This is a genomic window from Aphanothece stagnina RSMan2012, assembly GCF_046764815.1.
Classification (GTDB): domain Bacteria; phylum Cyanobacteriota; class Cyanobacteriia; order PCC-6307; family Cyanobiaceae; genus NIES-981.
Map to the genome: position 1 here is coordinate 113632 of NZ_JBKOUC010000003.1, position 57300 is coordinate 170931.

General features: G+C 68.1%; 48 protein-coding genes (2 of these 48 cut by a window edge). 33 read left to right on the forward strand and 15 right to left on the reverse strand.

Going from position 1 to position 57300, the window contains the following annotated elements:
* Nucleotides 1-1154 carry the 5' portion of a CHAT domain-containing protein gene (locus ACLNEE_RS03340; protein WP_411424110.1) on the reverse strand. It extends 85 nt beyond the left edge of the window, so only the first 1154 of its 1239 coding nucleotides appear in the window; the start codon lies at nt 1152-1154; its stop codon lies beyond the left edge, outside the window.
* 86 nt (nt 1155-1240) lie between these two features.
* Nucleotides 1241-4339: a hypothetical protein gene (locus tag ACLNEE_RS03345; RefSeq protein ID WP_411424111.1), complete on the reverse strand. Its 3099-nt coding sequence runs from the start codon at nt 4337-4339 to the stop codon at nt 1241-1243.
* A gap of 244 nt (nt 4340-4583) precedes the next feature.
* Between ACLNEE_RS03345 and ACLNEE_RS03350 the strand changes: the two genes are divergently transcribed.
* Nucleotides 4584-6272 (forward strand): ShlB/FhaC/HecB family hemolysin secretion/activation protein, encoded by a 1689-nt coding sequence (locus ACLNEE_RS03350; RefSeq protein WP_412006763.1) that lies wholly within the window; start codon nt 4584-4586, stop codon nt 6270-6272.
* Between the two features lie 61 nt (nt 6273-6333).
* Complete coding sequence (locus tag ACLNEE_RS03355) at nt 6334-8049, forward strand: FAD-dependent oxidoreductase (RefSeq protein ID WP_411421858.1); 1716 nt, start codon at nt 6334-6336, stop codon at nt 8047-8049.
* Here the strand turns inward: ACLNEE_RS03355 and ACLNEE_RS03360 are convergent.
* Genes ACLNEE_RS03360 through ACLNEE_RS03370 form a run of 3 tightly spaced genes read right to left on the reverse strand, consistent with a single transcriptional unit; the run spans nt 8003 to nt 12295 of the window.
* A complete protein-coding gene (locus ACLNEE_RS03360) occupies nt 8003-8653 on the reverse strand; it encodes a ceramidase domain-containing protein (RefSeq protein ID WP_411421859.1) in 651 nt (216 codons plus the stop codon). The genes ACLNEE_RS03355 and ACLNEE_RS03360 overlap by 47 nt on opposite strands.
* A 44-nt stretch (nt 8654-8697) precedes the next feature.
* Entirely contained in the window at nt 8698-11811 is a 3114-nt protein-coding gene (locus ACLNEE_RS03365) for a DEAD/DEAH box helicase (protein WP_411421860.1), read from the reverse strand.
* A gap of 40 nt (nt 11812-11851) precedes the next feature.
* Complete coding sequence (locus ACLNEE_RS03370) at nt 11852-12295, reverse strand: hypothetical protein (RefSeq protein WP_411421861.1); 444 nt, start codon at nt 12293-12295, stop codon at nt 11852-11854.
* A gap of 111 nt (nt 12296-12406) precedes the next feature.
* Here ACLNEE_RS03370 and alaS point away from each other — a divergent pair, with 111 nt between their 5' ends.
* The 4 genes from alaS (at nt 12407) to ACLNEE_RS03390 (ending at nt 17693) form a co-directional block, all read left to right on the forward strand.
* Nucleotides 12407-15118, forward strand: a complete 2712-nt coding sequence (gene alaS, locus ACLNEE_RS03375) for an alanine--tRNA ligase (protein WP_411421862.1) — start codon at nt 12407-12409, stop codon at nt 15116-15118.
* A gap of 47 nt (nt 15119-15165) precedes the next feature.
* On the forward strand, nt 15166-16356 hold the full coding sequence (locus ACLNEE_RS03380; RefSeq protein ID WP_411421863.1) for a hypothetical protein: 1191 nt from the start codon (nt 15166-15168) through the stop codon (nt 16354-16356).
* Between the two features lie 67 nt (nt 16357-16423).
* Nucleotides 16424-17113, forward strand: a complete 690-nt coding sequence (locus ACLNEE_RS03385) for an SIMPL domain-containing protein (protein ID WP_411421864.1) — start codon at nt 16424-16426, stop codon at nt 17111-17113.
* A gap of 217 nt (nt 17114-17330) precedes the next feature.
* Nucleotides 17331-17693, forward strand: coding sequence for a DUF3307 domain-containing protein (locus ACLNEE_RS03390; RefSeq protein WP_412006764.1), 363 nt, complete (start codon nt 17331-17333; stop codon nt 17691-17693).
* Between the two features lie 210 nt (nt 17694-17903).
* Here the strand turns inward: ACLNEE_RS03390 and ACLNEE_RS03395 are convergent, their stop codons facing one another.
* On the reverse strand, nt 17904-19277 hold the full coding sequence (locus ACLNEE_RS03395; protein WP_412006765.1) for a cyclic nucleotide-binding domain-containing protein: 1374 nt from the start codon (nt 19275-19277) through the stop codon (nt 17904-17906).
* A 281-nt stretch (nt 19278-19558) separates the two neighbouring features.
* Complete coding sequence (gene speA, locus ACLNEE_RS03400) at nt 19559-21508, reverse strand: biosynthetic arginine decarboxylase (protein WP_411421866.1); 1950 nt, start codon at nt 21506-21508, stop codon at nt 19559-19561.
* A 144-nt stretch (nt 21509-21652) separates the two neighbouring features.
* On the opposite strand from speA, the gene ndk reads away from it, so the two are divergent.
* The 6 genes from ndk (at nt 21653) to ACLNEE_RS03430 (ending at nt 28437) form a co-directional block, all read left to right on the forward strand.
* Nucleotides 21653-22111, forward strand: coding sequence for a nucleoside-diphosphate kinase (gene ndk, locus ACLNEE_RS03405; RefSeq protein WP_412006766.1), 459 nt, complete (start codon nt 21653-21655; stop codon nt 22109-22111).
* 123 nt (nt 22112-22234) lie between these two features.
* Entirely contained in the window at nt 22235-22876 is a 642-nt protein-coding gene (locus tag ACLNEE_RS03410; protein WP_412006767.1) for a FecR domain-containing protein, read from the forward strand.
* The gene (locus ACLNEE_RS03415; protein WP_411421869.1) at nt 22873-24738 is read left to right on the forward strand and encodes a CHASE2 domain-containing protein; all 1866 of its coding nucleotides are present in this window, start codon (nt 22873-22875) and stop codon (nt 24736-24738) included. The genes ACLNEE_RS03410 and ACLNEE_RS03415 overlap by 4 nt, the downstream gene beginning before the upstream one ends.
* Before the next feature lie 31 nt (nt 24739-24769).
* The gene (locus tag ACLNEE_RS03420) at nt 24770-25543 is read left to right on the forward strand and encodes a FecR domain-containing protein (protein ID WP_411421870.1); all 774 of its coding nucleotides are present in this window, start codon (nt 24770-24772) and stop codon (nt 25541-25543) included.
* Nucleotides 25544-25630: 87 nt separating this feature from the next.
* The gene (locus tag ACLNEE_RS03425) at nt 25631-26497 is read left to right on the forward strand and encodes a FecR domain-containing protein (RefSeq protein WP_411421871.1); all 867 of its coding nucleotides are present in this window, start codon (nt 25631-25633) and stop codon (nt 26495-26497) included.
* 32 nt (nt 26498-26529) lie between these two features.
* Nucleotides 26530-28437, forward strand: coding sequence for a CHASE2 domain-containing protein (locus ACLNEE_RS03430; RefSeq protein ID WP_412006768.1), 1908 nt, complete (start codon nt 26530-26532; stop codon nt 28435-28437).
* On the opposite strand, the gene ACLNEE_RS03435 is transcribed toward ACLNEE_RS03430, so the two are convergent.
* The gene (locus tag ACLNEE_RS03435) at nt 28397-29533 is read right to left on the reverse strand and encodes an FAD-dependent oxidoreductase (protein ID WP_412006769.1); all 1137 of its coding nucleotides are present in this window, start codon (nt 29531-29533) and stop codon (nt 28397-28399) included. The two genes, ACLNEE_RS03430 and ACLNEE_RS03435, sit on opposite strands and share 41 nt — an antisense overlap.
* A gap of 106 nt (nt 29534-29639) precedes the next feature.
* Between ACLNEE_RS03435 and ACLNEE_RS03440 the strand changes: the two genes are divergently transcribed.
* Both ACLNEE_RS03440 and gatB read left to right on the forward strand, forming a co-directional pair.
* The gene (locus tag ACLNEE_RS03440; protein ID WP_411421874.1) at nt 29640-30446 is read left to right on the forward strand and encodes a hypothetical protein; all 807 of its coding nucleotides are present in this window, start codon (nt 29640-29642) and stop codon (nt 30444-30446) included.
* Nucleotides 30447-30505: 59 nt separating this feature from the next.
* Nucleotides 30506-32032: an Asp-tRNA(Asn)/Glu-tRNA(Gln) amidotransferase subunit GatB gene (gene gatB / locus ACLNEE_RS03445; RefSeq protein ID WP_411421875.1), complete on the forward strand. Its 1527-nt coding sequence runs from the start codon at nt 30506-30508 to the stop codon at nt 32030-32032.
* A 74-nt stretch (nt 32033-32106) separates the two neighbouring features.
* Here the strand turns inward: gatB and ACLNEE_RS03450 are convergent, their stop codons facing one another.
* Nucleotides 32107-33957 carry an alpha-amylase family glycosyl hydrolase gene (locus tag ACLNEE_RS03450; protein WP_412006770.1) on the reverse strand — a complete coding sequence of 617 codons (1851 nt, stop codon included), beginning with the start codon at nt 33955-33957 and terminating at the stop codon, nt 32107-32109.
* A 73-nt stretch (nt 33958-34030) separates the two neighbouring features.
* Nucleotides 34031-34927: an MBL fold metallo-hydrolase gene (locus tag ACLNEE_RS03455; protein WP_412006771.1), complete on the reverse strand. Its 897-nt coding sequence runs from the start codon at nt 34925-34927 to the stop codon at nt 34031-34033.
* Nucleotides 34928-35022: 95 nt separating this feature from the next.
* Between ACLNEE_RS03455 and ACLNEE_RS03460 the strand changes: the two genes are divergently transcribed.
* Nucleotides 35023-35688 carry an SDR family oxidoreductase gene (locus ACLNEE_RS03460; protein WP_411421877.1) on the forward strand — a complete coding sequence of 222 codons (666 nt, stop codon included), beginning with the start codon at nt 35023-35025 and terminating at the stop codon, nt 35686-35688.
* Between the two features lie 34 nt (nt 35689-35722).
* Here the strand turns inward: ACLNEE_RS03460 and coaE are convergent, their stop codons facing one another.
* From coaE to ACLNEE_RS03475, 3 genes are read right to left on the reverse strand one after another with little or no spacing between them, the layout of a single operon-like run.
* Complete coding sequence (gene coaE, locus ACLNEE_RS03465; RefSeq protein ID WP_411421878.1) at nt 35723-37252, reverse strand: dephospho-CoA kinase; 1530 nt, start codon at nt 37250-37252, stop codon at nt 35723-35725.
* Between the two features lie 8 nt (nt 37253-37260).
* Nucleotides 37261-37902: a TFIIB-type zinc ribbon-containing protein gene (locus ACLNEE_RS03470; RefSeq protein WP_411421879.1), complete on the reverse strand. Its 642-nt coding sequence runs from the start codon at nt 37900-37902 to the stop codon at nt 37261-37263.
* Entirely contained in the window at nt 37899-38804 is a 906-nt protein-coding gene (locus tag ACLNEE_RS03475) for an SPFH domain-containing protein (RefSeq protein ID WP_412006772.1), read from the reverse strand. Before ACLNEE_RS03475 ends, ACLNEE_RS03470 begins: the two co-directional genes overlap by 4 nt.
* 72 nt (nt 38805-38876) lie before the next feature.
* Here ACLNEE_RS03475 and argJ point away from each other — a divergent pair, with 72 nt between their 5' ends.
* Genes argJ through ACLNEE_RS03495 form a run of 4 tightly spaced genes read left to right on the forward strand, consistent with a single transcriptional unit; the run spans nt 38877 to nt 42642 of the window.
* A complete protein-coding gene (gene argJ / locus ACLNEE_RS03480; protein WP_411421881.1) occupies nt 38877-40121 on the forward strand; it encodes a bifunctional glutamate N-acetyltransferase/amino-acid acetyltransferase ArgJ in 1245 nt (414 codons plus the stop codon).
* Between the two features lie 10 nt (nt 40122-40131).
* Nucleotides 40132-40614, forward strand: a complete 483-nt coding sequence (locus ACLNEE_RS03485) for a hypothetical protein (protein WP_411421882.1) — start codon at nt 40132-40134, stop codon at nt 40612-40614.
* Between the two features lie 52 nt (nt 40615-40666).
* Nucleotides 40667-40975, forward strand: a complete 309-nt coding sequence (locus tag ACLNEE_RS03490) for a hypothetical protein (RefSeq protein ID WP_411421883.1) — start codon at nt 40667-40669, stop codon at nt 40973-40975.
* The gene (locus ACLNEE_RS03495) at nt 40972-42642 is read left to right on the forward strand and encodes an ABC1 kinase family protein (RefSeq protein WP_411421884.1); all 1671 of its coding nucleotides are present in this window, start codon (nt 40972-40974) and stop codon (nt 42640-42642) included. Before ACLNEE_RS03490 ends, ACLNEE_RS03495 begins: the two co-directional genes overlap by 4 nt.
* A gap of 21 nt (nt 42643-42663) precedes the next feature.
* On the opposite strand, the gene eno is transcribed toward ACLNEE_RS03495, so the two are convergent.
* Nucleotides 42664-43953, reverse strand: a complete 1290-nt coding sequence (gene eno, locus ACLNEE_RS03500) for a phosphopyruvate hydratase (RefSeq protein ID WP_411421885.1) — start codon at nt 43951-43953, stop codon at nt 42664-42666.
* A 131-nt stretch (nt 43954-44084) separates the two neighbouring features.
* Here eno and gloA point away from each other — a divergent pair, with 131 nt between their 5' ends.
* From gloA to rplL, 8 genes are all read left to right on the forward strand, one after another.
* Nucleotides 44085-44486: a lactoylglutathione lyase gene (gene gloA / locus ACLNEE_RS03505; protein WP_411421923.1), complete on the forward strand. Its 402-nt coding sequence runs from the start codon at nt 44085-44087 to the stop codon at nt 44484-44486.
* 13 nt (nt 44487-44499) lie between these two features.
* Entirely contained in the window at nt 44500-47343 is a 2844-nt protein-coding gene (locus tag ACLNEE_RS03510) for an ATP-dependent Clp protease ATP-binding subunit (protein WP_412006773.1), read from the forward strand.
* Nucleotides 47344-47405: 62 nt separating this feature from the next.
* Nucleotides 47406-47690: a preprotein translocase subunit SecE gene (gene secE, locus ACLNEE_RS03515; protein WP_411421887.1), complete on the forward strand. Its 285-nt coding sequence runs from the start codon at nt 47406-47408 to the stop codon at nt 47688-47690.
* Nucleotides 47691-47817: 127 nt separating this feature from the next.
* On the forward strand, nt 47818-48438 hold the full coding sequence (nusG, locus tag ACLNEE_RS03520) for a transcription termination/antitermination protein NusG (RefSeq protein ID WP_411421924.1): 621 nt from the start codon (nt 47818-47820) through the stop codon (nt 48436-48438).
* A 105-nt stretch (nt 48439-48543) separates the two neighbouring features.
* Nucleotides 48544-48969 (forward strand): 50S ribosomal protein L11, encoded by a 426-nt coding sequence (gene rplK, locus ACLNEE_RS03525; protein WP_087068222.1) that lies wholly within the window; start codon nt 48544-48546, stop codon nt 48967-48969.
* Between the two features lie 95 nt (nt 48970-49064).
* Entirely contained in the window at nt 49065-49772 is a 708-nt protein-coding gene (gene rplA / locus ACLNEE_RS03530; protein WP_411421888.1) for a 50S ribosomal protein L1, read from the forward strand.
* A 402-nt stretch (nt 49773-50174) separates the two neighbouring features.
* On the forward strand, nt 50175-50708 hold the full coding sequence (gene rplJ, locus ACLNEE_RS03535; RefSeq protein ID WP_411421889.1) for a 50S ribosomal protein L10: 534 nt from the start codon (nt 50175-50177) through the stop codon (nt 50706-50708).
* 82 nt (nt 50709-50790) lie between these two features.
* Entirely contained in the window at nt 50791-51177 is a 387-nt protein-coding gene (gene rplL, locus ACLNEE_RS03540; protein ID WP_411421890.1) for a 50S ribosomal protein L7/L12, read from the forward strand.
* A 340-nt stretch (nt 51178-51517) separates the two neighbouring features.
* On the opposite strand, the gene ACLNEE_RS03545 is transcribed toward rplL, so the two are convergent.
* Nucleotides 51518-52351 (reverse strand): DUF3747 domain-containing protein, encoded by an 834-nt coding sequence (locus tag ACLNEE_RS03545; RefSeq protein ID WP_411421891.1) that lies wholly within the window; start codon nt 52349-52351, stop codon nt 51518-51520.
* Nucleotides 52352-52424: 73 nt separating this feature from the next.
* Between ACLNEE_RS03545 and ACLNEE_RS03550 the strand changes: the two genes are divergently transcribed.
* From ACLNEE_RS03550 to ACLNEE_RS03575, 6 genes are all read left to right on the forward strand, one after another.
* A complete protein-coding gene (locus ACLNEE_RS03550) occupies nt 52425-53249 on the forward strand; it encodes a ribonuclease H family protein (protein WP_411421892.1) in 825 nt (274 codons plus the stop codon).
* 9 nt (nt 53250-53258) lie between these two features.
* A complete protein-coding gene (locus ACLNEE_RS03555; RefSeq protein WP_411421893.1) occupies nt 53259-54449 on the forward strand; it encodes a quinone-dependent dihydroorotate dehydrogenase in 1191 nt (396 codons plus the stop codon).
* Between the two features lie 42 nt (nt 54450-54491).
* Nucleotides 54492-55370, forward strand: a complete 879-nt coding sequence (locus ACLNEE_RS03560; protein WP_411421894.1) for a type IV pilus biogenesis protein PilM — start codon at nt 54492-54494, stop codon at nt 55368-55370.
* On the forward strand, nt 55367-56074 hold the full coding sequence (locus tag ACLNEE_RS03565) for a PilN domain-containing protein (protein WP_411421895.1): 708 nt from the start codon (nt 55367-55369) through the stop codon (nt 56072-56074). Before ACLNEE_RS03560 ends, ACLNEE_RS03565 begins: the two co-directional genes overlap by 4 nt.
* On the forward strand, nt 56071-56808 hold the full coding sequence (locus ACLNEE_RS03570; protein ID WP_411421896.1) for a hypothetical protein: 738 nt from the start codon (nt 56071-56073) through the stop codon (nt 56806-56808). Before ACLNEE_RS03565 ends, ACLNEE_RS03570 begins: the two co-directional genes overlap by 4 nt.
* Before the next feature lie 100 nt (nt 56809-56908).
* Nucleotides 56909-57300, forward strand: the 5' portion of a protein-coding gene (locus ACLNEE_RS03575; protein WP_411421897.1) for a type II secretion system protein GspD. 2035 nt of this gene lie beyond the right edge of the window; 392 of the gene's 2427 nt are visible here — the first part of the coding sequence; the start codon lies at nt 56909-56911; its stop codon lies beyond the right edge, outside the window.

The window sequence follows — 57300 nt, forward strand, 5'->3', positions numbered from 1 at the left end:
GTTAAATCCGTCAGTAGCACGCTACCATCTGCGGCAAAAATCTTGTCGGCATCCCTGTGTAGTGTGCCCTCAATAAGTGCCTTTCTCGTGGCTTGCATCGCTTCTGCTTTCGGTAATCCAGCGTTCAGATAGCGATAAAACTGAAGGAAGAAGGCTGACGTTGCAACATCATCGACGTACCACAGGGATCCAATGGCACTGCGTGCACCAGCTTGAAGGGCCAGCCCGGCAAAGCCAAGTTCACTGTCCTGGTCACCCAGGGCTGTTCTGCAGGCACTCAGTGCGAAAAGTTCAATGGGATCGTCTTTTCGGCGTTGCCGTAAATCGGCGAAGCTGTTGAGAGAGATGCTCCCTGTACCAGCGTAAATCCTGGCTTTGTCTGGTCCACCTGGCAGGAACTCGGCATGGGTGGCTACATGCACATATTGGTACTTGTCTTGAACAGCTTGATCTAAGAGCAGTTTGGGCGTGAACTCCTGGTTGAGGAAGCGTTCAACGCCTCCTCGATTTTCAAGACCATTCAGCTCCTGCGTGACCAAGGGAAGAGGCGCCAGATCCGTGAACTTGGACGCCCCGGCTGCCATCATCCTTCCCCTCTTCTGACTTGGTGGCGCCAGAGATGTAAGCTGCAGTGATGGTGTGATGGAGAAAGCAAATCTTTCCCCCATATATTGTTTGCCATCGTGAAGCGCGGCGAAAGGAACGGCCTGTAGGCCCCTTTCCGCCGCGATCACCAGTGTCGTTATCTTTTGACGCTCTAATTCTTCGGCCAGAGGCCCCAGCATCACGCTAAAGAGACGCCTTGTCGGTGAGGCGGGATCCTCTGCGTTCAGGTCTTCCTGACGTGCTAACTGACGGTAGAATAGTTTAAGATCTTCTTGTAGTTCACCCTTCCGAACGGCCACTCTCCTGCCGAAGGGCTCTCCTGTCTGTGTGACCAGAACGAGATCAAGAAATGCATCCTGACTCTTCTCCTCGGATGTTGGCTCGCCACCTTGCTGTTGACCTCCAGGCTCGTTGGCTGGGGCACTGAAGCTGAGCGACAGGATGGCTGGGTTGTAGTCGGATGCCCTGAAGCCTGTCTCCGCTCCTTCGGAAGGCTGAAGCTCCCTGGCGCCGGCAGGCCATGGCTGCACGAGTGCAATGAGGGCCAAGCTGGAGACCACCACAGATCTTCGGTGACTTCTATCCCGCCGCCTGGCTTCGTGGCCCTTGTTCTTGTCCTGACGTCTCAACCAGCTCACGGTTGCTGCCCCCCACGAATCGCCCGTGTCGCCTGGCGCAGAGCTTCCTGCAAGGTCTTGGTATCAATGGCATCCGGTGCCCCGGGGGGAGGTTCCACCTCATTCACGGTGTTCTGGGTGTCCTGGGTCCTTGTGTTGTCGCCGATCTGGATGGCCTTCAGGGCCTGCTCGGGAGTCATGGTTTCGATCAGCAATTCCGCGGGAAGCCCTTCACCGGTTTCGCCGTTGTCGGCCTCCTGGAAGAGGGTAAAGATGGGATTGGTGATGTTGTCCAACACCGCCGGTGTTCCGTTGCCATTCTGTGTATCTTGTTGCTGGTTCGTTGTGATGGCAGTGGACGGAAAGAATATCTTTTGAAATAGAACGGAATCCTCGGCCTTTGGTGTCGGCGTTGGGGTTGGCGTTGGGGTTGGCGTGGGGGTTGGCGTTGGAGTGGGAGTGGGGGTTGGCGTTGGAGTGGGAGTGGGGGTTGGAGTTGGAGTGGGAGTGGGGGTTGGAGTTGGCGTGGGAGTGGGGGTTGGAGTTGGCGTGGGAGTGGGGGTTGGAGTTGGCGTGGGAGTGGGGGTTGGAGTTGGCGTGGGAGTGGGGGTTGGCGTGGGGGTTGGCGTTGGAGTGGGAGTGGGAGTGGGGGTTGGAGTGGGTGGAGTAATGATGGTTGGAGCCTCGACGGTGTACGCCACCGAGTTGAAGGGCTGCTCTCCTAAATCGATGAAGCCCGCGGGCAGGGTGGTGTTGAGGAAACTGGAGAACTGCGGATCAAAGGCCTGCGCTACGAGGATCTGGAAGCGCTCGCTTGCGCCATAGGCAACGCTGGAGGTCACCGTCAGACTTCCGCCCAACTCAGCGATTCCATTGGGGACGACGAGGCGACTTGACGGCACACCCACGTCAACAATGAGGTTGCTCGTGTCGGCGAGGGTCAACCTATCGGTTGCAATGGACAGTTCGCCGATGGGCTCGATGCGTCCTGCATTGTTGAAGACAGTCTGGGGCGCATTTCCGTTGGAAAGCAATGAAACGAGACCACTGCCTCTTATGGTGCCGGTCGTTGTATTGGCCGCGCTCAGGTCGTTTCGTGACGAAATGATGGTGAGGGCATTTCCAATTCCGGGAAGATCGATCGTGCCTGTATTGGTGAACAGATCGGCATTGATGTCAATCTGTCCTAATGGCTCGATCAGACCTGAATTCAAAAAACTTGTCTGACCGGGATTCTGCGACCCAAGCAACGTGATTGACCCTTCCCCCCTCAGGATTCCCTGGTTCTCGACAAAGCCAAGTCCATCGGGAGGATTCAGCGTGAGGCCGGCATCCTGACCACCCAGGCTGAGGGTGCCACTGCTGATGAATTCTCCTGCCGTGACCTGGGCACCATTGCCGATGGCCAGCGTTGCTCCGGGGCTGATCTGCAATGGCAGTGCCAGACCATCGGTGGCAACCAACAAGCTGCCTGATCTCAGCTGTTTGGCCGCGGGGCCTCGGATGTTCAAGACGCCCTCGATGTTCCAATTGCCACCAGCTCCCAGTTCGACATCACCGGAGATCCAATTGACACTTGCAGGAGGCTGCGAAGAGCCCTGAGGTCTCATTTGGACAACCAACTGCCCTCCTGAACTATTTCTAATTGCTGTGCCTGGTACGTCGATATTGATGTTGTTCGTTGCCCTGAGGTCCAGGAGTGTCCCAGTGCTGTCTATCTCAGGGCTGCTTCCTGGGGATCGCACAATCGGAGCGGCAATCGTAATGTCTCCCAGATCGCCTGGAATATCTACAAAGGTCTCAATGTTGTTAATAAATACATGGATTCCATTTGTGAGGGCCGTGTTGATGAGGCTGACGTCGATGAATGAGGATGTATCGCCGTCGTCAGGGGAATAGACGACTCCGATCTCGCTGGGGCTTTCAATTGCATTGATCAATCCACCATCTGCGGGCACGTCCTGTGCAATGGTGATGTCCACGGGATCGATCAGCCAGCTGCCCGGCTGACCCGCAGGCGCTGATGCATCCGGCGTCTGCGTGACCTGCAGTCTTCCCCCGGACGTTTCGATGAACCCCCCATCGCCTCCAGCCGGGCCTCCGCGTGCCGAGAGATGGCCCTCCACGAGTGTCACGTCGTTGGAGAAGGTGATCACCTTGCCGCCGTCGCCTTGACGCAGCGCGTCGGCGCGAAGCTGGCTGGCACCATCCAGCCACAGCGTGCGGGCATTGGGCACTGCCGGGTTGGCACCTTGCTGATCGCCGCCCACCAGGATCTCCCCGCCCCCGGTGGCGCCACTGGCCTCGACCTGGCTGGATCTCAAGGCCACATCCCCCCCGGTGATTCTGGCCTGGCCGCCACGCCCACGGTCCGTGGAGACATCGATCAGGGCGTCGTTCAGGATCACCCTCTCCCCGCGAATCCCGGCCTTCCCGCCGGGGACAGCCAGGCTGGCCTGCTCAACCAGGAGATGGCCCCCCTGGGCGTCCAGCAGCAGCTCCTCTTTGATCGTGAGCAGGCCCCCCGAGAGCGTGAGGTCCCCGTTGCGCTCCAGGCCCAGTCGGGCCAGTTCCATGGCATCGCTCCGCAGGGATCCCCAGGACGCCTGAATCGATCCGTTGAGCCTGGAGGCCTCTGCCGCGGTAGTGGAGAGGGCCTCGAAGTAGTTCTGCCCCACCTTGATCCCTGTGGCGGTGCCAAGGGTGAGCCGCTCCACATTGCGGAATCCCCCCTTGGCACCCACCTGAATGCCACCAGGCGAGAGGATGTAGAGCCCTGCGGGCTTGTCGAGGATCACCGGCACGTCGATGAAACTGCCGCGTCCACTGATCACTCCCATCAGAACATTCTGATGATTGGAGGTGTCGATCGACACGCCCTTGATCTTGCCCCTGGCATCAAAACTCGAGAACCGGTGAAACAGGTTTCGGCCTGATGATGTTCCTCCGCTGACGGCACACAGACCCGAGCTGCAACTGCCACCGCGGACACCATTCACCGCGCTACCCAGGCTTCGGGAGCCGGTTGTGGCTCGAATCTCTCCGGCCTGGCCTCCCGGGGCGTTGAGAAGCAGGGCGATCGCTCCGGCGCTGCCCAAGCCCAGGACGGTGCGCATCCCCCACAGGACCCTGTCGGGTCCGGCCGATCTGTGGTCCGAAGGGTAAGGATCGGCCAGAACTGGCACGGGACGATGCTCCTTCGTGATCCAGGAAGGATAGGCCGCACCTTGAAGCCTGCAGCTGTTGGTGAGGCATGTGATGTGGCACAGGCCTTCCGTTCAGAAATCAGCACCCCACTAGTGTTCACAGCTGCATCCCCCATGCTTCTGCCGGGTGGTCCCCGGGGCGGATGACCACTGCATGCTGAACCTGCTGCTCGCCCAACTGGTTGCCCCGCCTCTGCAGCAGGGACCTGTCCGCCTCCCCGCCCAGGAACGACAGCCGCTGCCCAGGGAGGTTTCGCCCGCCGTGCCGATCGAGCTTCCGGCCGCCGCCCCGACGGAGGCTCCGCCGGCCGAGACCCCCGGCTCAGCTGAGCCCGGTGCTCCGCCGTTGTTCCCAGCCCCTCGTCTGGAGGGCACGAGCCCTTACCCATCAAGCGCGATCGAGGCCATCCTTAAGCCTTGTCGCCAGGTCGCCGATCCAGGCGAGCGCGTCCAGGCCTGTGCCGCAGCCCTCACGGCTCGTTTGGTGCTGGACGGCTACATCAACACCCGGGTCTATGTGCGTTCGACCGCCGATGGCGGCGAACTCGAGATCGTCGAAGGCCGTCTGGTGGAGGTACGCGTCGTGTCGGAGGACCCCTGGCTGCAGCGCCGTGTCCAACGTCTGCTGGCGCCCCTGCGGGGCGAGGTGCTCCGGGTTCCCAGGATCGAGCGTGAACTGCAGCTGCTGCAGCAGCTGCCCGTTGTCGGGGGCGTGCGCGCCAGTCTCTCCAGGCTCGGGTCCGATCCTTCCCAGGGCACTCTGGCCGTCACGGTCGAGCGGGCCCGGCAGCCTCTTCAGGGCGAGTTCAGCCTGCGCAACGACGGTTCGAACGGGTCAGGGGAGGCCCGTCTCCTGGGCACCCTGTTGAAACCTTCGCTGTTCAAGGATGGCGACATCCTCCTCCTGAATGGTGAGGTCAACACCACTGACGAGCCTGAATTCGGCTCGGCCATTGGCTCCCTCAGCTACACCCTGCCTCTGGGAGAGCAGTTCAACGTCACCGGGGCCTTTGGATACAGCCGCAGAAATCTGGTCGAGCTGGAGGATCCCCTCGATGAGTTCTCCACGGATCAGTACCAGGGGCTGGGCCAACTGGAATGGGTCTTCCATGAATCCCTCAGCCAGCGGTGGAGCTTCACCCTGGGCTACACCGCCTCACGGGGGGAGAGTCTTCTCGATGGTGACCCCTTGCCCCAGGAGGTCCCCGAGACCCTGAGGGAGCCCAGGAACGGCTATCTCCGGCTTGGCCTCAACGGCAGCGGCTTCGGCCGTCGCTTCGGCTGGAGTGGCACCACCTACCTGCTCCAGGGGATCAGTCCCGCGACCCCGGCCGATCAGCGGCGCGAGCTGGCCGAGATCGACATCCGCCCCGGACAGGCCACGGCCTGGGGAGCCCTGGTGGCAGCCAGCTGGGCCCTGGCCCCGGGGTGGCAGCTGAGTGCCAGTGCCGGTGGCCAGGTGGCCTTTCAACCGCTCACCGATCCGATGCGCTTCACGCTGGGCTCCGATGTGGGACTGCGGGGCCTGCCGGCCCAGTTCGTCAGCGGCGACAGCGGCTGGCTGGGAACCCTCGAGCTTGGCTGGACCTTCTGGCAGAACCCGCACCATGCCCTGCAGCTGGTGCCGTTCATCGGCGCCGGGGGGGTCTACACCACGCTGCCCGCCGACACGATCAGCGACACGGTCGGATCCGGTGGACTGCTGGTGCGCTGGCAGGCTGCCAGCGCCTGGCTGGTCGAAGTGGGCTGGGTTGACCAGTTCGCCACCCAGGACAACCGTGGCCCCTGGTCGGACTGGGCTCTTGGCCAGGGTTTCTACGGGCGCGTGCAGTATCGCTTCTGAGTCACCGCAGCTAGGTTGCCTGGGTCGTGGCGAACCGCCACCGTCCTGATCCCGACACCCAATGCAGGCCAACCCTTCTGAGCTCGCCAATCCGCTTGATCCGACCGATCCGTACGCCCGCGAGCATCAGATCTTCCCCTGCCTGAGTGATGAGCAGATCGCGCGATGCAGGCGCTTCGGCACTCAGGAGAGCCTGCCTCCGGGCACCGTTCTGTTTGAACGGGGACAGCACAGTGTGGACTTCTTCATTGTGCTCAAGGGCTGCATTGAGATCTACGAGCATCGGCACACGGGGCCCAATGTGATCACCGTTCACAGGGAGCGGAACTTCACAGGTGAGCTGGACCTCTTCAACCATCGCAAGATCCTGGTCTCCGGCCGCATGGGTGAGGAGCCTGGCGAGGTGATCCGCGTTCATCCCCAGGATTTCCGGCGCATGATCACGGCGGAGCCGGATGTGGGGGAGATCATCACGCGAGCCTTCATTCTCCGCCGCACGGCCTTCATCTCCCATGAACAGGGGGGCGTCACCCTGGTGGATCGGGAGAAAAGTGGTGACGGTGTACGGATCGAGCGCTTCCTGCGCCGCAATGGCTACCCCATCAGTCTGATGGATCCTTCCTGTTCAGACTATGCCTCGGTCGTGGATCGCTATGGCCTGCAGGAAGCCCAGATGCCTGCGGTGGTCATCCACCTCAATGAGGAGATCCTCTACAGACCCTCCAACCATGAGCTGGCCCTGGCGCTTGGCCTGGTGGAGGATTTCGATTGTGGTCATGTCTATGAAGTGGCCATCGTTGGAGGTGGTCCTGCCGGTCTCTCCGCTGCGGTCTACGCGGCCTCTGAAGGCTTGCGCACCATTCTTCTCGAGGGGGAAGCTCCGGGCGGGCAGGCCAGCACCAGCTCAAAGATCGAAAACTATCTCGGCTTCCCCACGGGGATCTCAGGCCAGGCCCTGGCTGGCCGAGCCCAGGTCCAGGCGATGAAGTTCGGTGCGACCATCGCCCTGCCGATCGAGGTCACAGGCCTGGACTGCAGCCGCAGTCCGTTCGCGCTGACCTTGCGTCGCGGTGAGGCCCGGCAGCAGACCTTGCGCGCCAAGACCGTGGTGATTGCCACCGGGGCCACTTACCGCACCCTGGATGTTCCCAATGGACGTGATTATGACAACCGTGGTATCTACTACGCGGCAACGGCGATGGAAGGGGAGCTGTGCCGCCATCAGGACGCCATTGTTGTGGGTGGAGGTAATTCGGCGGGGCAGGCGACCGTTTTCCTCTCCTCCCATGCCCGGCATGTTCACCTGTTGATTCGGCGTGAGAGCCTGGTTGACACCATGTCGAATTATCTGATCGAGCGCATTCTTTCCTCCGATCGCATCACCCTCCATCCCTTCACGGAAATCGTTGGCCTGGATGGCGATGGCCACCTGGAGGAGGTGACCTGGCAGAACCTGCAGACCGCAGAACGGGAAACCCTGCCGATTCGTCACGTCTTTCTGATGATCGGTGCCAAGCCCAACACCGCATGGCTGGACCACGGGCTGTCCATGGACGACAAGGGCTTCATCCGCACGGGTCTGGATGTGGTCCGGGATGGCTCCTGGACCGACTCCCACCGCCAGCCGATGATGCTCGAGACGAGCCAGCCCGGCATCTTCGCCGTGGGTGACGTGCAATCCGGTTCCACCAAACGGGTGGCCTCGGCGGTCGGTCAGGGGGCGATGTCGGTCAGCCATGTCCATGCCGTGCTCGCGGAGCTGGCCGCCCGGGCATGAGACTTCTGGCGGCCAGCGCCAGCACCACCGCATTGAGCAGGTGCCAGAACAGGTGGGTGCCGACCGGTTGCCAGGGACACACCCACTGATCGATGGTGCGCAGCACCAGGGACAGGCCGAAGGTGCCCGCCGCCATCAGCAGCCAGGGGCTGCCCCGTCGCCGTCGGTCGTGCCAGCCGATCGCCAGCAGCACCAGCAGCGTGGGCCCGTAGGCCAGCGAGCCGTTGAGCACCTCGCCGGCGCCGCGGCTGGCGAGGGTGGCGATCAGGAACCCGGCGGTCAGCCCCAGGGCCGGGCCGGGCGGGAGTTTCGCGCGCTGCCGCAGGTAGATCCAGAGAAAGGTGAGCTGGAACAGGAGAATCGGGATGACGTCCGCCAGCAGGGCCCAGGGCGTGGCCAGGGTGTGGAACAGCGTGCTGCCCACCCCGATCGCCACCACGAGCACCACCAGGGTGCCGAGTTGCCGGCCCATGCCCCCCATCAGCCGCCGGGCCGAGGCCCGGATCCAGCAGGCCGCCAGCAGGAACGCGCCGTTGCTGAGGGCATTCATCGGCTCGGCCAGCAGCCCGGGCCCCAGCCGCTCGCAGTAGAGATCAAGGGTCACGTCGGCCCGGCGGGGTCCGGTCGCCGGTCACTCAGTGCCATGGGTCAGTCCTCGAGGCTGACGAGGTCCTTGAGCTGGCCCACGTCCAGACCCCCGAGCCAGTCTTCGCCGGAGCCCACGATCTCCTCGGCCAGCCGGGACTTCTCCCGGATCATCCGGTCGATCTTCTCCTCCACCGAGCCGCTGGTGATGAACTTGTGCACCAGCACCCGGTTCTGCTGTCCGATCCGGTAGGCCCGGTCGGTCGCCTGGTTCTCCACCGCAGGGTTCCACCAGCGGTCGATGTGGAACACATGGCTGGCCCGGGTGAGGTTGAGGCCCACACCGCCGGCCTTGAGCGACAGCAGAAACAGCTGGGGGCCCCGGGGGTCCTCCTGAAACCGGTCGACCATCGCCTGGCGCTCGGTCTTGCTCGTGCTGCCGTACAGGAACGGGACTTCCTGGCGCCACTTGCGCGCCAGGTGGGCCTGGAGCAGCAGACCCCATTCGGCGAACTGGGTGAACAGCAGGGCCCTGTCGCCCGCCTCGATCACCTCTTCGAGGATCTCCTCGAGCCGCTGCACCTTCGCGCTGCGGGCGGTGAAGCCACTGGCGGCAGCGTCGCTGAGGGCCACGTCGGCACTTTCCCGGAGTGCCAGAGCCGGATGGTTGCAGATCTGCTTGAGCTTGGTGAGCAGCGCCAGCACCTGGCCGTGCTTCTGGCCCAGCGGGGCCCGGGCGATGGCCTCGAGGCTCTCGTCCACCGTGCGGGTGTAGAGCTTCCTCTGTTCAGGGGCCAGACCCACCCATTCACTCAGCTCCACCTTCTCGGGCAGGTCGGAGATGATCGACCGGTCGGTCTTCAGACGGCGCAGCAGGAAGGGGCCCACCCGGGCCTTCAGGTCGCGCAGGGACGCCATGTCCCCATAGCGCTCGATCGGCAGCCGGTAGCGCTGGTGGAAGAAGGTTTCATCACCCAGCACCTTGGGATTGAGGAAGTCCATCAGGGCCCACAGTTCGCTGACCCGGTTCTCCACCGGCGTGCCGGTGAGCGCGATCCGGAACCGGCTGTCGCGGCCGACCTGCGCTGGCCTGGCCAGGTCGCGTGCGGCCATGGACTGTTTGGCGTTGGGGTTCTTGATCGCCTGGGCCTCGTCGATCACCACCCCCTGCCAGTCGATGCTCTCGAGCAGTTCGCTGTCGCGCTGCAGCAGTCCGTAGCTGGTGAGCACCAGATCGACGCCCTTGAGGGCCTTGGTCAGGGCGGCTTCGGTGGTGGGTCGGCGGGGGCCGTAGTGCTCCCTCACCGTCAGCTCCGGCGTGAAGGCCGCCGCCTCCCGTTTCCAGTTGGTGAGCACCGAGGTGGGGGCCACCAGCAACACCGGTCGCTTGAGTTCCTCTTCGGCCTTGAGATGCTGGAGGAAGGCCAGCAACTGGATCGTCTTGCCCAGGCCCATGTCGTCGGCCAGGCAGGCACCCTGGTCGAAGCGGTGCAGGAAGGCCAGCCAGCCCAGGCCCCGTTCCTGGTAGGGCCTGAGCTGGCCCGCGAAGCCCGGCGGGGCCGGCAGGGGATCCGGGGCCTTCTGCTGGTGGTACTGCTCCAGCACGGCCTGCAGCCGCGGACCGCCCGTGAAGGCATGGACCGGAAGGCGGTGGAACGTGTCCCCGGCGGTGGCCGTGAGCCGCAGGGCGTCATCGAGACTCAGGCCGAGCTTGGCGGCGCAGAAGCGTTCGGCGTTGCGCAGATCGTTGGGCCGGAGCTCGATCCATGCCCCCTTGTGCTGGACCAGGGGGCTGCGCTTGGCCTCGAGCCGCTCCAGGTCGCGCAGGCTCAGGGTGACCCCGCCGATCATGAATTCCCAGGTCCACTCGAGGCTCTCGCCGAGGGTGAATCCCCGCGAACGGGCCGGCAGTTCCGCCGTGATGGCCAGGCCGAGGCGGCTGGCCAGTCCGCCGGAGAGGCTGGCGGGCAGGATCACGCCCACGCCCACGTCCCGCAGCTGGCTGGCCGCCGTGCGCACGAGCACAAAGGCTTCGGCGGGGGTGAGTTGCATCCCCTCCGGCGTGGCGGAATCGAGCCCCCGGGCGATCGGTTCGAACACGGTGATGGCCCGGCCCAGGCCCTCGAGCAGCAGTTCGCTGGGCTGGGCGACGGCCACCTCTCCGAGCTGGAGCCCCCGATCGCCGCTGGCCCAGGCGACCGCGGCCGGGACCTTCAGGCTGGGATCGGCCTCGGCCTGCAGGCTGAGCTTCATCTCCCACAGATCTTCGCCCTCCGCTGGCGTGAACAGCTCCAGGCAGGCCCGCGCCGGAGCGACCTTCCCGGCCACCCCTTCCCGCCAGTGGTGGGTGGCGATGGTGAGGCGTTCCAGCTCCTCCTCATCGAGGTTCAGGGTCCCATCGCCCTTGCCCAGCGCCTTCTGCCAGGCGGTGAGCAGCGGGTCGAGGGCGTCGTTGTCCGGTTTGAAGTCGACCCGCAGCTGCCCGTCGAGCAGGGCTTCCAGCAGGCTGGCCACCCGCAGGCGGCCACTGCCGGGACGGCGGCAGGCCAGGGCCGGATCGCCCATGGGCCCGGCGGCCAGGGCACAGGTGGCCACCTGGGGGAGGCCGATGGCGAGCTCTTCCAGCCGGCGGCGGTCGTCCTCACGGTTGAGCAGGGGGAGCCAGCGGGCCTTGCCGTCCTCGATCTGCGGGAGCCAGCGTCCCCGTGCGATCAGGCTGAGGGCCCAGCGCTGCAGGTGGGTCCACCAGCGCAGCTCATCGGCCATTTCGGGATGGTCGCCCGCCAGGGGGAGGAGGCTGAGCCATTCGGCGGCTCCGGCGGGATCGAGGGCCCAGCCCGAGACCTGCCAGGGCCACCACTCCAGCTGCTTGGGAATCGGTTCACCGGCCTGCAGGGGCAGGCCGCTCCAGGGGGCAGGCCCGGACTTGCGCCCCCGCGCGGCCTGGCGACGGCTCGGCAGGGTGAGGGTGGCCCGCGCCGGTCGCAGTGCCTCGGACCAGAGGTCGTTGTCGTCGAGCCACTGGGCCAGGGTGTCCTCGTCCAGGGCCAGGGGATGCTCCGGAGCCTCGTGGCCGGGCACGGTCGGCGTGGCCACGCGCCAGGTGTCCGCCCAGAGAAACAGCCGCCCACCGGCACCCTCCGGGGGAAACAGCCAGGTGGCGTGCAGCAGGCTCATGGGGCGGACAGGACCGCGACGGGGGATGGAGCGGTGGCCTCTAGGACCGGTTCAGCGGCGGAAAACGCCTTGCCAGGTGCTGCCCTCCGTGCAGCAGCACGGCTGCGCCGATCAGCGGCAGCCAGGCCCGCCCGAGCCCCATCATCACAGCCGGCGCAACCGCCAGCAGGCCCGACGCCAGGGGCTGATCCCCGGGCCAGGGGGCCAGGGGCGGAAGCCCCAGGCTGTGGATCCCGCACACGGCTCCCACCAGTCCGGCCTGCAGGTGGTTGTCGTCAGGATCGACCCGCTGGAGGTGGAAGGCCAGCAGTCCGTACAGCACCCCACAGCCTCCGGCCCGCAGGGCCGGCTCCAGCCCCAGGGGAAGGCCCAGCAGCAGCGCGGCGACCCCGGCCCCGAGGGCCCAGGCGATCGACCGCAAGCGCAGCTGGGCCCGGTAGCCGGGAGCCGGCACGGTGGGCTTCGGGGCAGACGGCGCGCTCAAGGAGGGGCGACGGGGAGAGGGCGGCAGGTGCGGGGAGCGGGGGGAGGTCCGGAGCCTGCACCGACCCGGTGCTGGGCGATCATGCCCTGCTGAGGGCTGAACTGGTTGACCATGGCCGCCACGACCGCGCGCACGTCCCATCGCGAGCGCTCCCATCCGCGTTCCGGTGCCGACATCCGGGCGGCGTTCCTCGACTTCTATCAACAGCGGGGTCACCGGCCCATGCCGAGCGCCTCGCTGGTGCCCGACGACCCCACGGTGCTGCTCACCATCGCCGGCATGCTGCCCTTCAAGCCGGTGTTCCTCGGCCAGGCGGAGCGGCCGGCGCCGCGGGCCACCAGCAGCCAGAAGTGCATCCGCACCAACGACATCGAGAACGTGGGACGCACGGCGCGTCACCACACCTTCTTCGAGATGCTGGGGAACTTCTCCTTCGGCGACTACTTCAAGGAGCAGGCGATCCAGTGGGCCTGGGAGCTGAGCACCGAGGTGTACGGCCTCTCGCCACAGAACCTGGTGGTGAGCGTCTTCCGGGAGGACGACGAAGCCGAGGCGATTTGGCGGGATCGGGTGGGGGTGAACCCGAAGCGGATCATCCGCATGGACGAGGCCGACAACTTCTGGGCCTCCGGCCCCACCGGCCCCTGCGGCCCCTGCTCGGAGATCTACTACGACTTCAAGCCCGAACTGGGGGATGACGGCATCGATCTGGAGGACGACAGCCGGTTCATCGAGTTCTACAACCTGGTGTTCATGCAGTACAACCGCGACGCGGAGGGCACCCTCACGCCGCTGGCGAACCGCAACATCGACACGGGCATGGGCCTCGAGCGCATGGCCCAGATCCTGCAGGGCGTGGCCAACAACTACGAAACCGATCTGATCTATCCCTTGATCGAAACGGCGGCCGCTCTGGCGGGGGTGGACTATCGCCTGCTGGACGAGAAGGGGCAAACGTCGCTCAAGGTGATCGGTGACCACAGCCGCGCCATCACCCAGCTGATCGGCGACGGCGTGACGGCCAGCAACCTCGGCCGCGGCTACATCCTGCGGCGGCTGCTGCGCCGTGTGGTGCGCCACGGCCGGCTGCTGGGCATCGACAGGCCCTTCCTGAAGGCGATGGGGGAGGCCTCGATCGCCCTGATGCGCCAGGCCTATCCCCAGCTCGACGAGCGCCGCGCCGTGATCCTGGCCGAGCTGGAGCGGGAGGAGGGCCGCTTCCTCGAAACCCTGGAGCGGGGCGAGAAGCTGCTGGCCGAGGTGCTGGCCACCAGCCCGAAGCAGATCAGTGGCGCCCAGGCCTTCGAGCTCTACGACACCTACGGTTTCCCCCTCGAACTCACCCAGGAGATCGCCGAGGAACACGGCCTCACGGTGGATCTGGAGGGCTTTGAGGCCGCCATGGAGGCCCAGCGCCAGCGGGCCAAGGCCGCGGCCGTGAGCATCGACCTCACCGTGCAGGGTGCCATCGATCAGGTGGCCGGGTCCCTGGAGGCCACCACTTTCCGGGGCTATGAGGCCCTGGAGCACCCCAGCTGCGTGCTGGCCCTGGTGGTGAACGGTGAGCCGGCGGAGCGCGCCGGGGCCGGCGATGCGGTGCAGGTGGTGCTGGACAGCACGCCCTTCTACGGCGAAGGCGGTGGCCAGGTGGGCGACCGGGGCGTGCTGCTCGGCGGCGGCGACCAGACGGCGGTGGATGCCGGGGTGATCGTGAGCATCGAGGCGGTGAGCCGCAACCGCAGCGTGTTCGTGCACAGCGGTCGGGTCGAGCGGGGCATGCTGGCCGTGGGGGATCTGGTGACGGCCCGGGTGGATGCCGCCTGCCGCCGCCGCGCCCAGGCGAACCACACCGCCACCCACCTGCTGCAGGCGGCCCTCAAGCAGGTGGTGGACCCGGGCATCGGCCAGGCCGGCTCGCTGGTGGATTTCGATCGCCTCCGCTTCGACTTCCACTGCCCCCGCGCGGTGACGCCGGAGGAGCTCCAGCGGATCGAGGCCCTGATCAATGGCTGGATCAGCGAGGCCCACCCTCTGGTGGTGGAGGAGATGGCGATCGAGCAGGCCAGGGCCGCCGGTGCCGTGGCGATGTTCGGCGAGAAGTACGCCGATGTGGTGCGGGTGGTGGATGTGCCGGGCGTGTCGATGGAGCTCTGCGGCGGCACCCATGTGACCAACACCGCCGAGATCGGGGTGTTCAAGATCGTGGCCGAGAGCGGCGTGGCCGCCGGCATCCGTCGCATCGAGGCGGTGGCCGGTCCCGCGGTGCTCGGCTACCTCAACGAGCGCGATGCGGTGGTGAAGCAGCTCGGCGAGCGCTTCAAGGCCCAGCCCGCCGAGATCGTCGAGCGGGTGGTGGGGTTGCAGGAGGAGCTCAAGGCCAGCCAGAAGGCCCTGGCGGCGGTCCGCCAGGAGCTGGCCCTGGCCCGCTCCGCAGCCCTGGTCGGTGGGGCGGAGGCCCTCGGCGCGGCCCCCGGCGGTCAGCCGTTCCAGCTGCTGGTGGCCCGTCTCGACGGGGTGGAGGGCGCCGGTCTGCAGACGGCAGCCCAGGGGCTGGCGGACCAGCTCGGCGATGGCGCCGCCGTGGTGCTGGGCGGCCTGCCGGACCCGGCCGATCGGGGCAAGGTGATCCTGGTGGCGGCCTTCGGCCAGGCGGTGATCGCCGCCGGCCTGAAGGCGGGCCCGTTCATCGGGGGAGTGGCCAAGGCCTGCGGCGGCGGCGGCGGCGGCCGGCCCAACCTCGCCCAGGCCGGAGGCCGCGACGGGGGAGCCCTCGAGACTGCGCTGGCCGAGGCCCGCCAGACATTGCGCGCGGCCCTGGCCTGATCCTCGCCCTTGCGGACCTAGCCTCGGTGCCCTGTCGGCGGCTCGTGATGGTTCGTCTGCTTCGTGGCTCCTGCGCTTCCCTGGCGGCCGGGGTCCTCGTTGGCACCATCGGGGCCTCCGCGGCGGGGGCCGCTCCCGCCCGCTATGAGATCCAGGCCTGGACCCTCTCGGGCCTGGGCGCAGCGGCCGCGGGGGGCGGGCTCTCGGGGGCCGCGATGATGCGCCTGCTGATGGGCGGTGAACCCTCGGCGGCCCGCAGCCTGCAGCTCACCCTGCGGGCCGACGGCTCTCCACCGGCCAATCCCCAGGCTGATCACAGCATCCCGGCCGGCCTCGGCCTGGGTGCGTCGCTGTCCCTGCTCACCCCCACCGCGTCGACCGGGCCATCGCCTGGAGCCCCCGGGTCGAAGGACGCGACGCTGCCCCAGGGCCGCCTGCTGGTGTTCCGGGGCTGCGCCGAGGGGAAGCCCAGCCTGGAGCCGGAGGTGCTCGACTTCGCCAGGCTGGTGCCCGACCAGCAGGCCATCGCCCGGGCTCTGGCCCGCAGCGGCAGTCTGCCGACGAACGCCGAGTCCGGACGATCCCGTACCGGCGTGGTGGGCCACTGGCCCCATGGCGCTTCCTCCCCGGCGATCCCCACGCAGGGTTCGCTGGTCGGTTCCCACCGGGTGACCAGCAACTACGCCCCTGAGATCGCCTTCGCGGTGGACCGGAACCATGACTTTCTGCCGGCCGTCCAGCTGCGGACCAGCCCAGCCGGAGAAGCCTGGCGCCTGAGCTGGCAGCCGATCCCCACCGTCCTCGGGTACCAGGCCCTGGTGACGGGGCCTGGCCGTCAGGAGGGGGATGTGGTGATCTGGACGTCCAGTGAGCGCTCCTGGAGCGAGAGCCCGATGCTCGGTGCCTTCAGCCTGGCGAGCGAGGATGGGGCCTCCCTGGTGCGCCAGGGTGTGCTGATGGCTCCGGATCGCACCAGCTGCACCGTCTCCGCGGCCGTCATGCAGCAGATGCAGGCCGGTGTCCTGCACTTCAGTGCCTTCGGCGCCCCCCTGCTTCTGGACGCGCCCGGGGTGAATCCCGCCTGGCAGGTGCATCTCGACCGTCAGGCGATGGTCATCCAGCCGCTGGTGGAGGGGCTGCCGTCATCCCCAGGGGAGGGAGGGGCCGACTCCGGGGAGTCCGACCCTCCCGGGGGTGGGGGCGGCAGCCCCTTCAACCTGTTCCGCGGATTCTTCTGATCCGGGCGCGGGCTGGCTGATCGCGCCCGGCTCGCCCAGGCTGGGGGGATTCACCCCTCCCGCTCCCATGCGCCGTTGTCTCCCCCTGCTGCTTCCATCGCTCATCCTCTGGCTGCCCATGGCCGCCGGCGCCCAGGTCCAGCTCCAGTGCAGCGGCACCGTGGTGGATGCCCGGGGGAACGCGGAGGTCAGGCGCACGGCCAGCCGCTTCCGCTTCTCCCTGGGCCTGGAGGCGGAGGGTGCCGCGGCCGATCCAGCTCTGGAGGAGCTGCAGCGGCGCCTGGCCGCGGTGCGTACCCGCCTCAAAGCCCTCGATGTTCAGAAGCTGGAGGTGGGCTCACCCAGCACATGGCAACGGGGGCGGCGGGGCCGCCAGCCCGAGGTCACGGTGGCGAGCCTTCAGGTGAGCGGCATGCTGGCCATGCCGCAGCTGCAGGCCCTGGTGCGGCAGGTGGGTGGCTTGCCGGGGGTGCGGCTCTCGCCGGTCCAGCCTGAGGCTGAGAGCTCCGGGGATGAGGCCATTCGCCGGAGATTGCTCAGGGAGGCCTACAAGGATGCGCTGGACCAGGGCCGCGAACTGGCTGCCGTGCTTGGACGGGACAGGGTCGTCCCGCTGCAGGTTCAGGTGGAGGGTGGCATGCGACCAACCCCCCTGCGGGCCATGGCCGCTGACGAGCAGGTTCCACCCTTTGACCCGCGGGAACTGCCCCAGCCCGTTGAGCGCCTCAGCCTGCAGGTCTGGTTCTGCGCCCAGTGACACTGACCCAGCCGCCCGCCGCGCTGGCATGGCTGCGCAGTTTTCACTTGGCACGTACCATGCCATCACAAGAGCCCTAGACCCTGGCATGGCGTATGTCCGGTGTGAGAGACCTCCGGCGGGGCTCCCTGGGAGTCCTTCTGGCAGCTTCTCGTCGCAAGACCTGAGCCCGAGTGTTCTGAAGGGTGGCTGAGGTGGCAGCGCCACCATCGATCTGATGCCCGACTTTCAGAATGGTCTGAATTTATTCCTGATGCTTTGCATGGGTCACTTCGTGGCCGATTTCGGGCTTCAGAGTGATCGGATGGCCACCGAGAAATGCCCTGGCCGGGATGTGGTTCTCGGTTGGCCATGGTGGCTTGTGTCCCATGCGGCCATTCATGGTTTCTTTGTGGCCTGGATCACCGGGATCCCGCTTGTGGGAGTCGCCGAGTGGCTTGTCCACATCCTGATTGACTACGCCAAGTGTCGGCACCTGTTCAGGATCTCGGTGGATCAGGCCTTGCACATTCTCTTCAAATTGATCTGGACTCTCGTCATCCTCAGTCTTGGTCTTGGCAACCGTGGTCTCGCTGGCTGAGAGCCGCGTCCCTGAGGCTCGTGCCTGAGCTGCGACCACCGGCCGTCTGGGCCCTTCTGCGGGCGTTCGTGCAGCCGGATTTCTGGGTCGTGGAGTCGCCACGACGGGATGAAGCTGTTCACGGCGTGTCTGATTTTTCGCTCAGTCGCCTGACCCAGGGTCCGCTCGCCAACCGCCTGGCGCGTGCCCGCGGGGTCGGCAACCGTTCGGTCACGACCCCAGAACCGAGGAGAAGAGTTGCTGCATCCGTGACAGGAGTTGGTTCTGTTGGACCTTCACCATCTCCTGCTCCAGACCCTTCAACTGGCCCTGACGGTTGGTCACCAAGCGGGCCAGCTCATCCATGAGCTGCGGATTCTCCTGGAGGATGGGGCGCAGGTGCCGTTGCTGCACCTCCAGCAGCAGGCATTCATCAATGGCGCGCACCGTCGCGCTTCTGGCGCTGTCTGTGAGCAGGGACATCTCACCGAAGATGTCACCGGGATCGAGCTGAGCCACCCGCACGGCAGGGGGTGAGCCGGTTTCCTTGAGGACTTCCACGCTGCCCTGCACAACCTGATACAGCGATTCCCCCGGATCACCCTCCCGCACGATGGTTTCGTGGCTGGCAAAGCGAAGGCAATGGGCTTCGGCAGCCAGGGTGCTCTGCTCGTCCTCGTTCAGCCCACCGAAGAGAGGATTTCGGCTCAGCAGCTTCCGACGTTCCTCCCAGCTCAGCCGGGTGGGGTGCCGCTGATCCAGGGACGCCCGTTTGGGTCGCAGCTCGCGCACCGGATAGGGGACGCTGGAGCCGTTGCGTTCCAGGGCGTACCAGATCTGTTCGAGCAGGTCACTGCGGAGGTCGAGCAGGGCTGCGAGGTTGCCCGGCGGCTGGAAGGCCAGCAGCTCATAGCTGATCGCACTGTCATCAAAGGATTTGACCCGCACACTTGGGGGCGGGTCGGCCAGCACCGAGGGATGCTGGTTCAGCACCCCGAGCAACAGGGCATGGGCCTGGGATGGCGGCAGGGCGTAGTCGAGGCCGACACTGAACCGGTTGCCCATGCAGCCGAAGGTGCCGTAATTCCTCAGCACCACCTCGGTGACCTTGGCATTGGGAATGACCACCAGTGCCCCTGAGATGTCCCTCAGACAGGTGTCCCGCCAGTTCATCGAAATGACAATTCCATTGGTCTCATCGCCGAGGTCAATGAAGTCGCCGACCTTGAAGATTTCGTTGAACTGAAGCTCCAGCCCCGCAAACAGATCCTTCAGAGGCTCCTGGGCCGCCAGGCCCAGCACAGCGGTCAGCACCGCCGAGGTGGTGACGAGACCGACGAGGTCAAATTGCGCCTCTTCCTTCAGCACCACAATGGTGACCAGCATCCCCCCAGCCAGCATCAGCAGCTGGATGACCAGATCGGGGGGCTGCTTTCTCCAGCCAAAAGCTGCGGGGAGCTGCAGCAAGGTCCATAGCGACAGCCGGATGCAGACAAAACTGATCAGCAGCTCGTCGATGGCATTCAGCGGCCTCAGCTGACTGCTCGCCAGCAGCTCCCGCGGCAGAATGGCCAGGAGCAGCCAGGTCAGGATGGTTGCCCCCATCAACTGGATGGGGAGTTTGGGCAACCTCAGCTGTCTGGTGATCCTCCGAAGCAGGGGCAGCAGCGCGAGCAGCCCCAGTGCCGTCAACCAGATCTGCAGTTGCGGCATCCTGCGATGGAAGGCGCTGGGTCGGGGGTGAAACGGACCATGGGGATCCTTGGCAGGCTGCGCTTTCCGGGCACCTCGCCAATGCTCCCAACATAGATCGCGCGGCGTGCCTGGGGCGCTCGGCGCGGCCGGCCCGTCGCCAGCGGGCCCGAGCGGTCAGCTGGCCAGATTGGTCAGCTGGCCAGATAGGTCGTCTGATCCAGGCTTGCCCTCAGGTGGGCCATCAGCCGCCGGGCGTCACTGATGGCGAGGTGACCCCGACCGATGGCCTCCTCGCTGGCCAGCCGCAGGCGCTCCAACAGCTGCTTGGGGTCGTGCTCCATCACCTCGAGCACCTCGGCGTTGGTGTCACCGCGGACAACGTGATCCACCACGTAGTTGCCGCCGGTGCCCAGACGGATGTGCACAGCGTTGGTGCTGCCGAAGAGGTTGTGCAGGTTGCCCATCACTTCCTGGTAGGCACCGGCCAGGAAGAGGCCGATCCAATAGGGCTCACCACTGCGGGGGGCATGCAGTTCCAGCAGGGATTTCTCCTGGCCCGTGCCGATGAAGCGCGCGATTTTGCCATCGGAATCGCAGGTGAGGTCGGCAAAGCTGCCCAGGCCCATGGGCCGTTCATCCAGGCGCTGGATCGGCAGCACGGGGAAGAGTTGATCGATCGCCCAGGTGTCCGGGGCTGAGCGGAAGACCGAGAGGTTGGCGTAGTAGGTGCTCGCCAGGGCAGCCTGCAGGGCCAGCAGGTCTTCCGGAATCGACGTGCCCTCGGGCAGTCCGGCGAGCCGGGCGGCGATCGCCTCGGCGCAGGCCCAGGTGAGTTGTTCGGCCTGGGCGCGCTCCGGCAGGCTCAGGTAGCCGAGCCGGAAGGCGGCGAGGGCGTCGTCCTTGAACTTGAGCGCATCGTTCCAGGCCTCCTGCAGGGTGTCGCAGCTGGCATGGCCGCCCGCCGCCGGGGCGGCGTTGATCGTGGCCAGGGTCTCCCGCAGGTTGCGGACCATCAGGGGTTCCTGGGGCTGTTCGGCCGGCACGGCACCAGGAGGCCGCGCCGTGCCCAGCACGTCGAACACCAGCACGGAGAAATGGCTGGCGATCGCCCGCCCGCTCTCGCTCACCAGGGTCGGCACGGCGATCCCATGGGCGGCACAGCACTCCCGCACCGTGGCGACCACATCGTTGGCGTAGTTCTGAAGGGAATAGTTCTTGGAGGCGGCGGTGGCGGTGCGGCTGCCGTCGTAGTCGACGCCCAGGCCGCCGCCCACATCCAGCAGGCCCATGGGAGCGCCGAGCTTGGTGAGCTCCACGTAGATCTGCCCGGCTTCCTGGAGGGCGTCCTTGAGGACGGCGATGTCGTTGATCTGGCTGCCGATGTGGAAGTGGAGCAGCCGCAGTTCGCCCAGCAGGCCGGCCTGCTCCAGGGCCTGCACCGTGGCCAGCAGGTCCGGCACCGCCAGGCCGAACTTGGCCCGCTCGCCCACCGAACTGCCCCAGCGCCCCGTGCTGCGGGTGGAGAGCTTGGCCCGTACACCGATCAGGGGAGCGCCGCCCAGCTCCTGGCTGGCGGCGATGATCCGCGCCACCTCGTCGGCCTGCTCGATCACCACCACCGGCTGGCGGCCGAGTCGGCGGGCCAGGATCGCCGTCTCGATGTAGCGGCGGTCCTTGTAGCCGTTGCAGATCAGCAGGGCCTCGGGGTCATCGACCAGGGAGAGGGCGATCAGCAGTTCGGCCTTGCTGCCGGCCTCCAGGCCGAAATGCCAGCGACGGCCGCTCTCCACCAGCTGTTCCACCACGTGGCGCTGCTGGTTGCACTTCACCGGGAACACCCCCTGGTACCGCCCGGCATAGCCGTACTGGGCGATGGCCCGCTCGAAGGCGGCATGCAGGCGTTCCAGACGGTCTTCGAGGATGTCGTCGAAGCGGATCAGCAGAGGCAGGGAGAGATCCCGGCCCTGGAGTTCCTGCACCAGGTCCACCAGGTCGAGGGAGCCGCCCCGGTCGCCCCGGGGCTGCACCATCACATGGCCGCGCCCGTTGACCGAGAAATAGGGATCGCCCCAGCGGTCAAGGCCGTAGAGGCTGGCGCCGTCTTCGGCGGTCCAGGTGCTGGGGGTGGTGGTGAGCACCATGGCCCTGCACCGTGCTTGCAATGGGGAGGAATGTAGGCAGCCCGCCCGTCGGTCGCTGTCTCACCCCGGGAATGGAGCGGGCCAGCAGCTTGCCAAGCGGCAGGCCGGCCGCACACGATGGCCCGGATCCGCCGTATCGAGTTCATGGCCGCCGAACGCACCTTCATCGCCATCAAGCCGGATGGGGTTCAGCGCGGTCTGGTGGGGGAGATCCTGGGGCGCTTCGAGCGCAAGGGCTTCAAGCTGGTGGGTCTCAAGCAGCTCACCCCCAGCCGCGAGCTGGCTGAGAACCACTACGGCGTGCACCGCGAGCGTCCCTTCTTCGCCGGGCTGGTCGACTTCATCACCTCGGGTCCCGTGGTGGCGATGGTGTGGGAGGGCGACGGCGTCATCGCCAGCGCCCGCAAACTGATCGGTGCGACCAAGCCCCTCGAGGCCGAGCCCGGCACGATCCGTGGGGATCTCGCCATCAACATCGGTCGCAATGTGATTCACGGCTCCGATGCCCCGGAAACGGCGGCCTTCGAGATCGGTCTGTGGTTCCAGCCTTCCGAGCTCAGCGACTGGACTCCCTCCGACCAGGCCTGGCGCACCGAGGCCTGAGTCGCCAGGCTGGAGCGGTCAGTCACCGGGCCGATGCCGTTGTCAGGAAAAACCGTCACCGAGCCCCTGGCCAGGCTGTCTGGCCCTCGATCGCACCTGTCAAACGGACTGCTGATCCTTGGCTTGCTTGGCCTGGTTCTGGTGCCGGGGGTCCAGGCGGCCCGACCCCTGCCCCGGGTGGTTGAGGTGCCCTCCCGGCCGGCCTTCGTGCGCCCGCCCGGCCGCAGCGAACAGACCGCGGCGGTTGGCCAGCTCCTCCCCGGCAGCTCCCTGCTGCGCACCCAGCGACCGGGACGCCTCCAGGTTCTCCTGGCCCAGGGCCGCAGCTTTCGCCTCGGGGGTGACGCCGTGATGCGTCTGACGCCTTCGGGGCTGGATCTCGAACGCGGTCAGCTGATTGCCTGGGTGGAGCCCGGAGCCCAGGGCCGGGAGCCGTTGCGGGTGAGGACCCGCGTCGGCACCGCCTCGATCGAGGGCACCACCGTTTTCCTGGAGGTCGATGACACCGCTGTGACGGTGTTCAGCTGGGAGGGTCAGGTGCGGTTCAGCCCGAACCCTGCCGGCGGCGAGGGGCTGCCCGCGGTGGTGCTGCGCAGCGGTGAGCAGGTCGCCTACCGCGAGGGAGCCTGGTTGCCGCCCCGGCGCCTGGGTCGGGAGGAGGTGATGCAGCGCCGTCGCCGCAGCCTCCTGCTGAACGGCTTCTCCGCACCGATGGCCACCCTGCCTGTGATCGAGCGGGAGCTTGGCTTGCTGAATCCCCCGTGAGGCCCCTGTGGCTGCTGGGGGTGCTCCTGCCGCTGGTGGCCACCCTTCCGCCGCTGCAGCCCACACCGTTGGGTCAGGGACTGGAGGCTTCGGATGCCCAGCTGCGGGTCATCGGCTGGCGGCTGGCGGCCGCCTGGGGCCCAGGTCGCGGGGGGCCGCCGGAGCCGGTGGTGCTGGCCATCGATGCCGATTCCCTCGATCTCGCTCAGTTGCTCTCGCCGGAGGAGCGTCGCGCTTCGCCCTTGTGGCGGCAGATGGGCGCCTGGCCCTGGCCGCGGGCCCTGCAGGCCGACCTCGCGGCCTGGGTGCTGGAGCGGGGTGCCTCCCGGGTGCTGTTCAACGTCGTGTTCAGCCAGCCCAGCCGCCTCGGTCCCCAGGATGACCAGGCCTTCGTCGAACGGCTGAGCCCCTGGAAGGAGCGGGTCGTCCTGGCCGCCGCCTTCGGGGCACGGCAGTCGGAGGGCGTCGAACTCGCCCAGCTGCGCGCTCCCCTCCCGTTGCTGAATCGGGCGGCGGCGCCGCCTGCCGGCCTCACGGCACTGCTGCAGAGCCCCCAGGGCTACACCGAGGCCATCCCAGGCCGGCGCTGGCTCGCGGCGCGCTTGGCCGACTTTCTCCCGCCCTGGCCCGAACCGCTGCCCTACCGGGGCCGCGCCGGCTCCGGGCCTGTCCCCTGGTTGCCCCGCTACATCGCCTTCGCACCGCCCGCCGCCCGTCCTCCCCTGGTGCCGGCCTGGCAGTTGCCGGAGGTTCCGGACGGCTTCTGGCGGGGCCGCACCGTGCTGATCGGGGCCACGGCACCGGCCCTGGGCGACCAGATGGAAACCCCCTTCGGCGCGATGAGTGGCACCGAGGTGCAGGCGGCTGCCCTCGCCAGTGTTCTGGAAGGGACAGCCCTGGCGCCCATGGCCAGCTCCCATGGCGTGCTGCTGCTGCTGGCCTGGGCCGCCGCCGTGCTGCTGCTGCTCCGTCAGGCCTCGCAGGCCCAGGGCACCCTCCTGCGCACCCTGGGGCTGATGCTGGGGGCGTTGCTGCTCACGGCCCTGGGCTGGACGGTGCTGCAGCTCTGGCTGCCGCTCACGGGCCTGATCCTGTTGCCCCTGGGCGGGGGCAGCCTGCGGGGGATCGGCCAGTGGCGGCGCGAAAGCCGCGAGCGCGCCTACCTCCACCAGGTGCTTGCCCGGCGGGTTTCCCCCACCCTCCTGCGGGACATCCTGCGCGAGCCCGGACCGCTGGGCACCCAGGTGGGCGGGAGTCGCTGCACCTGCGTGGTGCTGTTCACCGATCTGGTGGGTTTCACGCCCCTCAGTGCCCAGCTGGACCCCCCGGCCCTGTTCGCGCTGCTGAACCGCTACTTCGAGGCGATCGCCGTGGCCGTGATCGAGGAACAGGGGCTGCTCGACAAGTTCATCGGGGATGCGCTGATGGCCGAATTCGGGGTGCCGCGCAGCCGCGGCGATCGGGCCGAAGCCCTGGCCGCCGTGCGGGCGGCTCTGGCGATGCAGGAGCGCCTGGAGGCCCTGAACCGGGAACTGGAGGCCCAGGGGCATCCGTGCCTGCGCCACGGCATCGGTCTCCATGTGGGGGAGGTGATCGCCGGCAATCTGGGGTCCTCCCAGCGCCTGGAGTTCACCGTGGTGGGCGCCGCGGTGAATGTCGCCAGCCGGCTGGAGGGGCTCACCCGCCAGTACCCGGACCATCCGATCCTGCTCAGTGGGGCCGTGCTCGAGCTGCTGCCCGCCTCGGTGCGGGCCGTCCATCTGGGCGCCCACCAGCTGAAGGGGTGGCCTGTTCCCCTGGAGGTCTACGGCCTCGAGGGGCTGGACGGGGACGGGGAAACGGCACCCTCAGCAACCGGGTGAGAATGGGCTGAGTGCCTGCCCCGGAGCTGCGATGGCGTCGTGCCTCACCTCCACCCCGCCGAAGCGGTTCGCACCGCTGCTGGCCGCCACGCTCACGGGTCCGGCTGCTGTCACCGTCATGGCGGTGGCGGCGCTGTTCGCCACGGCACCGGCCGCATGGGCCACGGAGGCCGCCACGGTGCAGGAGATCCTGGATGGCCGGGAGTTCTACATCGACGACAGGGAGGCCAGGGTCAAGCAACGGGCCACGGCGCCCGATGAGATCCGCACCCGCCGCAGCCGCGGCCAGATCCGCTTTGACAGCGGTGCGGCGGGTCGGGTAAACAGCAATTCCCAGCTCCGGCTGGGCAGCGGCTGTTTCCTGCTGAGCAAGGGGCAGATTCTGGTGTCCGGGCCCCAGAGCGGCTGCACCCGGTCGGCCCGGATGAGCGTGCGGGGGACCAATTACCTGCTCGAGGTGAAGGAGGACGACAGCACCGAGCTCTCCGTGCTCGAGGGCTCCGTCGAGGTGGAGCCCCTTCGCGATGGGGAGCCGGTGCCCGATGGGCAGGCGCCCCCCACCCGGGTCGAGGCGGGGCAACGGGTGCGGCTGTCACCGGCTGGGGTGGTGCTGACGCTGCTGAAGCTGTCGTCCGGGGATTACTCGGGCATCCTGGGGGGCCCATTGTTCGAGGGCTTCCGGGAGCCGCTGCCCGGCATGGGTTCCCTGGAGAGTTACATCCGCCGCTACGTGCCCGGCGTGGGTCTCCCGGGTCTGCCCGTCACCCCCTCGATTCCGGGATTCAGCCTGCCGCGGTTCTTCTAGGTTGCGCAGGTCGGCTCGCAGCGCTGAGGTTGCCGCCCTCGTGCGATGCGGTTTCCGCTGCGTTTGATGGCAGGTGATGACCAAAGGATGCGAACCGCTCTTCAGGTCGGCATCGTGAGGGAGACTTCGATCGGGTTGCTTCCCATGGGTCTGGCCATGCCTGGGATCCGCAAGCGCTTCGCGAAGGCAGGACACGGTGCTCCGCCGGCACCTGCCACCACGGCGCAGAACCACCGTTCGCCCTCGGCGTCCCGCCGCCTCGGGGGGGCAGGAGACCCCGGGGGAATCGCGGCGGCCCTGGGCGCCACCCTGCTGCTCACCACCACCTTCATCGCCCCGGTGCAGGCCGCCAAGCAGGAGGCCACCGTGCGGGAGATCCTCGATGGCAAGGAGTTCTTCATCGATGCCAAGCAGGCCAAGGTGAACCAGAAGGCCCGCACGCCCGATGTGATCAGCACCAAGGCCAGTCGCGGCACGGTGGCTTTTCAGAATGGTTCCACGGCACGGGTCAACCGCAACTCCCAGTTCAAGCTCCAGTCCGACTGCTTCCTGCTGACATCGGGTCAGGTGCTGATCTCCGGGCGCCAGAACACCTGCCTCAAGAGCATGAAGCTCAGCGCCCGCGGCACCAACTACATCGTTTCGGTGCTCGAGGACGGCTCCACCGAGGTGGCGGTGCTGGAGGGCCAGGTGGTGGTGGAGCCCAAGGACCCCCGCGCCCGGGAGGCCTGGAGCGATCCGCTCCGTCGCGAAGCGCTGCGGATCACCCCGGAAGGGGAGGTGGTCGACCGGCGTTGCCTGGTCTCCTCGGATTACGAGCGCATTCTCGGGGGAGACCTGTTCGAGGGATTCCAGCAGCCCCTGGCCGCCTTCGGTCAGCTGGGCAGCTTCCTGGCCGACAACGTGCCTGTGGCGGGTTCGCTGCTGAGGGTGCTCGGTCTGGGTCTGTTCTGATCCGCCAGTTTCCCCAACGCATGCTTCAACGCATGCCCCAGCGCCTGCCCCAGCGCCGCTCCGTCGTCCTGGCCGTGGTGTCCGGCCTGGTGGTGGGCGTGGTGGCCTGGATCGGGGCCGCCTCCCCGAGGGGCGTGCGCGTGCTCGAGCGCGGCCTCGAGGGCCAGATGGTCAGGCTGCGGGGGCCCAGGCCGGTTCCCCAGGCGGTGGTGCTGGTGGCCATCGATGACTCCACCCTGCAGCAGGGCGCCTGGTTTGCCGACCAGACCGACGGTCCCCATGCGATCCCCTCCTGGGCGGAGGGCATCAACACCCTCCCCTGGCCCCGGGCCCGCTATGGCGATCTGCTCGACCGCCTGGCGGAAGCCAGCCCCGCGGTGGTGGCCTTCAATCTGGTCTTCGAGGGGCCCAGCGGCCGGGGCGAAGCGGACGATGCGGCCCTGGCCGGTGCCATCGCGCGGATGCCGGGGAAGGTGGCCCTGGCCGCCGAGATGATGGAGATCCGCGACACCGGCTTCAGCGGGCTGAGCCTGGCCCCGCCGGCCGTACCCCTGCTCAGCGCCGCCGGCATGGAGGCCGTCGGCATCTCCAACACGCTGCCCGCCGGCCAGGGCGAGCCCTTCACCCATCCGGAGACCTACGGCCAGCGGGTGCTGCCGATGAGCGGCGCCTCCGCACGGGCCTCGCTGCCTCGGGTGATCCTGGAGCGTTCGGGTCGCAGCAGTCGCCAGCCCGATGCCGACCGCCAGCTGAACTTCTACGGCCCCGAAGGACGGTTCGAGCGACTGTCGGCCTGGGAGGTGCTCGATCCCGCCCGATGGCAGAACCACCCCAAGCGCAGCCTGCTGCGCGATGCCCTCGTGCTGGTCGGTCCGGTGGTGGCCCAGGGCGGGGTCGGCACCGTGACCCCCTTCGGCAGCCTCTCGGGCCTTGAGCTCCTGGCCACGGCCACGGCCAACTCCCTGCTCGGGGACGGTCTGCACAGCTGGCCGGTTTCTCCCCTGAACCGCGGCCTGGTGGCGGTGGTGCCGGTGCTGCTGGTGGCCTGTCTCGCCCTGCTGCGGGGAGCGTTGGCATGGCGTCTGTGGCTGATGGGTGGTGTGCTCGCCCTTCAGCTGGCCGTGGCCTGGGTGGCCTTCGCGCAGCGCAACACCTGGGTGCCGTTGCTGGCCCCCTCCGCTGGCCTGGTGCTGCTGGGGCTGCTCTACGGCGGTGATGCCTACATCGCCGAAGAGGGTGAGCGGCGTCGGCTCCGCCGCACCTTCGAGCGCTACGTCGCGCCGAGCGTGGTGGCGGAGATCCTCTCCGATCCGGCAGCCGCCGAGGGGATCCTGCGGGGCCGCCTCCTGCCGGTGACCGTGCTGTTCACCGATCTGAAGGGTTTCACCCAGCTCACCAACCAGCGCAGCGGCACCGGTGAGATCGAGATGCACGTGCGCCAGCTGAACCGCTACCTCGGCGAGATGGTGGACGTGATCACGGCCCATGGCGGCACCGTCGACAAGTTCATCGGGGATGCCGTGATGGCGGTGTTCGGCTCGCCGATCGGCCGCGGCACCCAGCCGGAGGCCCTGGCGGCGGTGCGCTGCGCCCTCGAGATGCGACGGGCCCTCAACAGGCTCAACCACGAGTGGACGGCGGAAGGGCTCACCCCCCTGGACAACGGCATCGGTCTGGCCTCCGGGGAGGTGATCGTGGGGCAGATCGGCAGCCCCCGACGGATGGAGTTCACGGTCATCGGCGACAAGGTCAACCTGGCCAGCCGCATGGAGGGGCTCACCCGCACGGCCGGCGCGCCGATCCTGTTCGACGAGTCCACGGCGGGGCTGGTGGGCGAGGTGGTGCCGGTGCGCGGCCTCGGCGAGCAGAACGTCAAGGGGATGGGCACCCTGCCGGTGTTCAGCCTGGAGGAGGATCTGATGCAGCTGCCCGCGGCCTGAAACGGTCCCAGCGGAAGGCCCGCAGCAGCCGGGCGGGGGTCGCGAGCGGGGCCGGGCCCTGCATCAGGCCTGCCACGAGCTCCGCGGTGATCGCGGCCAGCAGCACCCCGTTGCGGTGGTGGCCTGTGGCCAGCCAGAGGCCGGGGATCGGGCCGGCGCCGAGCAGCGGACCCTGGTCTGGGGTGCAGGGACGGAAGCCCCACCACCGCTCCATCGGCGGCCAGTCGGCCGCCGCCGGCAGGAGCTCCGCAAGGCCGGCCTCCAGCTGACGCTGCCCGGCCGGGGTCAGGCCTGCCGCGAAGCCGGCCTCGGGTTCCACCGTGGCTCCCACCACCAGCAGCCCGTCCTCCCGGGGCACGAGGTAGGTGCCCGGGCCGAACACCACCCGCTCCAGGGCCTGGCGGGGCCCCTGCAGGGAGAGCATCTGCCCCTTCACGGGCACGATCGGCAGCTGGGGCAGCAGCTGGGCGCTCCAGGCGCCCCCCGTCAGCACCGCCTGCTCGCAGCTCCGGCAGGTTTGCTCACCGTCGGCCCGGCGCAGCTGAATCCCCACCAGGGAGCCGCCGGCATCGGTCTGCAGGGCGAGCACCTCCGAGCCCTCCTCGAAACGAACCCCCCGCTCCACGCAGGCCCGCTCCAGGGCCCGCATCAGCCGTCGCCGGTTGTCGATCTGACCGTCCTGTTCAAACAGCAGAGCGGCCTGCCATCGCGGACCGATGCCTGGCACCTGGGCCTCCAGCCCGCGGCGGTCCAGGCTGGTGCCGAAGCAGGCCGTGGGGTAGGCATCCCGTTCGGCGGCCGTGGTGAACGGCACCACGATCCCGCAGTTCCGTAGACCACAGTCGAGTCCTCCGTCCGCCTCGATCCGTGCGACCCAGTCCGGGGTCCGCGCCAGGGAGAGCTGGCCCAGCTCCAGCAGCGGGCCGCTGAGGCCCTCGGCATGGGGGGCGAGCATGCCCGCCGCCACAAAGCCGGCCGCCTCCTGCCGCTGACGGCTGATCACCGCCACCTCGCGGCCCTGGCGGGCCAGGGTGTGGGCCAGGGCGAGGCCCATCAGCCCACCGCCCAGGATCAGGGTCTGCGCGTCCGTGCTCACGCTGGCTGCTCCGGGTGCTTGGGGGCCTGCCAGGCCCGGACCGGATGCATCCTGCCAATTCCGCAGCCGCGCTTCAGAGTGGAGGCGCAGTGCCGATGTCCCGGGCATGGCCCAGACCCTTTGCCCCGCCGCTGCCGCCCTCGTCCTGCTTCTGCCCCTGGCGATGGCACCGGGCGCCGGTGCCCAGGACCTGCCGGAGCGGGGGCTGGTGCGGGCGACCGTGCAGCAGATCCTCGACCGACCTGAGCTCTACATCGATGCGCGCCTGGCGAGGGTGAAGGATGTGGCCAGCGCGCCGGAGCAGTTCACCACCCGCAACACCCGGGCCCAGCTCCGGTTCAGCTCCGGGGCCGCCGGCCGTGTCAACCGCTTTTCCCTGCTGCGCCTCGACAACCGCTGCATCCTGCTGGAGCAAGGACAGCTGCTGGTGTCGGGGCGCCAGGGGAGCTGCACCGCCTCGGTCCGCGTCAGCGTGCGGGGAACCAACTACATCCTGGAGGCCTTCGAGAACGGCGATGCCGCCGTCACATCCCTGGAGGGGCGCCTGGAAGTCGTTCTCCGCCGGGACGGAGCGTCGGGGGAACAGGCTCCGATCCAGGTGGAGAGCGGTCAGCGCCTGCGGTTGCTCCTCGGTGCGGACCTCACCACGGTGATCGCCCTGACGCCGGCGGACTATCGGGCCATCCTGGAGGGTCCGCTGTTCCGAGGCTTCGATCAGCCGCTGCCCGCCCAGGGAGCCCTGGAGGACCATCTCAGGGCCAACGTGCCCGGGGTGAGCCTGCCGCGGCCCGAACCGAGGGCTGAACGCCGCCGAGCTCCCTTCTCCTTCGGGTTCGGGTTCGGCTTCGGTGGGGGCGGTCCCGAGCCTGGGGACAGCCGACCGAGCTACCCGCGTGGCGAGTCCGGACAATGAACCAGCCCCCCCGGCGCGTTCCATAGGATCGATCCACGCACAGGTGCAGGAGAGTCCAGATGGCAGGCGCGGCCCAGGCAGCAGCCGTGGAGCAACAGGGGCAGGCCGGGGGCGGAACCCCTCCCGCCGCCTGGGAGGCGGTGATCGGCCTGGAAACCCACGTGCAACTGGGCACGGCCAGCAAGATCTTCACCAACGCCTCCACCGCCTTCGGTGACGACCCCAACACCCACATCGATCCTGTCGTGTGCGGCCTTCCCGGCACCTTGCCCGTTCTGAATCAGAAGGTGCTGGAGTATGCGGTGAAGGCCGCCATGGCGTTGCACCTGAAGATCGCAGAGCACAGCAAGTTCGACCGCAAGCAGTACTTCTATCCAGATCTCCCGAAGAACTACCAGATCTCGCAGTACGACGAGCCGATCGCCGAGGACGGCTGGATCGAGGTGGAGGTGGCCGAGAAGGGCAAGGAGACCTATCTCAAGCGCATCGGCATCGAGCGCCTGCACATGGAGGAAGACGCCGGCAAGCTGGTGCACGCCGGCAGCGACCGTCTGGCGGGCTCCACCCATTCGCTGGTGGACTACAACCGCGCCGGCGTGGCCCTGGCCGAGATCGTGAGCAAGCCGGATCTGCGTACCGGCCGCGAGGCCGCCGAATACGCCTCGGAGATCCGCCGGATCATGCGCTATCTCGGCGTGAGCGACGGCAACATGCAGGAGGGCTCCCTGCGCTGCGACGTGAACATCTCCGTACGTCGCGGCCCTGAGGCTCCCTTTGGCACGAAGGTGGAGATCAAGAACATGAACTCCTTCTCCGCCATTCAGAAGGCCTGCGACTACGAGATCCAGCGGCAGATCAAGGCCTACGAAGCCGGTGAGCCGGTCGTGCAGGAAACCCGTCTCTGGGATGAGGGCAAACAGCTCACCAAGAGCATGCGCTCCAAGGAGGGCAGCAGCGACTACCGCTACTTTCCGGATCCCGATCTCGGGCCGATCGAGGTCACGGCCGAGCAGCGGGAGATCTGGCGTTCGGAGCTTCCCGAGCTGCCGGCCGCCAAGCGCCATCGCTATGCCGAGCAGCTGGGGCTGAGTGTCTACGACGCGCGGGTGCTTACCGACGAACGGCCGATGGCGGACTACTTTGAGGCTGTGGTGGCGGCAGGGGCCGACCCCAAGGTCGCGGCCAACTGGATCACCGGCGACATCGCCGCCTACGTGAACGCCAACCGGCTCGATTACGCCAGCCTGCCGTTGCGTCCCGATCAGCTGGCCGACATGATCGAGCTGATCGGGAATGGCACGATCAGCGGCAAGATCGCCAAGGAGCTTCTGCCGGAACTCCTGGAGCAGGGAGGCTCCCCCGCCGCGATCGTGGAGGCGCGCGGCTTGGGCATGATCAGCGACCCTGCGGCGATCACGGCGATCGTGGAGGAGCTGCTGGCGGCCCATCCCGCTGAAGTCGAAGCCTTCCGAGCTGGCAAGAACAAACTGCAGGGCTTCTTTGTGGGCCAGCTGATGAAGAAGACCGGTGGCAAGGCTGATCCGAAGCTCGCCAACCGCATCCTGGCCGAGAAGCTGAAGGGCTGAGCCGCGAATCCCGCGCCTCCGGTGCTCTGCTCAGCCGCTGCTTCAGGCGATGACTCCCTCTGGGTGTGTCTCCTTCAGTGGGATCCCCAGACGCAGTCAAACTTGATTCGGCCTGATGGCGGTAACAGCAGTCGGCGAGAGGTCAGATTCTCGTGTTGGAAGAATCCATCGGATCCCAGAATGACGAACTTGCAATGAAGGATTGCGCCTGCCGTTTGCTGAAATGGTACTTCCGCAATCCAGGTGTTCCGATTCACGTATTCCAGCCCGTAGGCTCGGGTCAGATCCCATTCCCCCAGTTCAGGGCAGTCTCCTGTCAGAACAAGGTGCTCGCCGGGCTTGGTATCCACGCCATTGAGCTGAAAGACGGCCACCGCGGGACCGCAGACCCTTGGCCCGGCCTGGGCCAGCACGTGCATGCTGCGGGCACCCAGATGCAATGACTCCAGCTTGCCAGCCTGGACGTTCACATCGGCTCCACTGACCCAGCAGTGATGTGGGCCCTCCGGCAGGCTGAGTCCCTCAAGGGTGATGGTGCGCTCCTCGCCTTTGTTGAACAGACAGAGCGCCCATGAGTCCCGGTAGCGACGTTCGAAGGCGTAGATGTCCTCTGAGATGTACCGCTCCTGGCATCCTCCCAGGCTCAGGGCCTGATTCGTGCGTCTGAGCTGGGACATCGCGGCCACAAGACGAAAGAGCTGGGAGTTTGTGTCAAACTGCTCCATCATGGGCCGGTTGTAGGGATCGCGACCGCCTTCCGTGTTGTTCACCAGATACTGCTCCGTGCCGTAGAAGACACAGGGCACACCGCGCAGGCAGAACAGCAGAACGGTCGCCAGCTCCAGCAACCGTTCGTCCGGACAGATCGAGAGAAACCTCGGCATGTCATGGTTGTCGATGAACGTCACCAGCTCGTTGGCTCTCTTGTAGACATGGTCATGGCTGAGCAGGTCGTTCACCAGCTGGAAGCCACCAGGCTCGGAACCGGAGAAGGCAAAGCGGATGGCATCACACAGGCCAAAGTCGAGGATGGACATGCCCGTGTCGTTGGCATAGGCGACGGTTCGTGCGTCCCAGGGTTTGCCGAATCCATACTCCCCAAACATGAAGAGATCGGCCCTGTGGGCCTTCATGTCTGAGGTGAACTCTTGCCAGAACCAGATCGGCATGTGCTTGAGCGTGTCCACGCGCAGGGCATCCACGCCGACGTCAATCCAGCTCTTGATGGCTGATTTGATAAAGTTTCGATAGTCAATATTTTTTTCATTGAAGGTGGCCAGCCCGGCCATCTCTCCGTGGATCAGCTGGAACTCGTCTTCCCAGTCCGTGATCTCTGGGTGGTGGTAATAGAAGTTGTTCTTGTCGTCATAAAAGTCGGCAATCAGTTCTCCGTCGTCATAAACTCTTCCCTTGACTCCGTTGATGTCTGGTGAGCTGTGGTTGCAGACCACGTCCAGGATCAATTTGATGCCGGCCCCGTGAAGGGCCTGCACAAGATCGGCGAGGGTGTGCGAGCGCTCCAGGGTGTTGCAGTCATCATGGCGGATGAAGCGGGGGTTGATTCTGCGGAAGTCTTTTGTCCAGTACCCATGCATGGGGGCGCGCTCGAACTGCATGTCATCCACCTGCTCAAACAGAGGCGAGAGCCAGACTGCCGTAATCCCCAGCTCCTTCAGATAGGGAACGTTCTGGATGATGCCGTCGAGGTTGCCACCCCAGTATTTGCCCCACTGGAGCCAGGTCTTGTCATAGAGCCCCTGCCGTTCCCCCCGGTCCCACAAGCCTGCCCGTTCCTCTTCATCACTGCTCCCATCGCAGAAGCGGTCCACGATGATGAAGTAGATCACCTCCTCGCGGAAGTCGAGCTCGTTGATGGCCAGTTGGCCAAGCTCTGATGTGGATGGGATGACGACCTGTCCGGTCATGCCGATGCCCTCAGCCAATGCTCACCCCCACGCTATGGGCTGGACATTTGAGGTGGTGACACCGCAAGGATTCCTACCAATCTTCCTGGTGTTTCGTGCCCACGGTGCCAACCCGGAGTCGCTCCCCCTCGGCAGCAGCGATCACGTCGGGCACGCTCTTGCGATCCATGAAGGCGAGCCGCAGGTCCCGCAGGGAAGCCTCGATCATCGGATCGGTGCGGGTCGGATCGTGGTGGGTCAGGGCCACCTGCCGTACCCCGGCCCGGCAACACAATTCCACCACGTAGTCTCCAAGGCTGTGGCCCCACCCCCGCTTCTCGGCGTAGTCGCGGGCGATGTACTGGGCATCATGGATCACCAGATCGGCTCCTTCCATGAACGCCATGTGGCGCTGATCGCGGGGGTCGATCTCCTCAACAGCGGAAGGCGTCGCCAACCCATAGGGCTCATGGTCGCAGATGTACACCACCGCCACGCCATCAGCCTCCAGGCGATAGCCGAGGGTGGGGCCGGGGTGATTCAACCACTTGGTCGATACGCTGACTCCGCCGATCTTGAACACACCTTCATCGAGGTCATGGAAATGGATCTCCGCGCCGAGTTGCTCCAGGGTGACCGGGAAGAAAGGGGCTGACATCTGAACAGCCAGCGCGTCGCGCAGGGTTCCCTCGGTTGGGGCAGGGCCGTAGATGTTCCACACCCCCCCGCGGGCATACAGCGGGGTGAAGAACGGCATCCCCTGAATGTGGTCCCAGTGCAGGTGCGTGATCAGGATGTGCCCCTGCTGCGTTGGCGACCCAGCTTCCATCAGGTGCAGGCCCAGTTGGCGGGCCCCGCTGCCGAAGTCGAGGATGAAGAGTTCACCGGCGTCGGTGCGCAGCTCCACGCAGGTGGTGTTCCCTCCGTAGCGCAGGGTCTGTGAACCCGTGGTGGGGATCGATCCCCGCGTTCCCCAGAACCGGACCCACATCTTCGATCACCCGCACCCTGGAAATCTAGGGACGCTGCCTACAAGGGCTGCCTGCAACGGCTGCCTACAGTGAGACAGCCCCGCCCTCCTGCCGTTTGGCCCTCTGCGTGATCACCGGTGCCAACCGGGGCATCGGTCTCGAACTCTGCCGTCGCCTTCAGGCCCGTGGCGATGACGTCCTGGCGGTCTGTCGCACGCCGTCCCCGGACCTGGAGGCGCTGGGCGTGGGCATCGAAGCCGGGATCGAACTGACCGATGAGGCCTGCATCACCAGCCTGCGGGACCGTTTGGATGGTCAGGCGATCGACCTCCTCATTCACAACGCCGGCATCCTGGAGTCGGACACCCTCGAAACGCTCGACTTCGCCACCATCCGCCGGCAGTTCGAGGTGAACGCCCTCGCACCGTTGCGGCTCACCCAGGCCCTGCTGGGGCATCTGCATGCTGGATCGCGCCTGATCCTGATGACCAGCCGCATGGGCTCGATCGGCGACAACGGCTCCGGGGGCAGTTACGGCTACCGGATGTCCAAGGTGGCGCTCTGCATGGCCGGAAAGTCGCTGGCCATCGATCTGCGGCCCAGGGGCATTGCCGTGGCGATCCTGCATCCCGGCCTGGTCAGCACCGGCATGACCGGCTTCACCCCCTCCGGCATCTCCCCGGCGGAAGCGGTGACGGGGCTGCTGGCCCGCATCGATGGGCTCACCCTGGAAGAGAGCGGCACCTTCTGGCACGCCAACGGGAAAGTGTTGCCCTGGTGAGCTTGCTGAGCTGGTGAGGGGTGCGCCCCCGCCGTCATGGGGCCGCTCCCTGCGGGCCTGCTCCGGGGGGAAGGCCTGGGCCGCTCCGGAGCGCCTGGGCGACGGCACTCGCCAAGGCGCCGGGGCTGGCGCGGTTGTCGATCACCAGATCCGCCAGGCTGCGCTTGCGCTCCAGGGGCCACTGGGCCGCGATGCGGGCACCGGCCTCGCTTACCTCCAGACCGTCGCGGGCGATCAGGCGCCCGAGCTGCTGCTCCGGGTCGCAGTCCACCAGCCAGACCTCGCTGCACAGCCCCTCCAGCCCGGCTTCGAACAGCAGCGGGATCATCAGCACCACCACCGGGCGATCCGCCAGCCGCTGCAGTTCAGCCTCGAACCGCTGCCGCACCAGGGGATGCACCAGCTGCTCCAGCCAGGCGCGTTCGGCCGGGTCACCGAACACGATGCGGCCGAGGGCGGCCCGGTCCACGGACTGGCTTTCCGGACCCTTGCCCTCACGCACCTCCCTGACGGACGCGCCATGGCGAGCCAGCACCGCGCGGGCCCCCGCACTGCCCGGCGCGAGGGCCTCCCGGGCGAACTGGTCGGCGTCGAGCACCGGCAGGCCCTGCTCTGCCAGCAGCCGGCCCACGCTGCTCTTGCCCGTGGCGATGCCGCCGGTGAGGCCGATGCGACGCTGCGCTCCGTGCTGCGCTCTGTCCCAGCGCGGGCTGTTGAGCCGGGGCAGCAAGGCGGGTGGACCCAGCTGCTCCAGCTGGAAGCTGGACCCATAGCTGGGGGTGGACCGCTCGGAATAGAAGCGGGTGCGGCGCGGCGGCCAGATCCTCTGGCGCAGATTCAGCAGCCGGCTTCGGCCCCACAGGCCCGCACGCAGCACCCTGGCGAGCCAGGGAGGTGCCGGCCGCCAGTCGAGGCTGGCGAGCACCTCGGGGTCGAGCACACCCCGCAGCACGGTGGCCAGGGGCTGGCGCAGCGGCTCAGGCCATTCCGCCAGCAGCATCCCCAGGGTGGCCTCGGCGACGCGGTGGTTGCTGGGGGCGCTGCGGAACAGCTTCGCCTCCACCTCCCCATTCAGGCTGAGCATCGCCTCCAGGCTGGCGGGGCGGTTCTGGATGGCCATCAGGGCACCCACGTGATCCCAGAAGCGGAACCAGGCCTGCCGCTCCTGCTGCTGGAGCGGCCGCCAGCCGTAGCGCTCCAGCCAGCGGATCGGCTCGGCCACGAAGGTCGAGAGCACATAGAGGAAATCGTGGTTGCTGATCCCGTAGGCGCCGTGGATGCGGTTCATGCGATGGATCACCGCCCGTCCCTCGGCGCTGTCCGGCCCCCAGCGCAGCAGTTCGGCCATCATCAGTCCCGTGTCGTCGTAACGCTTGCGCGGGCGTTCCGTGAACTCACCGGTCCGGGCCAGAAGGCCTGAGATCGAGGGCAGGCAGAACGTCTTGAGCAGGGCCAGCTCCAGGGCCCGGGTGGTGTCCCAGGGGAACAGGCTGCCGGCCAGCCTGCGGCAGACCGCAGCCACCTCGGCGTCCAGCGTCAGGGGGCCGGACGGTGCAGTGGGCATCAAGGGGATCAGAACAGCTGCCGCAACAGTCTGATCAGCCAGGTCGAGAGGTCCATCTCCTCACCGGACCCCTCCGCCGGGCTCCCCCACGTTGCTGGAGCATCCACTTGCCGCTCGCGGGTCTGCTGGGCCTGCCGCTCCTGATCCAGCAGCACTCCGCCGGCCCGAGCCCACTCCAGCAGCTGCCGCAACTCGCCGGCGTCCAGCCACAGCCCGTGGTCGCGGCACTGGTCCACCACCACACCGCTGCGCTGGCCCTGAAGCCGCCGGTTCATCAGCTCGCCGCAGCGGGGGCAGGGCCGGTAACGCACCGGGGCGGCCGATCGCCGGGGCGAATCCGCCAGGGTCTGCAACAGGCTGTGGTCCACATTCCAGACCCGCCCGACGGCCTGATCCAGCAACAGCTCCAGGCTGCCGAGGGGCAGGAACAGTCCCATGCAGTCCGGGCAGCGTCCCAGGCTGATCGTCCCCGCAGGGCCCAGCTGAAGGACCTCCAGCGACGTGCCGCAGTCGGGGCACTGCAGGTCCGTGCTCACCCCGCCGGCCTGCAGGTGGGCCCACCCCCGCAGGTCGAGATCCAGCCGGGTGCCGCAGTAGGCGCACACCACCCCGCGCGGCGGACGCGGGGCCCCGCAGCTGGGGCAGGTCATGGGCTGGGGGTGGGACCGTCGGGCTCCTCGGGGGCAGACGGCGGCGGCGGGGGTGGAGGTGGCGCGAGCCGCTCCCCCAGGGCGAAGCCCATCGCCAGGCCGGCGCCGGCGGCGGCTCCACCTGATGGGTTCTCAGCCGCTTTCTCCAGGGCGATGCCCTCCTGGTAGGTGCGGAAGGCGGCCAGGTCGCCGGTCAGGCCGATGGCCGTGCGCCGGTCCAGGGCCGCCTCGACCTCCGCCGGCAGGGAGAGGTTCTCGACCAGCAGGGTGGTGAGCTCCAGGCCGTAGCCGGCCCATTCGGCCTGCAGCCGCCGCTGCAGTGTCGCTGCCACCTCGTCGTAGCGGGCCGCCAGATCCAGCACCGGGTGGCTGCTCTCCCCCAGCAGGTCGGCCAGGCGGCTCACGATGAGGTTGCGCAGCTGCTCGCTGATGCCCTCCAGGGGGAAACGGGGGTTGCTGCCGCTCACCTCGCGGATGAGCTGCTGCGGATCCCGGACCCTGAGGCAGTAGGTGCCGAACCCCCGCAGCCGCACCGGTCCCAGCTCGGCATCGCGCAGGATCAGGGGATGGCGCGTGCCCCACTTGAGGTCGGTGAACTGGCGGGTCGCCACGAAGTACACCTCCGCCTTGAAGGGGCTTTCGAACGCGGTGGGCAGGGCCAGCAGGGTGGTGAGGAGCGGCAGGTTGCGGGTCTCGAGTCGGTAGCGGCCGGGTGTGAAGCAATCCGCCACGCGCCCCTCGTTCACCAGCACCGCCTGCTGGCCTTCCCGGACGATCAGCTGGGCGCCCCATTTGATCGCGTTGCCCTGGCGCGGGAAGCGCCACACCAGCGTGTCGCTGCCGTCTTCGCTCCAGTCGATGACGTCGACGAATTCACCGCGGGCCCGCTGCCAGAGGTCCATCGCCCGCTCCCGCCCATGGATCGACCCTCAGGATGGCCCCGAGGTCAGGATGGGGCCAGCGGCCACGGCCCCTTGACGCATCCATGGACCCCGACCGCCGGCGGCATCACGGCCCCCGCTGGCTTCCTGGCCGCAGGCCTCACCGCCGGTCTCAAGCCCTCCGGCAATCCCGATCTCGCCCTGCTGCTGGCGCCGGAGGGCGCCGTCTGTGCCGGCGCCTTCACCATCTCGCTGGTGCGTGCCGCCTGCGTGGACCTCTGTGCCGAGCGGCTGGCGGCCAGCGGCGGCCGGGCCCGGGCGGTGCTGACCAATTCGGGGCAGGCCAATGCCTGCACGGGCGATCGGGGCCTGATCGACAGCCTGCGCGCCACCGGAGCCCTGGCCGATCGGCTGGGGCTGGCGGCCGAGGAGGTGCTGATCTGCTCCACCGGGGTGATCGGTGTGCCGATTCCGATGGACACCCTGCTGGCGGGCCTGGACCCCCTGGTGGAGGCCCTCGACCGTGAGGGGGGCGCCGCGGCGGCCCAGGCGATCCTCACCACCGATCTGGTGGACAAGCAGATCGCCCTGGAGGCGGATCTCGGCGGCCGGCAGGTGAGGCTCGGCGGCATGGCCAAGGGCTCGGGGATGATCCACCCCGCCATGGCCACCATGCTCGGCTATCTCACCTGTGATGCCGGCGTGCCGGCCGACGTGTGGCAGGGCATGGTGCGCCGGGCGGTGGAGCGCTCCTTCAACGCGATCACGGTGGACGGCGACACCAGCACCAACGACACGTTCCTGGCGTTTGCCGCCGGTGAGCCCCTGGGCCCCGAGCACTTCGACGCCCTGGAGGCCGGCCTGACGGCGGTGTCGCAGCACCTCGCCCAGGCGATCGCCCGCGATGGCGAGGGCGCCACCTGCCTGATCGAGGTGCAGGTGGACGGCAGCGCCGATGAGGCCGGCGCCCGGGCCATCGCCCGCACCATCTGCGGCTCGTCGCTGGTGAAGTGTGCCGTCCACGGCCGTGACCCCAACTGGGGTCGGATCGTGGCTGCGGCGGGTCGGGCGGGGGTCGCCTTCGATCCCGAGGCGGTGGCCCTCTGGCTGGGCGAGCACCAGCTGATGGCGGCGGGTCAGCCGCTGGCGTTCGACCGCCCGGCCGCCTCCCGGTACCTGAAGGATCGGGCCGCCGGCGCCTACCTCGGCGGCACTGGCGCCGGCGGCGACACCGTGCTGATCCGCCTGGTGGTGGGCGAGGGCCCCGGCCGGGGCCGCGCCTGGGGCTGCGACCTCTCGGATCAGTACGTGCGCATCAACGCCGACTACACGACCTAGCCTCCTGTCCATGGCCCAGTCCCGCCCTGCCCAGTCCCCCCGGCCCCTGCGCCGCAGCCGCTGGCGAGGTCCGCTCGTGGCTGGGTTCTGCTTCGGCCTGGGCTATGGGGTCACCCAGCGCTTGCTGGCGCTGCAGTTGCCCGCTCTGGTGCAGCTGCGCCAGGGTTTCGAGGTGCGGGAGTTTCCCGGCACCAGCCTGGAGAGTCTGCGTCTGCGTTTCGGCAGTGACTCCAAGGAGATCCGCGGCGATCTGGAGTTGATGGAGCTGGAGCAGCAGGCCAAACAGCGTGAGGCCAAGCGCAAGGAAGAGCAGCGCCAGCAGGAGCTGGACGAGCAGCGGCGCCAGACCCAGCTCCAGGCCGAGGAGGCCAGGTCGGCCGAGCCGGCTGAACCTGTCCAGCAGGCACCCCTCGAGCCAGCGCTTCCGGATCCGGGCCCGGAGCCTGAGGGGGCCCCTCAGGCCCCCGCACTCCCCTCGCCGGGGGAACCCTGAGCTGCAGCGGGTCATCCCCATCTGGCACAGTTCCAGCAGCAGTGAAGGCTCCATGCCGGCGCCCCAGACCCTGATGCAGGCCGCGCTGGCGCGGCTGGGAGCCCGCCTCGGCAGTGGGCTCGTGGATGCCGCGGCCAATCTGGCCCTGGCCGTTCAGGATGCGCCCGAGCGGCTTCGCCAGGAATTCGAGCTCTTCTGGGAGGAGGTGGCCGAGGAGGCGGACCGGCTGGAGCGGGATGAACGGGACCACCCGGCCCACCGGGATGGGGCGGGGGAGCCGCCCGAGTCCGTTCAGGATCAGATCGATGCCCTGCGCGCCCAGGTCGCCGGCCTGAACCGTCGACTGGACCAGCGCCCGTGATCCGGCGCCCGCTGCGCATCTGGTGGCTGGCGCTGCGGCTCGCCGTCGGTCTCTGGTGGGATGGCCAGCGCTGGTCCTACCCCGGCGGGCCCACGCCCGAACGCCGCAGCCAGCGGGCCCGGCGCCGGGCCCGCTGGCTGACCCGCGAGTTTCTGGGCCTGGGCTCGGCCTTCATCAAGCTCGGGCAGCTGCTCTCCGCCCGTCCCGATGTGCTGCCCGCCGAGCTCGTCGAGGAGCTCTCCGCCCTGCAGGATCGGGTGCCCTCCTTCTCCTTCGAGGTGGTGCAGCAGCTGCTGGAGCAGGAGCTCGGGGAACGCTGCGCCGAGATCATCGACCTGGAGGAGGTGCCGCTCGGCTCCGCCAGTCTGGCCCAGGTGCACCGGGCCAGCCTGCGCAGCGGGCGCCAGGTGGTGCTGAAGGTCCAGCGGCCTGGCCTGGAGCGGCTCTTCCGCCTGGACCTGGAGGTGCTGCAGCAGGTGGCCCGCGTTGTGCAGCGCCATCCCCGCTGGGGCCGGGGCCGTGACTGGGTGGGCATCGCCCAGGAATGCCGCAGGGTGCTGCTGCGCGAGCTCGACTTCCGCCTCGAGGCGGAGCATGCCGCCCGCTTCCGCCAGCAGTTTCTCGACGACCCCGGCATTCGGATCCCCGCGGTGGTGTGGGAGCTGAGTTCCCGGCGGGTGCTCTGTCTCGACTACGTGCCGGGCATCAAGATCACCGACCGTGAGGCGCTCGTGGCCGCGGGCATCGCCCCTGCCGCAGTGGCGGAGAAGGGGGCCGCCAGTTACCTGCAGCAGCTCGTGCGGTTCGGCTTCTTCCATGCCGATCCCCATCCCGGCAACCTCGCCGTGGCGGCCGACGGTGCCCTCATCTACTACGACTTCGGGATGATGGGGCAGCTGTCGGGGCGGCTCCGCTCCCGCCTCGGCCGCATGGTGCGGGCAGCTGCCGGCCGCGATGCCGCTGGCCTGGTGGCCGAGCTGCAGGCCGCCGGCGTGCTGGCGCCAGGCATCGATCCCGGGCCCGTGCGTCGTCTGGTGCGGGTGATGCTCAACGAGGCCCTCACCCCACCCTTCTCCGCCAATGTGCTGAACAAGCTCTCCGGGGACCTCTACGAGCTGGTCTACGGCCAGCCCTTCCGCCTGCCTCCTGAGCTGATCTTCGTGATGCGGGCCCTCTCCACCTTCGAAGGGGTGGGCAGGAGCCTCGACCCCGGCTTTAGCCTGGTCGCCATTGCCCGCCCCTACCTCCTTCCCCTGATGACCTCCAGCGGTGCCGGCGGGAACGATCTGCTCGGGGAGATCTCCCGCCAGGCTGCTCAGGTGGGCAGCCGTGCCCTCGGAATCCCGCGCCGGCTGGATGAAAGCCTGGCGCGGATCGAGCAGGGGGATCTGCAGGTGCAGATCCGTGCCGGCGAGACCGACCGTCTGCTGCGACGCCTCGCCCTGGCCCAGCAGTCCGCCGGCCAGTCCATGCTGCTGGCTGGCCTGGCCGTTGCCGCAGCCCTGCTGGCGGTGAGCACCCGCCCCACCCTGGTGGTCATCCCGCTTGTGGCGGGGCTGCCGGTCGGTCTGGGTTGGCTGAAGCTGCAGGCGCGGCTGGCCCGCGACGGCCGGTTGGATCAGCTGCCGGGGATGGCCGCGCCCCCCGCTCCGCCCAGCGGCGACTGAGCTGTAGCCACCCGCTGACCCCTATTTCCCCCGGGGGCCGCGGTCCTCGGCGCCGGCGTAGGTGGCCTGGCTCCCCAGTTCATCCTCGATGCGGAGCAGCTGGTTGTACTTGGCCACCCGCTCGCTGCGGCTGAGCGATCCGGTCTTGATCTGGCCCGCCCGGGTGGCGACGGCCAGGTCGGCAATGGTGGTGTCTTCCGTCTCGCCGCTGCGGTGGCTGATCACGCTGGTGTAACCGGCACGGCCCGCCAGGTCGATGGCCTGGAGGGTTTCGGTGAGCGAGCCGATCTGGTTCACCTTGATCAGGATCGAATTGGCCACCCCCAGGTCGATGCCCCGCTGCAGGCGGCTGGTGTTGGTCACGAACAGGTCATCACCCACCAGCTGCACGGTGCTGCCCAGCTTCTCGGTCAGCAGTGCCCAGCCGTCCCAGTCGTCCTCCGCCACGCCATCCTCGATCGAGACGATCGGGAACCGGCTGACCAGCTGGGCGAGCTGGTCCACCATCTCGGCACTGGTGTAGCTGCCGCCGTCGAAGGCGTAGCGCCCGTCGCGGTAGAACTCGGTGCTGGCCACATCCAGGGCCAGGGAGATCTGGTCGGCGGGGCGGTAACCGGCCTGCTCGATCGCCTGCACGAGGATCTCGCCGGCGGCGATGTTGCCCAGATCGGGGGCGAAGCCGCCCTCGTCTCCCACGGCGGTGCTCAGGCCCTGGTCCTTGAGCAGGCCCTTGAGGGTGTGAAACACCTCGGTGCCCATCCGCAGGGCTTCGCTGAAGCTGGCAGCCCCATGGGGGACCAGCATGAATTCCTGGAAATCCAGGCTGTTGGCAGCGTGGGCCCCGCCGTTGATCACGTTCATCAACGGCACCGGCAGCAGGCTGGCCATGGGGCCGCCCAGGTAGCGGTAGAGGGGCAGGCCCACCCCGTTGGCCGCCGCCCTGGCGGTGGCCAGGCTCACCGCCAGGATGGCGTTCGCGCCGAGGGCGCTCTTGTTGTCGGAGCCATCCAGCTCGAGCATCGCCGCATCGACGGCCGCCTGGTCGAGGGCACTGAGGCCGCAGAGGCTGGGGGCGATCTTCTCCTCGATGTTGCTCACCGCCTGGAGCACGCCCTTGCCCATGTAGCGGCTGCCGCCATCGCGGAGTTCATGGGCTTCGTGCGCGCCGGTGCTGGCACCGCTGGGAACGATGGCGCGGCCGCTGGCCCCACCTTCGAGCATCACCTCCGCCTCCACCGTGGGGGTGCCGCGGGAATCGAGCACCTCACGGGCCACCACGGTGTCGATCACGAGGTCGAGGGAGTCGATCACGGAAGCGTGCCTTGGTGTTCTCAGGGGTGGATCCTATGGGTCACCCCCTCCCCCCCATATGTGCCAACGAGCACTGGCTCGATGGTGGCTGGCCAGAATGGAGGGACGATGCCCCCGATGCCGTCTCGCCGATGCGCCTGCTCCACACCATGCTCCGGGTGGGGAACCTGGAGCGCTCCCTGGCCTTCTACACCGACGTGCTCGGCATGACGCTGCTCCGCCGCAAGGACTACCCCACGGGCCGCTTCACCCTGGCGTTCCTGGGTTACGGCGAGGAGAGCGAGAACACGGTGCTGGAACTCACCCACAACTGGGACACCGACCGCTACGAGCTCGGTGAGGGCTACGGCCACATGGCCCTTGGTGTCGAGGACATCCACGCCACCTGCCGGGCGATCGCGGCCAAGGGGGGGCGGGTGGTCCGGGAGCCCGGGCCGATGAAGCACGGCAGCACGGTGATCGCCTTCGTGGAGGATCCCGACGGTTACAAGGTGGAGCTGATCCAGCTGGGGTCCCTGACCGATGCGGCCTGATCCCGGCGCGCTGATGGCCCAACCCGGCGCCAGCCTGACCAGCGACCCCGACCGCTTCAGCGAGGACGCCTGGGAGCTGTTGCTGGCCTCCCAGGACACGGCCCGCCGCTGGCGCCATGACGTGATGGATGTGGAGCACCTGCTCCTCACCCTGCTGATGAACCGGCGCTTCGGCCGCTGGGTCGAGCGGATGCCTGTCGATCAAGACACCCTGCTCGATCGCCTGGAGGCCTTCTGCGCCGACCAGCCGACCAGCAGCGGTGATCAGCTGTTCATCGGCGACGCCCTCGAGGACCTGCTCGAGGAGGCGGACCGCCGGCGGGCGGGCTGGGGGTCCCGCTTGCTCGACGTTCCCCATCTGCTGCTCGCCCTGGTGCAGGAGCCCCGCATCGGCGCGGCCCTGCTGGCCGGCGAGGGGCTCACGGAGGACACCGTGCTGCGCCAGCTGCGGCCGCCATCCTCGGCCCGGGCGGCCCTCGGCGAGCCCCCCGAGCCCGCCGATGACTGGGTCGATGGCCGCACCCCTGGCGGTGCCGCCCGGCGGGTGGGATCCGAGCGGCTGGTCCGCTCCTCGGCCACAGCCTCGTCCACCTCCAAGCCCACCGCCACAGGCCCGGCCCCGACGGCAGCCACTGCATCGGCCCCCGCGGCATCCCCGGCCAACGGGACCGTTGCGGCAGCGGGCTCCCCACCCGCCCTTCGCCTCGAGGCCGAAGGACCCGAGCCCACGGCGCTGGAGCGTTACGGCCGGGACCTCACCGCCGCGGCCCAGGCCGGTGAGCTGGACCCGGTGATCGGGCGCGACGCCGAGATCCGCCGCCTCATCCAGGTGCTCTCCCGCCGCAGCAAGAACAATCCGGTGCTGATCGGCGAACCCGGTGTGGGCAAGACGGCGGTGGCCGAGTCCCTCGCGCAGCGGATCGTGGCCGGCGAGGTGCCCGACTCCCTGCGGGGCCAGCGGCTCGTCGCCCTGGACCTCGGGGCGCTGATCGCGGGGGCCAAGTTCCGCGGGCAGTTCGAGGAGCGCCTGCGCACGGTGCTGGCCGAGGTGCGGGATGCCGACCCTGGCGTGATCGTGTTCATCGACGAGCTGCACACCGTCGTGAGCAGCGATCGCTCCGGAGGCGATGCCGGCAGCATCCTCAAGCCGGCCCTGGCCCGCGGCGAGCTCCGCTGCATCGGTGCCACCACCCCGGAGGAGTACCGCCGCAGCATCGAGAAGGACCCGGCGCTCGACCGCCGTTTCCAGCAGGTGGTGATCCGGGAGCCCGGGCTCGAAACCAGCGTGGAGATCCTGCGCGGGCTGAAGGAGCGCTACGAGCTGCACCACGGCGTCACGATCAGCGATGGCGCCCTGGTGGCCGCGGCGCGCCTGGCCGATCGCTACATCGCCGACCGCTGCCTGCCCGATTCCGCCATCGATCTGGTGGATGAGGCGGCCGCCAACCTGCGGATGGAGGTCACCTCCAAGCCCCAACCCGTGGAGGAGGCGGAGGTGGCGCTGCGGCGCGTCGAGCTGGCCCTGCTCTCCGCCGAGACCGCGCCCGAGTCGGAGCGGATCCAGCTGCAGGAGCAGCGGCGCAGGGCCACCGAGAAGCTGCAGGCCCTGCAGCAGCGCTGGCAGGCCGAACGGGCTCGGGTGGACGAGCTGCGCGAGCTGCTGCAGCGGGACGAGGACCTGCGCCACGCCATTGCCGAGGCCGAGCGCCAGGGGGATCTGGAGGAGGCGGCCCGGCTCCAGTACGACCAGCTGCATGGCCTGCAGCAGCGCCGGGCGGCGCTGGAGGCCGAGATGCAGACCGACGCGATGCTGCGGGAGCAGGTGGAGCCGGGGGACATCGCCGATGTGGTGGCCCGCTGGACCGGCATCCCCGTGCAGCGTCTGCTGGCGGGTGAACGCCAGAAACTGCTCGAGCTCGACAGTCGCCTGGGGGAGCGGGTGATCGGCCAGCCCGAGGCGGTGGCGGCGGTGGCGGCGGCGATCCGCCGGGCCAGGGCCGGCATGCAGTCGCCGAGGCGGCCGGTCGGTTCGTTCCTCTTCCTGGGCCCCACCGGCGTGGGCAAGACGGAACTCGCCAAGGCCCTGGCGGCCGCGCTCTTCGACGAGGAGGACGCCCTGGTGCGCCTCGACATGAGCGAGTTCATGGAGCGCAACGCCGTGGCCCGGCTGGTGGGGGCTCCACCCGGTTACGTGGGCTACGAGGAGGGCGGCCAGCTCACCGAGGCGGTGCGGCGGCGTCCCTATGCGGTGGTGCTGCTGGATGAGGTGGAGAAGGCCCACCCCGAGGTGTTCAACCTGCTGCTGCAGGTGCTCGATGATGGCCGGCTCACCGATTCCCAGGGCCGCACCGTCGACTTTCGCCACACCGTGGTGATCATGACCAGCAACCTGGCCAGCCGCTCCATCCTCGAGCACGCCCGGGGGGGCCTCGACGCCCGGGAGCTGGAGAAGGCGGTGGACCAGGCGCTGGCCTCCCGCTTCCGCCCGGAGTTCCTCAACCGCATCGATGAGGTGATCCGCTTTCGTCCGCTGGCCCAGGCCGATCTGGAACGGATCGTGCGGCTCCAGCTGGCCGAGCTGGCCGGCCTGCTGGCGGAGCAGGAGCTGGAGCTGGTGGTGGAGGAGCCGGTGGTGCGGGTGCTCGCCGAGCAGGGCTATGAGCCCGAGTACGGGGCCCGCCCGCTGCGGCGGGTGCTGCGCCGTCGCATCGAGAATCCCCTGGCGACGGAGTTGCTGGAGGATCGCTACGCCGCGGCGCGGGGCGTGCGGCTCGCCCTGGCCGAGGACCCGGCGGCGCCCCTCTGCTTCGAGCCCCTGTTCGAGCCCCGGGCGGAGCCTGGTGAGAGCGTCCGGTAGGGTGGTCGTTTGCCGAGACGCGCGGATTCCCGCGTGCGCCAGCGCCCGGGGTTTCCGAAGTGGTGTCCGATCCCATCCCTGCTGAATCCAACCGCTCCGAGGACCGCTCGGAGCTGTCTTCTGGAGCCGATCCCGTGGCCGGGGGGGCTGCCCCCTCGGAGGCCCCCCCGGCTTCCGGCGGGTTCGGCGCCGCCACCCTGGGTGAGTTGCGCAAGGTGGTCTGGCCCAGCCGTCAGCAGCTGTTCAGTGAGTCGGTGGCGGTGATCCTGATGGTGGGGCTCTCGGCCGCGGCGATTGCCGCCATCGACCGCTTCTACGGCTGGGCTGCCTCCCAGATCTTCGGCTGAAGAACGTTCCACGTTCACCGATTCCCTCTCCATCTCCCTGAGCAACCCAACCCTGAGCACCGTGTCCGAGATCCTGTCCGAGAGCCAAGTCGACATCGCCGAGATCGGCGCCGAGGTGTCCACGGAGCTGTCCGGCGAAGCCGGCCAGGATCAGCCTGCGGGCGACCAGCCTGGGGAGAAGCGTCAGGTCGCCCGCTGGTATGCCGTGCAGGTGGCCTCCAGCTGTGAGAAGAAGGTGAAGGCCACGCTGGAGCAGCGGGCCGTGACCCTCGGGGTCGACAACCGCATCCTCGAGATCGAGATTCCCCAGACCCCCGGGGTGAAACTCAAGAAGGACGGCAGCCGTCAGAGCACCGAGGAGAAGGTCTTCCCCGGCTACGTGCTGGTGCGGATGGTCCTCGATGAGGACACGATGATGGCGGTGCGCAGCACCCCGAACGTGATCAACTTCGTGGGTGCCGAGGAGCGGCGTGCCACGGCCCGGGCCCGGGGCCACATCAAGCCCCGCCCCCTGAGCCGGCAGGAAGTCGACCGCATCTTCAAGCGTGCCGCCGAGAAGAAGCCCGTGGTCAAGGTCGACCTGGCGGAGGGGGATCAGATCCTCGTGACTGCGGGTCCGTTCAAGGACTTCCAGGGCGAGGTCATCGAGGTGTCCGGCGAGCGCAACAAGCTCAAGGCCCTGCTCTCCATCTTCGGCCGCGAAACACCGGTGGAACTGGAGTTCTCCCAGATCAGCAAGCAGAGCTAGGCCTTCGGCCCCGGCTCAGCGGCCGTCTCCCTGCGGAGGGCGGCCGTTCCTTCACCGCCTCCCTCAGCGGAGGTGATCCGCAGACCCGCCCAGTAGTTCGAGACGATGGCCAAGAAAGTCGTAGCCGTGATCAAGCTGGCCCTCCAGGCCGGCAAAGCCAACCCGGCGCCACCGGTGGGCCCCGCCCTCGGTCAGCACGGCGTCAACATCATGGCGTTCTGCAAGGAGTACAACGCCCGCACGCAGGACAAGGCCGGTTACGTGATCCCGGTGGAGATCTCGGTCTTCGAAGACCGCAGCTTCACCTTCATCACCAAGACCCCCCCCGCTTCCGTGCTGATCTCCAAGGCAGCCGGGATCGAGAAGGGTGCCGCCACCTCCGCCAAGGGTTCCGTGGGTGCCATCAGCCGCGCCCAGCTCGAGGAGATCGCCAAGACCAAGCTGCCCGACCTCAACTGCACCAGCGTGGAGTCGGCCATGCGCATCATCGAAGGCACCGCCCGCAACATGGGCGTCGCCGTCAACGACTGAACCGTTCCATTCCCATCACCGGGGGAGATCCAGCCAGCCGCCCGCGGCGCCCAGCGCCCCTTGCCGCCCTGCATCGCCCGCACCCCATCACCGCCATGCCCAAAGTTTCCAAGCGTTTTTCCGCCCTCGAGGCCAAGGTCGCCGAGCGCGCCTACGAGCCCCTGGAGGCCATCGAACTGGTGAAGGCGAACGCCAACGCCAAGTTCGATGAGACCATCGAGGCCCACGTGCGTCTCGGGATCGATCCCAAGTACACCGACCAGCAGCTGCGCACCACCGTGGCCCTGCCCCACGGCACCGGTCAGAGCATCCGCATCGCCGTGATCGCCCGTGGTGAGGCGGTGGCTGCCGCCAAGGCCGCCGGAGCCGACCTCGCCGGCGATGACGAGCTGGTCGAGCAGATCGCCGGTGGCGCGATGGACTTCGACCTGCTGATCGCCACCCCGGACATGATGCCCAAGGTGGCCAAGCTCGGCCGGGTGCTCGGTCCCCGCGGCCTGATGCCCAACCCCAAGGCCGGCACCGTGACCACCGACCTGGCCGGCGCCATCAGTGAGTTCAAGGCCGGCAAACTCGAGTTCCGCGCCGACCGCACCGGCATCGTGCACGTGCGCTTCGGCAAGGCCAGCTTCGAGCCCGCCAAGCTGCTCGACAATCTCAAGGCCCTGCAGGAGACGATCGACAGGAACAAGCCCAGTGGCGCCAAGGGCCGTTACTGGCGTTCCCTGTACGTGACCTCCACCATGGGTCCGTCGGTGCAGGTCGACTTCTCGGCGCTGCAGGACCTCAAGCAGGAGTCCTGAGGCCGGCACCGGTTCCGACCTCCCGCTCCTCCGCAGGGCCGGCCTTCCCACCGAAGGCCGGCTTTTTCATGGCAGGGCGAGCGGGGCGGAGGGGAACGCTGCCGGGATGGTGATGGTCTAAGGTCTTGGTCTGGCTTCTGCCAGAAGGGCACGCGCCCTACCCCAGACAGCAGGTTGGTGAGGATCAGCCGGTTCGCCGGTCGACCCCTGCCATAAGCCCTGCCGAGGTGAACGCGACAGGTTTCAGCCCCCGGCTCTCCAGCGGAACTGCTCCGCCGGACGCTCGGATCGGGTCCGGAGCATGCAGCGGCCTCGAGTTGTCAGGCGGTGATTCCCTGGAATCTCCCTGACAGCCGTCCAGGGCCGCGTACCCGGCTTGTTCCCCCGATCCGATCCTTTCCTATGGGCCGCACGCTGGAGAACAAGCAACAGATCGTCGACGAGCTCAAGGGGCTCCTCGGCGAGGCCGAACTGGCGCTGGTCCTTGATTTCAAGGGCCTCTCCATCAAGGAAATGACTGATCTGCGGACCCGTCTGCAGGCCAGCAACGGCGTGTGCAAGGTGACCAAAAACACCTTGATGCGTCGGGCCATTGATGGCAACAGCGCCTGGTCGGATCTCGATTCCCTCCTCACCGGCACCAACGCCTTCGTGCTCGTCAAGGGCGACGTGGGTGGTGCGGTGAAGGCCGTGCAGTCCTTCCAGAAGGACACGAAGAAGTCGGAGACGAAGGGCGGTCTTTTCGAAGGCAAGCTCCTCTCCCAGTCCGACATCAAGGCCATCGGAGATCTGCCCTCCAAGGAGGTGCTCATGGCCCAGATCGCTGGTGCGATCAACGCCGTGGCCACCAAGCTGGCCGTGGGCATCAACGAGGTTCCTTCCGGTCTCGCTCGGGCGCTCCAGCAGCACGCCGATGGCAAGGGTCAGGCCTCCTGAGGTCTGCCCAGGCGCCATCCCCGTGCCTTGCGAGCTCAACCGATCCGACTGTCCAACACAGATCTGTTGCTGATTCCCAACCATGTCTGCTACTACCGACCAAATTCTCGAACAGCTGAAAACCCTCTCCCTGCTTGAGGCTTCCGAGCTCGTCAAGCAGATCGAAGAGGCCTTCGGTGTCTCCGCCGCCGCTTCCGCCGGCGTCGTCATGGCTGCTCCCGCCGCTGGTGGGGCTGCCGAGGTCGCCGAAGAACAGACCGAATTCGACGTGATCCTCGAGGGATTCGAAGATTCGGCCAAGATCAAGGTGCTCAAGGCCGTCCGCGAGGCCACCGGCCTCGGCCTCGGTGAAGCCAAGGCCCTGGTGGAAGCCGCTCCCAAGGCGGTCAAGGAGGGCATCGCCAAGGCCGATGCCGAGGCTCTCAAGAAGACCCTCGAAGAGGTCGGCGGCAAGGTGTCGATCAAGTGATCGCTCCGGGGTGGCCCCGTGCCGCCCCCGCGCTTGTGCCTCTCCTCGACAGCCGGCCCCTGGGCCGGCTTTTTTGTTGGCGCTCCCTGCCCACGCCGATCCGGGGCTCTGCAGCCAAGGAGCATGCAGCCAAGAAAAAAGCCCCGCCGAAGGCGGGGCTGGAAGTTGGAACGGTCTTCAGGAGTCTGTCCTCGTTTCGACCCTGAAGAGTCGTCCCTCACTCCTCACACTCCAGAACCTTAGGGAGGCCATCAGTCGGGGAGATGGGAGCTGGGACACTCTCGCAACTGGGCTTGGGCCGAAGGGGCTGCTGGCCAGCAAGCCCTCCTGGGGGCGGTGCTCAGGGGCGGTAGGGAACGACCTGCAGGGCGATCACGCCGGTTTCAGCCGAGAGCCGCGATCCTGAGCTCTCCGGCGAGGTCCTGGAGGTCAATCCCCGCCGCGGGCGGTCGAGGCTGGCCAGGGTTCTGCTGCCGGGGCGATCGATGGAGGGTGGCGGCGGTACGGCGGGCATCGCCAGGGTGTCACCGCCGCCCCGGGCCCGGGCCAGGAGCACCGGCAGGGGCTCGGCATGGGCCATGTAGAGATGGCGCAGGGCTTCCTCCCCATAGGTGCGGCGCTGGAAGCTCCAGCCGGGCGCCAGGGTGAGCTCCGCCAGGCCCGAGGCTGGGGCGGGGCCACTGGCCACGGGAATCAGGGTCGACTGCTGGGGGTTGCTGGCCATCAGCTGCAGGCGCCCGTTCGCCTGTTCGACCCGCAGCCGCCAGGGATTGGCCAGGTCGGTGTCGGCTGCCCGCAGGGAATAGGCGCTGCTGGAGAGGTACCGGCCGCAGACCCCTTCGGGAACATCGGTGTCGTAGGTGATGACGGTCCCGTCGGGAAAGCGCCGCCAACAGGGCGGCTCAGGCTGGAGTTGCTCCAGGACGATCAGATTCCAGCGGTTGCCGGCGAGGGGCTGGGCCAGGGCGATCGCCTGACCCTCGGCGATCGGTTGGCTGCCGAAGAGGCCGGAGGCCTGCACCCGTTCAGCCGATACCGTGCCGAGCACGGCGGCCGTGGCGCCGACGCAGCCGGCCACCACGGCCAGATAGGTTCGAAGCTGAATGCGGTTGTGGCTGGGGTTGTGGCTGCGGCTGGGACTGGGCTGGCGACTGATCGCACGCCTGAAGGGCATGGCTGCGCTCCTGCCCTGCGGGGCACGACAGTGGTTCAGAGAGCCTGTCTAGCGAACTTTTCTGGAGTGTCCAGTGGCGGATGAGCCGGTCAGAGTTGTGGCGGCGGCCTGTGACGGCGCCTGCAGCGGCAATCCCGGCCCCGGCGGGTGGGGAGCGCTGCTGCGGTTCGAGGACGGTTCCGTCCATGAGATGGGGGGGGCGGAGGCCGCCACCACCAACAACCGCATGGAGCTGACCGCGGCCCTGGCGGTGCTCGAAGCCCTGCGGGACCTCCCCCGCCACCCTGATCTGGCGATCCGCACCGACAGCCGCTACCTGATCGACGGGCTGGGCAAGTGGATCCAGGGCTGGAAGCGCAAGGGCTGGCGCACGGCTTCCGGTGGGCCGGTGCTGAACCGGGACCTCTGGGAGCAGCTGGATCGCGCCCGCCTCCGCGACGTGCCGCTGCGCCATGTGAAGGGGCACAGCGGCGATCCCGACAATGAGCGCTGCGACGCCATCGCGGTCGCCTTTTCCCGCGGCCGCATTCCGCCGCTGGTGGCCGGGGAGGTGCTGGCCACTGCAAGGCTGGAGGCTGACGTGCCCCCGGCGGGTGGGTCCCTGGCGGGTGGGCCCCCGGCGGACGCCGGTGGGCCGTCAATCTCCCAGGATCAGATCTTCGACGCGGCGCCGGCACCCCTGCAGCGCCTGCTCAGCCGCCTTGAGCTGGCGGATCGGCTGGCGGCGGAGGGTTACGGGCTCACCCTGGTGGAGCTGGCCCAGCTGGTGGAGCAGCCCCTGCGCAGCCTGGAACGCCGCACCGCTGCCTGGACCTGGCGGGACTGGCGGGTCGAGCCCCTGGCGGAGGGCCGCTGGCGGCTGCGGCGTGGCACGTCAGGATTGGTCGAGCAGGACTGAGCGGCTGTGATGGGGGATGCCGGTGGAGACGGGAGTTCGCGGCAGGAGGCTGCCACCGGCACGCTCTACACCCGCTTCGTCGGCCCTCTGCTGGCGAAGGATGCCGGCGCCGATGCCGAGCAGCTCAGCCAGCTGACGCTCGCGGCCCTGGGCCAGGCGGCGTTGCGCCGCCACTGGCCGCTGGTCAGTGGTGCCCTGGAAGGACTGGGCGGTGAGCTGGGCCATCGCGACCCCCGTCTCGCGCAGAGTCTGTTCGGCTGCCGTTTCAGCAACCCGGTCGGTCTGGCCGCCGGTTTCGACAAGGACGGCGTGGCCGCGGCGATCTGGCACCTGTTCGGCTTCGGCTTCGCCGAGCTGGGCACGATCACCTGGCACCCCCAGCCCGGGAATCCACGGCCGCGCCTGTTCCGACTGGCCCAGGAGCGGGCGGCGCTCAACCGGATGGGTTTCAACAACCGGGGGGCCCAGGCGGCGCGCCGCACCCTCGAGCGGCAGCGCATGCCTGCGCCCGGTCAGCGGCCTGCGGTGCTCGGTATCAACCTCGGCAAGTCCCGGCTCACGGCCCTGGAGCAGGCTCCCGACGATTACGCGGCCTCGCTGGAGCTGCTGGCTCCCCTGGCGGACTATGCCGTGATCAACGTCAGCTCACCCAACACCCCCGGGCTGCGTGATCTGCAGGACGAAGTCCTGCTGCGCCGGCTGGTGGAACGGCTGCGTCGCCTGCCGGCCTGTCCCCCGCTGCTGGTCAAGATCGCCCCCGATCTGGAGGACGACGCGATCGATGCCATCGCCCGGATGGCCTACGAGGAGGGCCTGGCCGGGGTGATCGCGGTGAACACCAGCCTCGACCGGCTGGGCCTGGAGGATCGACGGCTGCTGCAGACCGGCAGAACCCTGGCGGAGGAAGCCGGCGGACTCAGTGGGGCACCGCTGCGAGCCCGGGCACTGGAGGTGCTGCGCCGGTTGCGGGCCACGGCGGGGCCGGCCCTGCCGCTCATCGGCGTGGGCGGGATCGACTCCCCCCAGGCGGCATGGGAGCGCATCACGGCAGGCGCCTCGCTGGTGCAGCTCTACACCGGCTGGATCTACGAAGGCCCCACCCTGGTGCCGCGCATCCTGGAGGGACTCGGCCGCCAGCTGGACCGCCATGGTCTGGGCCACCTCGGACAGGCGGTCGGCAGTGGGCTGGCCTGGCGATGAAAGTTCGGTAGCTTTTCCAGGACTGCAGCGGTCGGGAACTTGGTGCTGGCTGGGATCAAGGAGCGGTGGCGATCTGTACGGGCCGAGCTGTTTCCGAAGCTGGTGTTGCTCGATCTGAGTGACGCCATGGTCCTCACGGGCCAGGCCTTCAAGCCGGGGGGGGCCGATTCACCGGTCTGGACCGCGCCGGTGCCGGCCCGCACGGTCCGCTCCGGGGTCCCGATCGCGGCCGATGCCCTGGGTGATTTCATCGGTGACCTGCTCCTCGAGCACAGCACCCCGGATGCCAGCCTGGCTGTCGCCCTGCCGCAGGCGGCCAGCCAGTGGCGGCTGATCGAGTGGCCAGCGGGGACCATCCCGGAGGATCCGGTGGAGGCTCTGCGGGAGATGAATCCCGACCTGCAGCTGCCGTTCCGCCTCGATGAGGCCTACATCGACATCCAGGACGTGCCAGCCAGCCCCTCGCGCTCAGTGCTGGTGGCGGCTCCCCGCGGCACCGTGGAGGCCTGGATCAACCTGTTCGCCATCGCCGGTGGCAGCCTGCGCCACCTCCTGCCTGCCCAGGCCGCCCGGATGGCCGGCCTTCGCGAGGCGATCGAGGCCTCACCCCCCGGCGGAATGGTCGCCCTCCTCCAGCCCCTGGCATCGCGCCACCAGCTGGAGGTCTGGGTGGATGGGGCCCCTGAATTCGAACGTAGTCTTCCCCTCGAATCCCAAGCTCTGGTGCCTGCCCTGACGCAGTCCATCACCTACTGCCAGGAGCGCTTCTCCCCCTCCTCCACCCGCCTGCTCCTGGCCCAGCCGTTCGAGGGCAGCGATGCGGTGGCCCAGGCCCTGGAGTTCCCGATCGAACCCGTCGATCTGGGGGGCTTCGGCTCCCTGGTGCTCAAGGGGCTCGCCGATGTGGAGTTGACGCGATGACCCTCTCGCCCTACGACCTCCTCCGTGAAAAACGCCAGGAGCTCGGCCTGGCGGAACCCGCCGTTGCCGAGTCGGCCATACGCCAGACCCTGTTCAAGGGCCTGGCGATCGGATCCACCCTGGTGGGTCTGGCCCTGGGGGTCACGGCCCTGCTGTTCCTGCGTGGCGTGATGGTGCAGGCCGAGCTCGATCGGTTGGCCACGGTGGAAGCCGAAGTGGAGCAGTATCAGAGCCGGCTCGATGCCCAGAAAGCGAAGCTCGCCCAGGTGACCGGTGCGAACAAGCAGCTCGTCGAAGGCCTGATCGCCGTGCGCTCCGGTTCCGCCCTGTTGCGGGATCTGCAGCTGCGGATTCCCGAGGGGATCCAGCTCACCGATGCCCAGGAGCAGGGAGGGACCACCATGGTGCTCAAGGGGCTGGCCCAGGAGCCCAAGGCCTTTGAGCGGATCAACGCGCTCCAGCTCGAGCTGAAGCGCTCTCCCCTCCTCGACACCAACCAGGGGGCCCGGCTGGTGAAGGCCAGCCGTGATCGCACCGACACCCAGCAGGGCAAGGTCTTCGTTCCCCCGGTCGCCTTCGAGTTGCAGGTGGCCTTCCGGAAGGAGATTCCCCCCGCCTCCGAGAAGCTGATCCTCGAGCAGCTCGGATCCGAAGGTCTGTCCCGTCGCTTTGACCTGCTCCAGAAGGAGGGTTTGTTGCCATGACCAATCTTCAGGCTGCGGCTGACAGCCAGCGCGAGACTCTGCGTCAGCGCCTCCTGCTCGGTGTCCCCATCGGCGTCGGTGTGCTCCTTGCCGGCGTGGTGGTTGGCACCCTCGGCGTTCCCCAGTGGCTGCGTTTGCAGAGCGACTCCGAGCGCCTGGCCGAGCTCCAGGCCCTGCAGGCCCGGATCCCCCTGCTGCGCAGCCAGCTGGCCAAATCCGCCGCCGACCAGGAGGACGCCGAGCGGAAGCAACGCAAGATCCTTTCCCTGATCCAGGGCAGTGGCGAGTTCCTCACCTTCCTGGCCCAGGTCGATCGCGAGGCAGGCCGCAGCGGCATTCAGCTCGAGCTCTACGAACCCGTGGTGGCCCCGCCGCCGGCCGCCCAACAGCCCTCCCAGGGCCAGGCCAACCAGGCTCCACCTCCGAAGCTGCCGCCTCTGGAGGAGGCTGGACTCGCCTCCGAGAAGGTGCTGCTCACTGCCCGTGGCCCCTACCCAAGCCTGCTGGCCTTCGTGCGTTCGGTGGAAAAGCTCAGCCTGTTGGTGGAGCCCAGCCAGTTCGCCATGGCTCTGGTCGAGGTGCCTGCGCCCCCAGGAACCCCATCAGCCGGGGCGGCACAGGTCAAGCTCACCCAGCCGGAGCTCAAGTTGCTGCTCACCTACTACAAGGCTCCCAAGGATGGCCTCAAACCGCCAGCGCCGCCCACCCCGCCGCCGGCGCCGAAGCAGGGCTGATCAGGAACTGTCCGTAGCTCTGGTGTTCCCAAAATCTGATCGGTAATATCCCGCCAGGCACCGCATCTGTGCATTGGGACGGCTTAACAGGGCGAAACTGATGGGCGTGGCGCTGGCAGGAGGGGTGCTCAGCACCTCCTTGCTGGGAGTCGCGAGCGACGCGGCTCCCCGCTCCTCATCACCCGGCTCGAGTACGGTCCGTACCCCGGAAGTCTCCGGCGCCGTTCAACTCAAGGTGAGGCGCCTGCCCGATTCCGTGGAGCTCGTGATCGAGGGCACCGGAATCTCTCCCCAGCTCCAGCAATCCAGCAACGGCCCCGGTTGGCAGGGTCAGGTGTTCACCGCCACTCCGACCGCCCTGAAGGCAGGCCCGCAGCGGCTGTCACTGCCTGAGGTGGGGATCCAGGGGATCAGCTTCGACGGTGGTGGTGGCAGCTTCACGCTTGGCGTCACCCCCATGCCGGGCGTGACCCTGGCCAGGCCGGTGGTGAG

Bases quoted from the DNA above. Each gene is read 5' to 3' on its own strand.
- ACLNEE_RS03475 (WP_412006772.1), bottom strand. From the start codon at position 38,804: ATGGACCTCTGGCAGCGGGCCCGCGGTGAATTCGTCGACGTCATCGAC.
- ACLNEE_RS03510 (WP_412006773.1), top strand. From the start codon at position 44,500: ATGGCCCAACCCGGCGCCAGCCTGACCAGCGACCCCGACCGCTTCAGC.
- gatB (WP_411421875.1), top strand. From the start codon at position 30,506: ATGGCAGGCGCGGCCCAGGCAGCAGCCGTGGAGCAACAGGGGCAGGCC.
- ACLNEE_RS03490 (WP_411421883.1), top strand. From the start codon at position 40,667: ATGCCGGCGCCCCAGACCCTGATGCAGGCCGCGCTGGCGCGGCTGGGA.
- ACLNEE_RS03390 (WP_412006764.1), top strand. From the start codon at position 17,331: ATGCCCGACTTTCAGAATGGTCTGAATTTATTCCTGATGCTTTGCATG.
- speA (WP_411421866.1), bottom strand. From the start codon at position 21,508: ATGGTGCTCACCACCACCCCCAGCACCTGGACCGCCGAAGACGGCGCC.
- ACLNEE_RS03440 (WP_411421874.1), top strand. From the start codon at position 29,640: ATGGCCCAGACCCTTTGCCCCGCCGCTGCCGCCCTCGTCCTGCTTCTG.
- ACLNEE_RS03425 (WP_411421871.1), top strand. From the start codon at position 25,631: ATGCGAACCGCTCTTCAGGTCGGCATCGTGAGGGAGACTTCGATCGGG.
- ACLNEE_RS03570 (WP_411421896.1), top strand. From the start codon at position 56,071: ATGACCAATCTTCAGGCTGCGGCTGACAGCCAGCGCGAGACTCTGCGT.
- ACLNEE_RS03555 (WP_411421893.1), top strand. From the start codon at position 53,259: ATGGGGGATGCCGGTGGAGACGGGAGTTCGCGGCAGGAGGCTGCCACC.
- ACLNEE_RS03345 (WP_411424111.1), bottom strand. From the start codon at position 4,339: ATGCGCACCGTCCTGGGCTTGGGCAGCGCCGGAGCGATCGCCCTGCTT.
- alaS (WP_411421862.1), top strand. From the start codon at position 12,407: ATGGCCGCCACGACCGCGCGCACGTCCCATCGCGAGCGCTCCCATCCG.
- ACLNEE_RS03430 (WP_412006768.1), top strand. From the start codon at position 26,530: ATGCCCCAGCGCCTGCCCCAGCGCCGCTCCGTCGTCCTGGCCGTGGTG.
- rplL (WP_411421890.1), top strand. From the start codon at position 50,791: ATGTCTGCTACTACCGACCAAATTCTCGAACAGCTGAAAACCCTCTCC.
- ACLNEE_RS03565 (WP_411421895.1), top strand. From the start codon at position 55,367: ATGACCCTCTCGCCCTACGACCTCCTCCGTGAAAAACGCCAGGAGCTC.
- ACLNEE_RS03455 (WP_412006771.1), bottom strand. From the start codon at position 34,927: ATGTGGGTCCGGTTCTGGGGAACGCGGGGATCGATCCCCACCACGGGT.
- rplK (WP_087068222.1), top strand. From the start codon at position 48,544: ATGGCCAAGAAAGTCGTAGCCGTGATCAAGCTGGCCCTCCAGGCCGGC.
- ACLNEE_RS03485 (WP_411421882.1), top strand. From the start codon at position 40,132: ATGGCCCAGTCCCGCCCTGCCCAGTCCCCCCGGCCCCTGCGCCGCAGC.
- ACLNEE_RS03420 (WP_411421870.1), top strand. From the start codon at position 24,770: ATGGCGTCGTGCCTCACCTCCACCCCGCCGAAGCGGTTCGCACCGCTG.
- rplA (WP_411421888.1), top strand. From the start codon at position 49,065: ATGCCCAAAGTTTCCAAGCGTTTTTCCGCCCTCGAGGCCAAGGTCGCC.
- gloA (WP_411421923.1), top strand. From the start codon at position 44,085: ATGCGCCTGCTCCACACCATGCTCCGGGTGGGGAACCTGGAGCGCTCC.
- ndk (WP_412006766.1), top strand. From the start codon at position 21,653: ATGGCCGCCGAACGCACCTTCATCGCCATCAAGCCGGATGGGGTTCAG.
- ACLNEE_RS03395 (WP_412006765.1), bottom strand. From the start codon at position 19,277: ATGGGGGCAACCATCCTGACCTGGCTGCTCCTGGCCATTCTGCCGCGG.
- ACLNEE_RS03380 (WP_411421863.1), top strand. From the start codon at position 15,166: ATGGTTCGTCTGCTTCGTGGCTCCTGCGCTTCCCTGGCGGCCGGGGTC.
- rplJ (WP_411421889.1), top strand. From the start codon at position 50,175: ATGGGCCGCACGCTGGAGAACAAGCAACAGATCGTCGACGAGCTCAAG.
- ACLNEE_RS03385 (WP_411421864.1), top strand. From the start codon at position 16,424: ATGCGCCGTTGTCTCCCCCTGCTGCTTCCATCGCTCATCCTCTGGCTG.
- ACLNEE_RS03470 (WP_411421879.1), bottom strand. From the start codon at position 37,902: ATGACCTGCCCCAGCTGCGGGGCCCCGCGTCCGCCGCGCGGGGTGGTG.
- ACLNEE_RS03365 (WP_411421860.1), bottom strand. From the start codon at position 11,811: ATGAGCCTGCTGCACGCCACCTGGCTGTTTCCCCCGGAGGGTGCCGGT.
- ACLNEE_RS03350 (WP_412006763.1), top strand. From the start codon at position 4,584: ATGCTGAACCTGCTGCTCGCCCAACTGGTTGCCCCGCCTCTGCAGCAG.
- ACLNEE_RS03545 (WP_411421891.1), bottom strand. From the start codon at position 52,351: ATGCCCTTCAGGCGTGCGATCAGTCGCCAGCCCAGTCCCAGCCGCAGC.
- ACLNEE_RS03355 (WP_411421858.1), top strand. From the start codon at position 6,334: ATGCAGGCCAACCCTTCTGAGCTCGCCAATCCGCTTGATCCGACCGAT.
- ACLNEE_RS03450 (WP_412006770.1), bottom strand. From the start codon at position 33,957: ATGACCGGACAGGTCGTCATCCCATCCACATCAGAGCTTGGCCAACTG.
- coaE (WP_411421878.1), bottom strand. From the start codon at position 37,252: ATGCCCACTGCACCGTCCGGCCCCCTGACGCTGGACGCCGAGGTGGCT.